Below are 57203 nucleotides of genomic sequence, written 5' to 3'. Positions count from 1 at the left end.
GGAAGTATGGGGGTACTGGTCTCGGTCTTGCGATCTCCAAGCGTTTGACCGAGATGATGGGGGGGCGAATCGGCGTAGACAGCGAATTTGGCCAAGGAAGTTCCTTCTGGATCGAAGTTCCCTTATCATTTCCCCTGGGTGGTGGGAATTTTCCGTCCAAGCGGGTCGAGGCCAGCGGCCTGCGTGCTCTTGTGGTTGATGATCTCAGTGATGCCCTAGAGGCCCATGTGGGCATGCTGGAAATGCTTGGTCTGCAGGTTTTGGCTGTTGCTGATGGCGTTTCCGCTCTCGCCGCTGTGGAAGAAGCCGACGCCTCCAAAAAACCATTCGACATTCTTCTGATCGATTGGCAGATGCCTGGGATGGATGGGCTTGAATTGGGGCGGCGATTGTTCTTGCTGCCGATCTCGCGTCAGCCAGCAAGGATGCTGGTCACAGCCTATGGCGATAGCGTCTCCGCCGATGTGCTGGCCGAGACCGGGTTTCACAATATGTTGCTCAAGCCATTGACGCCGTCCCGGCTGTTCGATGGCTTGCAGGACGCGCTTTCCGGCAAGCATACGATCATGGGCGGGCTTGCCGCGGGAGAAGCCGAGTCCGTTCTTCTGCATCGAGGCGGCGGCCGTATTCTGCTCGCCGAGGACAATCTGGTGAACCAGGAGGTCGCAGTCGAACTTCTTTGTGCCGTCGGCCTTGATGTCGATGTTGCGGAAGATGGCCAAGTCGCATTGGATAAGGCAGCCCAAGGCCAATATGACGTCATCTTGATGGATATGCAGATGCCGAACATGGATGGATTGGCCTCGACACGCGCGATTCGAAAGCTTCCGAATCACGTGAAAACCCCCATCCTGGCTATGACGGCTAATGCGTTCGATGAAGATCGCAATGCCTGTCTCGACGCGGGCATGAACGATCACATCGCCAAGCCGGTGGACCCTGAGGCGCTTTACCTGACCTTGCTGAAATGGCTTCCGGCAACCGATGGCCGTGGTGAACGATCTAACCCGCTGAGGTCCAGCCCGAAAAATGCCGACGAGGTGGATTACAGCCTTGCTCGCGACAAGCTGGGTCTAATCGACGGTCTTGACGTGGTTGCGGGCCTCAAGGCGGCCAATGGGCGCTTTGACCTTTATCTCAGGCTCTTGGCGAAGTTTATTGATAATCAGGACGGCAAGCATCTGCTACAGGCCCTCTCCTCGGGTGACATTCACGCGGCGCATAGGATTGCCCATACCCTGAAGGGAATGTCGGCAACTCTGGGAATCGAGGGCCTTCGCCAGATCGCCGCCGAGATTGAAGCTGCTCTCAAGAATTCTCCGAACGAAGTATCCGCCGACATTCCGCATAAGGCACGTCAGCTTGAAGCCGAATTCCAGGTCATGTGCGACCGGCTACGGCCTGTCGTGGCGGCTCCGAGAGAAGCTGAACATGGCGAGGGGCCTGGGGGCGAAGATTTTGATGAAGCCGCCGCCAAAACTCTTTTGAGTCGACTTGACGAACTTCTGTCCATGGACGACATGGCGGCGGGAAATCTCTATCGCGACAATGAGGCCATTTTTCGGGCGGCAATTGGCGGTCAAGCCGCCGCGATCGCTCAGAACATCGAAGACTTCGCTTTTGAGGAGGCATTGGCTCTGCTCAGAAGCGCCGTTCGGGGCGGATCCAAGCAATGAACGTTCAGCCTGGGTAGGCGTCCGATATTGGAGATGGGGACGTCGATTCCCGGCAAGGAGGGGGCATGACCTGCATTCTCGTCGTGGATGACGACCCAATCTGTCTAGAACTACTCTCCGAGACCTTGATCGGCGCCGGTTACAGCGTTGACCTTGCCGTCGACGGCGAGGACGCTTGGGACAAATTGAACTCCTACAAGCATGACCTAGTTCTGCTGGACCGGGTCATGCCGCGTCTGGATGGGCTTGGCCTGCTTCGCCGCATGAAGGGCGACGCCGCCTTATACGGAATTCCGGTGATCATCCAGACCTCCGCCTCGTCGCAGGACGAAATACGGGAAGGCTTGGAGGCCGGAGCCCACTACTATCTGTGCAAGCCCGTTTATCCGGACCTGCTTTGCCCGCTGGTGGCCGGAATTGTCGCAGACATCGCCGAACGCAAGAGCCTGAGGGACTCCAAGGCCAACGTCGCCGTGGCCTTGTCGCTTATGACAAGCGGCGATTTCATGTTTCGAACGCTGGATGATGTTCGCTCATTGGCCGCCGTTCTCGCCGAGCTCTGCGACAGGCCCGACGATGTCGGCATGGGGCTGCTGGAATTGATGATCAACGCGGTCGAGCACGGCAATCTCGGCATCAGCTATACCGAGAAATCGGAATTGCGGAAGACATGGCGTTGGGAACAAGAGATAAGCCGCCGTCTCGGCGTCGCGCCGTGGTCAAGCCGCGTGGCGCGCGTCCGCGCGTCCCACGATGGCGAGGACGTCGTTTTCGTGATTTCGGACGAGGGTGATGGGTTCGATCCCGGACGCTTCATGCAAATGGAGCCCGCGCGCGCCTTCGACCTGCATGGTCGCGGCATCGCCATGGCGAACGCCGCCAGCTTCTCCCGCTTGGAATATCAGGGACGAGGCAACGTCGTCATTGCGAGGGCTCCCGTCCGGCGCGATTGTTAAGAGCTTTCTATCGCCATTAAGAGACACGATCGGGCCAGTGGAATATTCTGCCAGGATGTTTGTGATGAGGAACCTGGCGAACGGACAACAATGGTGAAGGCAGTTACCATCCTCGTCGAGGCCGAGTGGCTTGGTCGTGGTGGTAACGGGTGCTGACTATGTCCGGTCATGGCACAACGGGGCCGCAGCAGCCGTTCTCGGCGAACGACGGGTGTCAGGGGTAGAGCGGTCTGAAACAGCGCCGGGACCAATCGGCTATCCATGACCCAATTAGGTCATTCGGCGAGACAGCACTTCACACGGGCCGCGCCGTCAACTCCGGGCAATCCGCAGTCATCTGCGAACAGATTACGGCAATTTTTAAGCAAGCAAAGCGGCTTGTGTCCTAGATCGAACGGACAAAGCTTTTAGTATGCTCGTTACATGAAGCTTCACAGTGCCCTCAGCCAGACCAAGATCTGTAGCTATTTCTCGGTTCGACTTTCCAGTCTTTAATTGGCTGAGAATCTCACGCTGCCTCGGAGTGAGGTGAGTAATATTCGGCACCTCGACTGTGGCAGTAACCAGCTGATTACCGGGATCAGCAAACTCCGCAGGAAGGTAAATGCCGCCAGCCACAACCAAGTTTAGCGCCGCCAGAAAAACTTGGCTGGATGATGCTTTAGTGATGAAACCCGACGCTCCGAGGTCGATAGCAAGATTGACGGCGGACCGGTCAGCGACGTCAGAAACGATTACGATGTGCGCTGGGGACGGAAGCAAATGACGCAATTTCCTTAGACATTCAGGCCAAGGCCCACCGGACATTGTCAGATCGAGCAGAGCCAAGTCGATGCCCGATTCACGTTCTCCCGCCTCAATGACTTCTGCGAAACTGCTCGCTTCCACAATTTGCGAAGCTTCCACGTACAGGGTGAGGATGTGACGCAGACCCTCGCGAAACAACTGGTGATCATCGGCAATAAGGATCTTCATCGGAAATGCCAAGCCCACCTTTCACGCCGTTGGCTATATGAGAGCCACGCCCAAAGTATGCTTCGATTCCGTCTGGAATGCACCCGATAATGCAGATCCACTTGAAATTCGGGCACACACTATAAACACGCAGTTCCATCATTTGGCGTGTCAACGGGTCTGGATGAGAACCTCATCGATCTTGGTGAAGCCGCTGCCGACTCCCAGTTGAGACAGATGGACGGTTACCGAGCCATAACCATCGATCTTCGCCAGCCGCACCATGGTTCCCGACTTCGGGACGTCGATGATGCTGTCCACCGACCAAACCGTCCGGCTCCGACCGTCACTCTGATAAAGATCGCCGAGGGCAACAGCTTTCATGATCCACTCCCCTTGGGAGCGTTTCATTGCACACTGACGACGGTCTGATCAAGTGACAGATTGAAACCAAGATTTTGGGATCAGCCCAACCTGGGGGCGTAGCGGTCACTTGCTGCGCGGCTGCCAACGGGCTCACCGCGCGTCTTGTCTGCCGGTATCAATTGCTTGACTGCTCTTGGAGATAGAGCACAATTCCTTCAGGGGAGCAGTTTCGCCAATTCGGCCCCCCGCGAGGCCGACCGGGCCGGCTTCGACAGCCACCCGGTCGGCCATCTGCATTTTGGAACACTCATGCGTCACTTTGGTCTATCTGCGCCGCCGCCAATTCGCCGCCGCTCCAAGCCATGGTTTGCGTGGCTGGCTGTGATGGCAGCTATTGCGGGGGTAGTAGCAGTCTGGGTCCGATAGCGGCACTGACCCGGCATAGCGGGCGTTCCTGCTGACTGGCGGTTGCCGGGGGTACTGCGGTCACCTGCCGCGCCGGGGCCAACCGGCTCTACCTGACCCAACTCGGTAGCTGATAAGATCACTGTTCCACCACTCGACGCCATGCGCCTCTCCGCCATTATCTCGGAGCTCGCGGGTTCAACTCCCACAAATCTCCCGAGCGAGGATGTTTGCCGTCGCGTATCGATATACGACCTCTGCCTCGCGCGTCGGCCGGGTGAAGATGCCGATGCTATCACCACTCGGCTGACGCGCGTACCCACATCAACAAACCGAAAAGCAGTTTGACGCCACAATAACAACACTCAACGTCTGCATTTTGGCACTCCCATTTGGGAGTATCGGCGGCAGGCCTTCTGCATAAAGGTAGAGTTGGACCTGCCGGTGTTCATTCGGCTCGGTACTTCTTGATCTTTGGTGGATGGGGGCATGGCGTTATGCGGATTTCTACATTCAAGGGGCCAGTGACCACGGCGTCCAAGGAAGCGTTTCTCCAGGCGAAGGCCATCCGGCAGAATGTGACCGGGACGGAACGGCATCTCGATTCCGGGGCAATGCTCGTCTCAAAGACGGATGTGGGCGGGTTGATCACATACGTCAATTCAGAATTCTTGAAAATCAGTGGCTATGAGGAGCACGAGGTTCTTGGCGCGCCTCACTCGATCATCCGTCATCCCGCCATGCCGAGGTCTGTCTTCAAACTGCTGTGGGAGACTATCAGCAAGGGTGAGGAGGTCTTCGCATATGTGATCAACCGGGCGAAGTGTGGTGACCATTACTGGGTTTTCGCGCACGTAACCCCGACAGTCAATCGAACCGGCAAGATCATCGGCTTTCACTCCAACCGGAGAGCTCCGTCTCGCACGGCCGTCGACGCGATCAGCCCGTTGTATGACGCGGTCAACGTAATCGAGAAATCTCATGATCGCTACGGCGTCGAGCGCGGTCTGGAATTCCTGCTGTCAAAGATCGCGAAATCCGGCCTCAGCTACTCCGAGTTCATTTTCTCGATATAGATGAGGAAATTTCAGTATGAACTTCATCGTGCGTCATCCACTGTTTACGTCCCCCCTGAACACGCTGACATTGACAATGATCCTTTGCTGCATTCTCGGGGGCGGCGCCACGATAATCGCGATTGCCACCCTGCCGGTCTATGGATTGGTTCTGGCGGCTGGCGGTGTAGTAGCCTTTGGCTGGAGCATGTACGCGCTTCGGCGCACGTATTCCACCGTCGAACTGGTAGTTCGCGTCCCGGAAGGTGGCGCCGTCGGCAATCTGGAGCAAAGGCTGGTCGATATCGGGCGGGGTCGCGATACCCTGAGTCGATTGTGCCGCGCCACCAATAACGTGCTTGATGCTGCAGATTCCTTCGCGCGTGAAAGCAATGCCTCGCTAAGGGAGGTTACGGCGGGACGGTTCCATCGACGCATACTTGTCGATGGCATGCATCGGGCCTATCGGCATTCAGCGACGACCATCAACCGTATGACCGAAAACCTGGGCATCAGGATCCGCGAAAATAGCTCTCTCGCCGGCCAATTCCGCGATGCGGTCAATGCGCGGGTCGACGAGGGCGTTAGCATCAGTAAGGGCACCTGGGTCGAAGCCGACGCCATGAAGGCCGAGGTGAACAGCGCATCGGCCCTGTCCGCCAAGGTGTGCGACGAGGCGCAGGCGACGCTGCGCGAGGCAGAATCCGTCGCGGCGTCGACCAAAGGGCTCCATGCGGCGCTGATCGATGTGCGCGGCCAGGTATCCCGGGCATCCAGCATTGCCAATGACGCCGACGCCGATGTGGATGCCGCCAATGCGGTCTTCGCCAATCTGGCCGACACCGCCCGACATATCGAGAATGTGGTAGACATTATCAGCGACATCGCTGGCCAGACGAACCTGCTGGCATTGAACGCGACAATTGAGGCGGCCCGCGCCGGGGAAGCAGGCAAGGGATTCACGGTGGTGGCCCATGAGGTAAAATCGCTGGCCATTCAGGCGGTCAAGGCGACGGACGATATCCGCGAGCGGATCGCTCTGATCCAAAGCTCGGTGGCTGGTGCCGTTGACGTCATGGCAGCGATTGGACGAACCGTTCTACAGATCAGCCAGATAACCCAGAAGGTCGACGGCGCCATCGACCAGCAGACCGCAGCTACCGACCTGATCGCCAAGGCCACGGCCCAGGTGCGACAAAGCGTAGAGCATTCCGCATCCTCCATTCAACTGGTCTCGACAACCTCGAGGCAGGCGGCAACCGTAGCCGAGCGCCTGTTCGAACGCGCGGCTGCAGGTGCCGAAAATGCCGAAAAACTGAACGGAGAGATCCGCGATTTCATGGCTAGGGTTAATCTGGTCGGTGCGTGATGACAGGAAGCTCGGGGAATGAACTTTGCCGAGCGCCGCAAGGGAATAAATAGAAATTACCATGGAATACGACAATCCAACGATATTATTCATTGATGACGAGCCGAATGTGCTTGATGCCTTGAGGCGCAAGCTCCGCGAATATGACAAACATTGGACCATGATATTCTCCCATAGCGGCGTTGAGGCGCTAGAGATCATCGGAAGACGGGCAGTTGATGTGGTGGTGACCGACCAGACCATGCCGCAAATCACCGGACTTGAGTTGCTGCACGAGCTCCAGATACGGCATCCCGATATCATTCGCATACTGTTGACTGGGAATAGCGATCAGGAGACGGCAGTGGCGGCTATCAACGAAGGCAAGGTTTTTCGCTTCTTCACTAAGCCATGCCCCATTCCCGTCCTGATCGAAGGGATCGATCTGGCAATCGGCTCACGTAAGGCGATGGAAGAGGCGGAGAAGGCCAATGCAAAAGCTCTTTCGCGTAACAATGCCATGCTGCGTCAGTTGGTGGTGGACTTGACTGAGGCCAAACAAGAACTGGAGAGATTGAGCTTTATCGCGGCCCACGACCTGCGAGAACCGCTTCGCCAAGTCATTTCCTATGCTCAGTTGCTGGATCGGCACCATGCTCCGTCCTTAAGCGGTGAGGCTGCGGAGTATGTCCAATTCATCGTTAGCGGCGTCAATCGAATGGATGCTCTAACCGGAGGCTTTTTGGCCTACACCCAGATCGCTACCGACCACACGGCATTTGCTGATGTTAACATGGGGCGGGCTTGTGCACTGGCCTTGGAGCCGCTGATGAGTGACATTTCTGATTCCTGCGCACTGGTGGAAGTGTCCGCGCTTCCTTCTGTTTTCGGCAGTGAACGGGCTATTGTTCAGTTATTACGGCACCTTATTGAAAACGCCATCAAGTTCAGCCTTCCGATGTCAATTCCTCACGTGCGCATTTTCCACACAGAAGTCGAAGGTGTTATGGTATTTAAAGTAGCCGATAATGGTATAGGTGTCGAAGAAACTGACCACAATATCTTTGACATGTTCCGGCGCCTTCATGGGCACGGCCATTATACTGGCCACGGTGTCGGGCTGGCAATTTGCAAGCGGATCGTGCACCATCACGGGGGCAGGATCTGGTATGAGGCGAATCCATCTGGCGGGACAATCTTCAACTTCACACTGCCCAAAAGTAGCCGGGGGTCTCTCGGGAGATAAGTTTTTACTTTAGTCATTGACCAGAGGAGGGGAGAGATCGGCCACAAAACGTCACCACATCAAGGTGAGTGCCTAAAATGACTGGCAAGCCATCCATTATATTTGTTGATGATGAGGGCCATGTCCTAGAGGCTCTATCAAGAAATTTAGCGACAGAATATTTTCGCTGGGATTTGACATTTTGCGACTCCCCTGAGAGGGCTCTTGAACTCTTTAGGTCCCAACCGTTCAACGTCGTTGTTGTTGACATGATGATGCCCGGCCTCAATGGGATTGAGCTTGTGGTGAAGATGAAGCAGGTTTCCCCGCGATCCACTTACATAATGCTAACCGGCGTTTCGGACATGGGGGTGGCCGTAGAGGCCATTAATCGTGCCGAGATTTTTAGGTTTTTTCCCAAGCCCTGCCCAAAGCCTTTGCTGGTGGAGGGCATTGCGGCCGCCTTAGATGACCAGAGCAAGGCGCAATCCCTTTTGGGCTCATCTCCGGAAAGAATAGCGCTAGACTCCCTTGCAGTCGGAGTTCTCGTTCTAGACAGCAAGGCCCATGTTCTGTTTATGAATAGCGTGGCGGCGCACTTATGCGCAGCTGCCGATGGTCTGTATGTCGGTGCGGACCGGATTCTTCGCCTAGCGGCCATAGAGGAGACCGCCCAATTTCATGACTTAATTCGCGGCACATCCAAAGGTGGTGGCGGTGGGACGATCCTGATCGAACGCCCTAATCTTGGTTCATCCTTATCCGCAACAGTCAGTCGCGCGCCAAACAGTCAGGCGAACGATGCCCAAGTGAGCGTTTATCTCCGCGACCCCCTCAGCAAAAACATTCCTGGGGCTGAGCAATTGTCGACACTGTTCGGCCTGACCCCCGCAGAGGCACGGATTGCCCATTCACTCGTGTTGGGTTGCTCATTGGAGGAGGCGGCAGCCGTCTCGGGCATCGCCGTTGGAACTGCCCGGAACTATCTCAAGAGGGTCTTTCTCAAGACCGGGGCAACTCGTCAATCTGATGTTGTCAGGATGATCCTCGGCTACTTTTAGAGACAGAGCATTCAGTCTGCATTTGGGGCGACGGATATCCAACTGCTGGAATAGGGGGCGTCCAAGTTCTTTGAAAGCGGATCCTGGACGCTTGGTGGTGACTGTGGGATCTCTAGAAGCATGGAGGGTGACAAGCGCGCGTCAGTGACTGCGTCTTTAAGCGCCCAGACCAGCAGGTCATGATTAATAGGCTTGCTGAGGAAACGAACATTGGGCCCAAGTTCACGCAGCGATGTGGCGATATCCCAGTGCCCGGACAAAACAATTGGAATCGTGTCGGGGAACAACTCGTGAAGCCGGTAGATTAGTTTTTTCCCATCCATTTCAGGCATGGCCATGTCAGTGACGATGACATTGACGATGTTGTTGGCCATAAAATCTAGAGCATCATCTCCGCCGCTGGCAAAATTTATATCCCATTTATCTCTGTGCGGATTGAGGATGCGATGGATGGCCGACAAAATGTTCGGCTCATCGTCAACGAATAATAAGCTTGGTTTTTGCATTATTTGCGGCCTTACGAGTTGCTTGTGTCTTTATCTAAAGAACAGTGGCCGAGGCCCATTGATCTCGCTAAAGTGCCCAAGTAAAAATTTCATAAGACGAAAAGTTGGCCTGAACTCCGCTCTAATCGAGTTTTCATCGGCAACGCGCACGATTATTTTACAATCGACAAAATCGTTCATGTTCTGAAGGCAAGCAAGCCGGAACCTGATGATATCCCCCACTTGTCGGCCATCTCCCTGAAATCGGATGCCCGAAACTGAGATGTCGAAGATTGGGAATATCCGATTATCGATAATGACAACCATTCCATCACCGATTCTGCGGCTGTGGCGCCGTCGGTCTTGCCCTAAGAACTCGACCGATGGGGATTTCATACTTCCGGGGCCCATGGAGGCAGTCGAATTAGGCTGGGACTGGGCGTTCATATGATGGGGTCCTTTAGAAGACGGGCTGCCACGCCTATCGGCGATCATGGGGCATTATGGCCATCGTCACCTGCGGCTTGATAAGTCCCATATGGGAGTAGCTGGATCATTGGAAGCGGGTCACTTTCAGACCCGACTAAGGACAGATCTAATCATTTCCGAGGACAATCCTGATGGCTCTTCTCCACTGGGCCCCCCAATACAGCGTTCAGATTCCAGAAATTGATGCCGAACACCAGGCGTTGTTTGGCGTTCTTAATGATCTCTGGGCGGCTACGGAACGGTGCAGTGACAAGCAAGCCACCGCTGATGCAATTCATCGTGTGTCCGAGACGATGCGAAATCACCTCCGCCACGAGGAATCCCTGTTGGAGGAATGGGGGTATCCGCGGTTCGGCGAGCATGTTCTCGAACATCAAAAGCTGCTTATACAATTGGACGCCCTGGTCGCCAGCGCCGACAGCAATGACAAGCATGAATTGGAGATCGGCGAGCTCAATTTCATCAGCAATTGGCTGTGCTCTCATATCGAGAACAGTGACAAAGACTACGCCCGCTTTGTCGCGAGAAAAGACGGTGGGGGCGAGATTGCGAAATCGTCTCCAAGCTGGCGACAGCGTATTGCCGCCAGTGTGACGTTGTCCCGGTCGGTAATGGCTGCTCTGATCTTGATTACGATGGCGGTCGACATCACCGTTGTTGGGCTGCTCTCCTATGGCCTGAACGCCACGAGGAATCTTCAGGAAAGAGAGATCCGCGCCACGGTGGAAAGTACGGCTCTCCTGCTCGATCACAATATTTCGGAATCAGTCAGTAAAATTGACCTGACCCTCCACGAGATTGAGGACTGGCTGGAGCACGAACTTCGAGTAAAAGGGCGCATCGAGGACCGGGAAGCCAAAATTTTTCTGGACAACCGAAAATCCTGGCTTTCGGGTTTAGCCAATTTTCGCGTAACTGATGAGCACGGCACCATCTTGTATGGTTCCGGCACCTTCCCCTCTGAATCAACATCCATTTCCGATCGTGACCACTTCATTGTGCACCGCGAGAATAGCCGTTCCGGACTTTTTGTCAGCAATCCCATATTGACGCGTATCGACCATGAATGGGGTATCTCGCTGTCACGGCGCTACAACAGCCAAGACGGTAGTTTCGCTGGCGTGATATCCGCGACAGTCAATATTGATTACTTCAATAGCCTGCTGTCAGCGGCGAGACTTGGGGTAAATGGTGTCGCTCTGTTGCGCGACGGCGATACGGGCATGATCACCCGGTATCCGGCCAGTTCGTCTCCATCCCAGCAGATCGGCACCAAGGTTTTTTCTGACGAATTGGCGCAGGCCATCGCCTCGGGCGATCAGGCCAGGTCCTTTCATACACAGCGTACCGGCGACGGGGTCGAACGGCTCAACGCCTATCGCCGCCTGTCGGCGGCACCGTTCCATCTCGTCGTTGGGATGGGAACAGAAGATTACCTTGCCCAATGGCACTCAGATGTCACTAAAGCCGTTGTTATCGTCTCGGCATTTTTGCTGTTGTCGGTCGGTTCGGTCTGGTTGTTGTGGCGGCTATTCGGTCTGACTAAGAAGGCAAACAACTCGGCCCAGCTGGTCAGGGAAATCGCTAGGTCGAAGCAGCAACTAAGCGAGGCACACCGCATCGCAAGGCTTGGGTTCATCGAGTTGAACCTGATCACTGGCGATTATTTGCTTGGCGAGGGCACCCAGGACATGCTGGGGATTGATCCCGCCCGGAAGTCTGGGTCGGAGGAGGATGTGTTTTTCAATGTCGCATCCGACGACAGGGGCAGGCTTATGGACCTGCTTTCGAGAAGGTCGGGATCCTGCTTTGAACTCGAATTGCGGATTGGGGCGCGGACACTCCACGTTCTGGGCGAGGTCAGCAGAGACTCCGCCGCCCCCGCGATGGTCGTCATGACGCTTCAGGACATCACCGACCGGATCATCGCCGAGCAAGAGCGAGCGGCCATGATCGAGCGGATTGCGGAGTCGGACAGAATGGAAGCCCTTGGCACCCTTGCCGGCGGCATTGCCCACGAGATCAATACGCCGACCCAATATGTCAGTGACAATATCGCCTTTATGAGTGACGGAATTTCAAGCCTCCTTGATCTGGCCGAGAGCGTGAAGGCTGCAAAATCAACGGAAGGCGATTTGGTCGCCGTGACAAAAAATCTAGACGGCCTTGACCTGGACTTTCTCAAGGCCGAGTTGCCCGCTGCCGCGGCACAGGCCCAGGATGGGACACTTCGCATCGCCAAGATTGTTCAGGCTATCAAGGAATTCTCATATCCCAGTTCTAAACTGCCGCATCCCATCGATCTCAATCACCTGATTGACGTGGTTGCCACAGTCACCCGGAATCAATGGAAATATGTGGCAGAGTTGGAATTTGATTTAGACCCTGACCTGCCGAAAATTTCTGCCATCGAAGGCGAGATCAACCAAGTGCTTGTTAATCTGCTGGTTAACGCCACGCATGCCATAGCGGAACTTGGCTCTTCATCTCTAGGCCGGATCAAAGTGAAGACACAGAGTTTGGGTGATGGCGTCGAATTAACCGTCAGGGATTCTGGAGTCGGGATCGAGCCGGAAAATCTCAAGCAGATCTTTGAGCTGTTTTTCACCACTAAAGCTCCTGGCCAGGGAACGGGGCAAGGACTGGCGATTACCAAAGCAATCATTCATCGCCATGGGGGCCAGATCACCGCAGAGTCCGAACCCGGGTCAGGAGCGTGCTTCCGGATCCGCCTGCCTATTGAAATACCCGCAGCCTCGTCTGAAGACGCTAGTTTATCGTAAGGATAAGGTTCATGACCACATCCCTTCCCACCGTTCTGTTTGTCGATGATGAGAAAAGCGTCTTGGACGGCTTACGCAGAAGCCTTTATGGCCAACGCAATGAATGGAATCAGGTGTTTGCCACCAGTGGCGCAGAAGCTCTCGAAATTCTTGCTCGGGAGCGAGTAGCTGTAGTGGTCAGCGATATGCGCATGCCTGGAATGGATGGGGCAACACTGTTGGACCGAGTCAGAACGATACAGCCTGAAGCAGTTCGAATAATTTTATCCGGCTTTTCTGAACGCGAAGCAATCTTTCGTACCATTGGCCCGGCACATCAGTACTTTGTCAAGCCCTGCACCCCTCATGCTCTGGCTGAGGCGATTAGGCGCTCCTTGGGCGTGCGCCAGATTATTCGATCAGCAGATTTGATGGCCCTGGTGGGAGGGGCGACCTCCATTCCGGCCCTCCCAAAAGCTTTGACGGACTTGTTCAGTGCGCTGCAGTCTCAAGACGGATCGACTGCCGAAGTCGCGCGGATTATCTCATCGGACACTGGGCTGACAGTCAATTTGCTTAAGCTGACCAATTCCGGATTTTTCTATCTGCCGTCATCCATTTCGGATGTAATGCAGGCCGTGAAGTTACTTGGTTTCGAAATGGTTCGAACCTTGACCGTCCTCGGGACCGTGTTCGAGTCGTTCAGTTGTACCGGAATTGACTGCCTTGCCGTCAAGCAATTGCAAAAAAGAAGCCTACAGATCGGGCTTTTGGCGCGCAGGGTCGCTGAAAGCGACCGCCTTGACCCGCATGAAATTGATCTCATTCAATGCGCCGGGATGCTATCCCATGTTGGATCCCTGCTTTTATTTGCTAAATGTCCAGTCCAAATAGCCGATCTACGTAATACGCTGGACCGCTCAGGCGGTGGCATCGTAGCGGCGGAACGGAACGCGCTGGGAGCATGTCATGCAGAATTGGGGGCGGCACTTCTGGGGCTGTGGGGTTTTACTGATCCGGTCGTTGAGGCGGTACTTTTTCATCACGAACCAAGTCGCTGCGAGTTTTTCTCTCCCCACACTATGGGGGCCATTACCGCCGTGCATGCGGCTCAGCATCTGGTGAAACCTCCGCCCTCAGGCAAAGCGGAAAAGGCCGAATGGATCAATGGGCTGGATATGGTGTTTTTGCAAAAAACTGGCGCTGTTTCCAGAGTTGAGGATTGGATTGCCGTCGCCGAGCGCGCACGTGAGGAGTACGAAACATGAGGCTGGCCGAAAAGATTTTGATCGTCGATGACGACGTCAACCTGCTGGCAGGCCTGCGCCGCCACCTCGGGCAAAAGTTTGATCTGATGACTGCTGAGGGCGGTATTGAGGCATTGGGCCTTGCCCAGAATTCTGGACCTTTTGCGGTCGCCGTTTGCGACATGCGCATGCCCGGTATGGACGGTGTTGAGGTCCTCCGTCGGCTTCAGGAGATATCGCCAGATACGGTTAGGATCATGCTGACCGGCAATGCGGACCAGAAGACAGCTATCAATGCCATCAATGACGGGAGGATTTTTCGTTTCTTCAACAAGCCGTGCCCTATGGCGACGCTTATCGACGGCATCGAAGCGGCTATCCGCCAGCACCAGTTAATTCAGGGGGAGCGAGCTCTTCTGGAAGGAACTTTGGCCGGTAGCATTTCCTTACTGAGTGATGTTCTGTCGCTGGTGGCCCCGGATATTTTTCACCGTTCCCGACGTATTCATGGTTGGGCCGTAGAGATTGCCCGTCATATGAAGCTTGGTGATGCGTGGGTTGTAGAAATGGCGGCGGAGTTGTCTCAACTGGGAGCCATTGCAGTTCCTCCCGAAGTGCTTGCTCGGCATCATGCAGGCCAGCATCTTTCTGCGATGGAACAAGAGATGATCCACCGCGTTCCTGCCGTCGGAGCGGCCCTTATCAAGAAGATTCCCCGCCTTGAGCCAGTCGCTCGGGCCGTACAATTCTCCGCCGGGGGAGAACGTGATTTTGATCAACGCTCCCTGGCCACTCTGCCTGGGCGGATTCTCAAAGTACTGCTCAATTTGGATCGGATAGCTGGAGCTAATCCGTCCAAGGAGGCCCTTGTCGCGCTCGAAAAGGAGGGCGGATATGATCTCGCTGTTCTTGCCGCAGTTGGGGCCTGTCTTTTAACCCCTAGCGGTCAGTCTGATGACGGGGCTGAAATCCGCATTGCCGTTCCCGCAACTGGCATTTGCGCAGGTGATGTCTTGGTAAGCGATCTGACGCTCGAGAGTGGACGGCTGGTACTTGCCGCCGGTGAAACCATCAGTGATCTGCTGTTTCTGAGACTGCAAAACATCAACGCGATGGCGCGGCTGAAGGAGCCCATCATGGTGCGCCGCTTTGCCTCGAGGCCCAGGACTAACTAAGTCAGGAGAGGGTTATGCCGGGTTATCGCAAAGCAGTTGCCATCTTGATGCTCGCCGTGACGGCCTTGTATTCGGAAGCACGGGCAGGCGATGCTCCGACATACAGTATCTCGGTCGTGCCCCAGTTCGATCATCGGCGCATCGAGGCCATTTGGCGCCCAATTATCGAGCGGCTTGAGCCCATGACGGGCTTTCGCTTTCATCTGGTGATGGAACCGACCATTCCCGCCTTTGAAAAAGCCCTCAATGCCGGGGCTTATGACTTCGCCTATATGAACCCCTATCATTACGTAGTCGCCCATCGCCGCCAGGGCTATCAGGCCATTGTCCGCGACGTGGAAAACGATCTGTATGGCGTTGTTGTTGTGGCGAAAGGCACTGGCCTGACCAATGTGGCGATGCTAGATGGACGGAAGGTTGCGTTCCCAGCGCCCAATGCCATGGGAGCTTCGTTGATCCCACGCGCAGAATTCGTCCGCAAGTTCCATATAAAAATTTCTGAGGTCTATGTGAAGTCGCATGATTCGGCCTATTTAAACGTCTTACTGGGCCAGACGGATGCTGCGGGGGGAATCCGTGCGACCTTCGATCAGCTAAAGCCTGAAATCCGAGATGGCTTAACCATCATTCACGAAACAGACCGGTTTCCGCCTCACCCGCTGGCGGCTCACCCGCGGGTTCCTGCCGCAGCCGTTCTACGTGTCCAGAAGGCATTGCTGGAACTTGGACAGGACCGTCAGGGGGTGAGGCTTCTCGCCGATGTCCCGATCAAGTTGGTCGGGCCTGCCAGCGATCAGGAGTATGAGACCTTGCGTCATCTTGGGCTGGAGGCGTTTTACGTCGACCAATGAATATTCGCGTCAAGCTTCTCGTTCCTCTTCTCCTCGTAGCGGGCTGCGTACTTGCGGTCATGCATTTCATCGCCTTTGCCTCATTGAAGCAGATGCTGGTGGTGGAACGGGTCAATGGAGAGACGCGCGCGCTGACCCTGGTCGGTCTGGCTATCGTCCCGGACCTACTGGCCAGCGATCTGGCCAAGATTTACGAGACGCTTTCCGAAGTTGGACAAGAACATCCCTGGTGGCGGTTTTTGACCCTGACCACCCCAGAGGGAAAGCAGCTCTATCCCCTGGGCAAGCCCGTGCAGGCTGAGGCGATGACCCACCTCAGTGTTCCGTTGGCTGGTGCGGGGCGGTCATTAGGTATGTTGACGGTTGATCTGGAGGAAAACAGCTTAGTGGCCCCTGCCATTGCTGTTTTACAACAGCTTGAACTTATAGTTGCGTTGATCTTGCTGTTTGGCACCTTGGCTGTGGTGTGGCAGCAAAACAACTCTGTTATCCGGCCGATAAAAAAGTTGGCCAAGGCCAGCCACCTCTTGAGCGAAGGCGACTACGACGTCACCTTACCCATGCCCTCCAGTGATGAGATAGGGAAGCTGGTTAGCGCCTTCAGGACCATGCGTGATGCTGTCGGCAGCCGTGAAGCCTCCCTTCGCCAAAGCGAGCGCTGGCTGGAGGCGGTCATCGATAATTCAGCGGAGGCTATTCTGACGTTGGACGATCAAGGCCGCATCCAATCATTCAATAGCGCCGCCGAACGCATTTTTGGAGCTCCGGCCAGCAGAGCTATTGGTTCTAATTTTGATCAACTGGCTCCGTTTGAGGCCCTGGGGGAGGTGGGAAGCGCGGAGATCGAGGTTGCACGATTTGATGCCAGTCGATTTCCGGCATTGATCACCGCCAGTCGGGTGTCGGCAGGCGGTCAAAGCATGGTGGTGGCGACTATCGGTGATCTGACACAGAGGCGCCAGTACGAGCGGATCCGCGCCGATCAGCATGCCGAGTTAGAGCGTCTCGTGACGGAACGGACTGTGGCTCTCAAGGAAGCCCAGCGTGAAGCTCTGCAGGCGTCTCGCCTAGCCAGTGTCGGACAATTGGCAGCAGGTATTGCTCACGAGATCAACACCCCGATCCAGTATATTGGCGACAATCTCAGCTTCATCCAGGACGCCACCAAAAACATTCTCCCCCTTCTAGACGAAGCGCGGAAACTAGCTTGCAATTCGGAGCATTTCTTCAACGGCGATCCGCTTATCCGGGAGTATTTTGACCGCGTCGATCAGGCCAATCTAGACTTTTTGATGAATGAGCTGCCTCCTGCTATTTCCCAGTCCCTGGAGGGAGTGACGCAGGTTGCGAGAATCGTGTTGTCCATGAAGGAGTTTTCCCACCCAGGAACGACCCAGAAATCAACGGTCGACATCAATCGAGCCTTAGAAAACACTGTGACGGTTTCACGGAATACGTGGAAACATATCGCAAAACTTGAGGTTAAACTTGATCCAAAACTGCCAAAAGTTAATTGTCATCCAGGGGAAATGAATCAAGTATTTTTGAACCTTATCATCAATGCAGCCCACGCCATCGATGAATCAGGAAAGCCTAAACCAGGAAAAATAACCGTCGAAACTTTAAATCTCGGGGATTTTGTCGAAGTCTGTTTTTCCGACAATGGGACCGGTGTGCCTGACGCCATCAAGGACCGAATTTTCGACCCTTTCTTTACCACCAAGGACGTCGGAAAGGGTACCGGTCAGGGGCTGGCCATTTGCTATGACGTAGTCGTCGTTAAGCACGGTGGCCAAATTATCGTCGGCGGTTTGAACGGAGAAGGAGCCGTATTCACGATTCGGCTTCCGGTGGCATAGGTCTCCACCTTGGGAAAATCAAAGCGATCTCGAGGACTGGGGGGGGGGCTTGAGCTCATTCTTCCTCGGCTTTCTCGTTGGCTTGGTAGGGAGACCACGCCAAAACGTTCGCGTTCGTGGAGTCGCACTGTTTTGATATGGAGGTGCCTGTAACTCGCTGGGCAACCAGCCCGTTAATGCTAAGCATTCCGGTCTTAATTAGTTTCCAACTGACCTGAATACAGGCTGATCGCGGAATGCCATCTACTTGGACATTTCCGTCCTTGACCAACAACTTTCCACCGTAAACATTGCTCGCAGCAGCAACATCACCTTTCGCAGCCATTTGCATTTGCAAAATTAATTCGGACGCACTGACCTCGTTGAGCGGCGGTGATGATCTCTTGTCGTACAAGATTGCTATGCTTCCTGTGGCGGCAAGAAAAATAGAAGCCATAATGACGGCGATTATGCGGTGGCGCCGACGCTTTCTGGATAATGTGGCTTTGCGGGCGGTCTCTGTCGTGGGAAAAGAGCTAATTCCGGATATATTGCGGGCAGCTTTATTTTTGATTGGTAAGGAAGATTCGGAGTTTTCATCTACCGGTCTGTCTATGCGATCGTCATCGGAAGAGTTTTGCCCTTCCGCCAGAGGCACTTCAAGGCATTTGCGGATTTTATCAAAGATATCGGGGTCGTATTGCGCCTTCTTGCCCTCAAGAATGGCAAAAGATTTTTCGTTGGGCGCGCCAATCTCTTCGACGGCCTCGCTGAGGTCTTTAAGCACCTTGAGGATCCGTGCATCCCGAGGAATGTCCGCTCCAACAGGGCCGCCGTCAGGGAAGCCGCTACCGTCAAATCCACGATCCTGGAGGTAAATGGATTCGGCAACCTTCCCCAAGCGCGGAATATTGGTGATGAGGTTGCGGGCTATTTCCGGGGCACTGGCCAACGTTGATTGTTCATCAACGCTCATGGATTGGCCAGCGTGCCGCTTTTGAACCAATTCTACTGGGAGCGATAGCTGGCCGATCAATGCAAGGGACGATGCAATTTCCAACTGCCAGTGACGGGGGAACTGGCCATCAGAGGTCAGCTTCCTGGCATAGTCACGTATCCGTCTTGCATGACTTGATATGACTGGATTAGTAGAAGATACGAGATCGATGAGAACCTTGATGCTACCTGCCAGGGTCTTTTCCAGAATCTCGTGTTCGGCTTGAAGCATTTTGAATTTTGTGATGGCCTCGCTTATTCCGCTTTCGAGAATCGGAATTGGACATGGCTTGTTATAGAACCTGAAAATATGGCCACTGTTGATGGCATTGATCGTTGTCTGCTGGTCTGAATTTCCCGTCAACATCAACAAGATGGTTTGGGGCGAAATTTCGTGAATATGGGCTAGTGTCTGAAGCCCATCCATTTCAGGCATCCGCATGTCGCAGACGACGACGGCAAAAGACGCGTTTCGATCTTGAGCTGTTCGCACCAACTCAATTGCTTCCGGCCCGCCTTGAGCCGTTGCTAGGTTAAATTTACCGACAAATTGGCGACGCAGCGACAGCAGCAAATTGGCATCGTCGTCGACTATGAGAACTGGCCCTTCCATTGGCAGAATTCCCTTTTTCAAAATGCACTATCCCTCGCAGATCGCTTTCGATTTTAGCATTAGGCCATGTTTAATCTACAAAACTGCATAACATTATTTGTTAATATAAGTAAAATTGCTGCGCATATTGTTATGGCCAGTGCAAATTAATTGATATTGCAATTTTTAAGAATATATTTTAACGAATATTCTTTTCGCCATGCGCTCCCGGCAGCTAACTCAATCATCGCCGACTTGCAGGATTCTGGCACCATATAAATGGCCCCAGATGGCACATGCGATGCTTGTGTTTTTAGTCGAATGATTGACGCGGCTGCGGAATCTGTGACTATAGTCGAATATACGCCGCCGCACACCTTCATGTATAAAATGAGGCCGATATCAATTTTTTTATGTGTGATTTCCATTGGTGGCGACCAAACAAGGGAGCTGCTATCCATAACAACTTTATTGAAATATTTTTCTCACACTAGTCCCGTTTGACACTGCCTCTTCGACATTTTGTAAAGTTGAAATTTTGAATTAGGCACGGGAAATGTGGTGGTTGCTCATTGGAGTCCCAGACACAACTCGCAGCAGTAACTCATTGCCACCAAGGAGGCTGCTAAGTTGGCAGACAGAACCAAGGGGGGCTTGTTCATAGGGATCGTGGATGACCGCAAATGGCAGATTCTGTTGAAAAACTCCCGGTTGCTGAGGTGCCGATGCTCTGATTCAATCGATCTGAGCAGCGGGAGATCAGCCAATGATGGGGGAGCGCCACATCGACCAGCCGGCGTTGTTCTACGAGTTCAGCCTCGAGCGACACGTGCCTGCGGATCACCTGCTGCGCTCCATCGACCGGTTCGTCGATCTCTGCGACATCCGCGAGCAGCTACGTCCCTATTACAGCGAGACCGGTCGGCCATCGATTGATCCCGAGTTGATGATCCGGATGCTGATCATCGGCTACTGCATGGGCATCCGCTCGGAGCGGCGGCTCTGTGAGGAAGTGCATCTCAATCTGGCTTATCGCTGGTTCTGCCGGCTTGGACTCGAGGGCACGGTTCCCGACCACTCGACCTTTTCGAAGAACCGACACGGCCGTTTCCGTGACAGCGACCTGCTGCGGCGGCTGTTCGAAGCGACGGTGGAACGCTGCATGGCGGAAGGGCTGGTCGGCGGCGAGGGCTTCGCGGTCGATGCCAGCATGATCAAGGCTGATGCCAACCGGCAGCGCTCGGTGCCGGGCGACGAAGGACTGCCTGACGAGGCTACCGGTCAAGCGGTGCGCGAATAGCCGAACCGTCGAGTCACTCGAGCGCACTCTTGTCGCCGCCGGGATCGTGTTCATTCCCGAGGGGCGATATGAGGGGGCGGGAGGGCCTGGGGTTCGCTTTGCGATAGGTGCGGATCAGGCTGTGCCGAATCCAGAGGATGGCGGGAAGCAGTGACAAGGGGCAGAGCGGGAGTTTGTCTTTAAGCATGAGTTCATACGATCGGCCATTTTAGCCGACAAAAATTCCTGGCTACGTTCTCGATAAGTCAAAAGCCGCTGGGAGGCCTCAGCGGTATAGTTTTATTGGAGCAACAGTCAAAGAAAGTTAGCTCCAACCCGATCAACGGCGAATTGGGCTGAAGGAATAGGCATTTCCGGACAACTTTTGTCCTGAAACGCACTTTTTCGCAGGCGGAATTATCTTTGAATTCAAGGGGTAGATGGTGGGCGATGCAAGGATTGAACTTGCGACCCCTCGCGTGTGAAGCGAGTGCTCTCCCGCTGAGCTAATCGCCCATCTACATCTTCAACCGTTGGAAGCCCAACGGCGCTGCTGGGGCAAATCCGGCACTTGTCCGGAAATCTGTCCCGATTGGCTCCCCGCAAACTGGCGGATTGCCTTAATGTATCACTCCCGTGTGAAGGGAGTGCTCTCCCGCTGAGCTAATCGCCCATTTCCATTGCGGCGGAAGCATGTTTGCCGCTTCCGAGGAGGGCCGCTTTATATGGCGCGCCGCCGGGCCTGTCAAGCGGCCATTCACGCCGTCTCGCGGTTGATGACGCGGATGGTCTCCGGCGGGTGGTAGCTTTCCAGCAAGCCCAGCAGGGCGGCGGGATCATCGTGCACCGCCACCATCTCGCGATGGCGGGGCTTGACGAAGCCTTCGCCCGTCATGTGGTCGAGGAAGGCGAGCAGACGCTCGTAATAGCCCGCCACATCCAGAAAGCCCAGCGGCTTGGCGTGCAGGCCCAACTGGCCCCAGGTCCAGATCTCGAACAATTCCTCCAGCGTGCCGATCCCGCCGGGCAGGGCGATGAAGCCATCGGCCAGATCGGCCATGGCGGCCTTGCGCTCGTGCATGCTGGCCACCACGCGCAATTCGGTCAGCTCGGGATGTCCCACCTCCCATTTCAGCATGGATTCGGGGATCACGCCGATCACCTGGCCGCCCGCCGCCAGGGCGGCATCGGCCACAATGCCCATCAGGCCAACATTGCCGCCGCCATAGACCAGGGTCAGGCCGCGTTCGGCCAAAAGGCGTCCGAGTTGGGCCGCGGCTTCGGCATAGGCCGGATTGGCGCCGGAATTGGAGCCGCAGAAGACGCAGACCCGCTTCACCGCTTGGCGCCTTCGGCCATGATCTTTGAGAAGGCGCGCACCGCCGCTTCGGGGCCTTCGGGGTGGTTCCACACGCCGCCCGACACCGCCAGGAAATCGGCGCCCGCCGCCACCAGGGGGCGGCAGTTCTCCACCGTGATGCCGCCGATGGCGACGCAGGGAACGGTGAACAGGCCGTGCCACCATTCGAGAACCTCGATGTCGGCGCGGGTGGGGGCTTCCTTGGTTTCGGTGGGGAAGAAGGCGCCGAAGGCCACGTAATCGGCCCCGGCCTCACCGGCTTCCATGGCCAGATGGCGGGAATCGTGGCAGGTCACGCCGACGATGCCCTGAGGCCCCACCGCCTGGCGGGCCGCCTTGTAGGAGGCATCGGTCTGGCCCACATGCACGCCGTCGCAGCCCGTCTCGAAGGCCAGATCGGGGCGGTCGTTCAGCAGCACCGCCACGCCGCGCCGCTGGGCGGGCGGGCGCAGCACATCGACGATTCGGGCGATGGCATCGTCGTCCAGGCCCTTCAGGCGAATCTGCAGGCAGGCGACGTCACCGGCATCCAGGGCGGCTTCCAGGGTCGAAACCCATTCGAAGGGCTTTTCGATGACCGGCGGGGTGATCAGGTAGAGACGGCAGGAATCGGCGGAAATGGCAGGCCTCGCGGGATCAGGGTTGAACACGCACCATGGCACCGAGCCGATTGTGGCGCAACTGCCGTGATCTGCCCTGAAAGAATCACAATTCGTCCCTTATTTCGCCACGCGACAGGGCCACATTATACCTACCGAACGCGCCGTGATGGCCTTCGGAAAGAATTTTAGAAAAGGAAATCCGTCATGCGTGCCACCCGCTTTATTGCCGCCACTCTCTTTGCCGCTTCGCTGATCCCCATGGCGGCCCTGGCTCAGGGGACGGCGGCCTCGTCCGCGGGCACTGTCGCCGCCCCCGCCGCGGCCGGAGCCACCAGCCAGGCAACGAGTGACGCCGCCGCCAATGTGCAAAAGGGCAAGAGCGACACCGCTCATGCCAAGAAGGAGGCCAAGAAGGAGGCCAAGAAGGACGCCAAGGAGCATGGCAAGAAGGCCGAGAAGGCCGTTGCCCCGGCGACCCCGGCCACTCCGGCGACCCCTGCCACTCCGGCAGCCCCCGCCGCCAAGTAACGCGCCTCTCATGACGACGGCCCCCTCCCTCGCTCGAGGAAGGGGGCCGTTGGCGTTGTGGGATCAGGACAGGGCGGAGAGCAGGCTGGTAGCGCCGCCCGCCAGGCCACTGGACGAACTGGCGCCACCGCCGAGGTAATCGAGCAGGCTGGCGCCCCGGCCCATCAGCGAGCCGAGCACCGAGACCTGGGAGGACAGAGCGCCCTTGTTGCCCAGATAGGGGCGGATGGAATCGTCCATGCCCTTGGCCGCCTGGGCGACGAGGGATTGGACCGAGGACGGGTCCTTGGACAAAGCCTGGGCCAGGACGGACTGATCGACGGAGAGAGTCCCGTCCTTTTCCACCTGAATGCCGATATCCGACAGCGTGGAGACGTCGCCGCCGGTCTGATACTCGGCCATGGCGGCATCGCCCAAGCGCTTGAACATGCCCGCGGCGAGATTGGCGTTGGCGGCCAAGGACCCCTTGTCGCCGGTCATTTCGACGATGGCCTGCTGCAATCCGTTAAAGGATTTCATCATCTTCTGGACGGTGTCGGTGGTCGTCGAGCGGTCGACGCTCAGCGATCCCGTCTGGGTGAAACTGGCCGTGGTGCCGAAGGCCACCGGCACGCCTGTGTTGGAGGGCCAGGTGTAGTCGGTGCCGTCCGCGCTGTAATGGGCATCGCCGGCCTCGGAGGTCTGGGTGAGGGGCGATGCCACGGGGTGCGACGGATCGAAGTCCAGTTCCGACAGTCCCGACAGGGCGAAAGCCTTGCCCGAGCCGGTGTCCTTGCCGCTGATCTCCAACTCGAATCCGCCGCCCGATTCCACCACCTTGGCCGTAAGCCCGGCACCGGAATCATTGATGGACTTGGCGATGTCGTTGAGCGAACCACCGGCAATGGAGATCTCGGTCGGGTTTCCCTGGGGCGTGAAGGCGCCGGTTTCCGTATCCACCGCGCCCATCTGGACGCTGAGGCTGCCGGTGCCCAGCGAGACCGAATCCGGATCGCCGAACAGCGAGGTGACCAGGGTCTGGGGCGTGGCCAGTTGGCTCACCTCCACCTGAACGGAGCCAGCCGACCCTGAATCCGCGCTTTGCGATGCGATGGCCGACAGGTCGGCATCGGCCTGGCCGCCCAAGGTGGCCAGCCGGGTATAGCCCACCATGGCCTGACCGCTTTGGGCCGAACCCAGGGACAGGGAAAAGGCCTCGTCGCGTCCCAGGCTGAGGGGGCTGGCCGCCGCGCTGGCAGTGGTCGCGGCCGTGGTGCCGTCGCTCTTCTGAGCGGGGCTGGTATATTGCTTCAGCAAGCCCGCCAGGGCGGTCGGGAGGGCGGAAACGGCGTTGGTGCTCATGGCCTGATGCTCCGGGGCGCTTTGGGCGCCCACTGAAGTGTGAATCCTTGTCAAGCACCCAAGCAATGGGCGTGCCACTTCATAGAGCATTGATTTATAAGAATTTAGTTGATGCGGTCAGGCCCATTACCCGGCAAAGTCTGCCGGTCAGGCCGCCGATGTCAGGTGCTGCCAGTGGCGCAGCAGCATGTCGAGCTTGGCCAGGACCAGCTTGGCTTCGGCGATTTCCATGTCCAGGAAGGCTTCCACCGACCGGCCTCGGGCCATGGCCTGACGGGCGCCCGAGACCAGTCGGGCGCCGGCCGCCAGCCGCAGGCCGGACAGGGTTTCGCCCGCCATGACCGGTTGGCCGATATGGCAGGCCAGGGCGGCGAGTCGGCGGTCCTTCTCCCGCGCCGTGGACGGCAGAAGCGGGGAGATGTCGCGGTTCAGCCAGACATGGAGACGCCGCAGCTCCTCCATGCCCAGCGGGGCCTTGGCCTTGGGCGGCGTGGCGGTGAAGGTCAGAATGGTGGCCAGCCCGTCCCAGGAGCCCGCCGCGCCGCGCTCGGGCGCTGGACAAGGCAATAGGCCAAGACGGGGCTTTGCCGTCACTTCGGCACGGATGGCGGTGAGAAACCGGTCGAGGATGCGCCTTGCCTCGGCCGGAGGCACGGCGTGGAAGGCGGCCATTTCCCACAGCGCCGCCCACCAGCGCATCAGGAGTCCCATATTGGCCTCGCCGCCCATGGGGCGGCACCAGTTCTCCCAGGCATCGGGCCAGCAATGGCGTTCGGTATAGGCGTTGTAGCCCTGGGGCAGGGCGGCCAGGCCCAGTTGCACCCGGCCTCCGATGGCGGGCGGCACCAGCAGCGCACCGGCGAAAGGCGGCCCGGTAAAGAATTTGGACCCAGTGATGATGACCATGAAGCCGTGGCCGAGATAGCGGGCGACGCTGTTCTTGGACAGGCGCAATTGCGAGGCGTCCACCACCACGTCCAGATCCCCGGCGAAACGTCTGGCCAGGGCGAAGGTGAAATCCACCCCCGGCGCCACCAGTCCAGTCTTGGAGGTGTCGAGAAGGTGCAGCAGGACGCGGCGCCCCCTGGCCAGTTCACGCTCGATAAGCTCTTCGGCGGCCCGGTTGATCTCTTCCATGGGCAACGGGTCGCCCGCGCCGTCGCGCACCTGCAGAATGGCCAGTTCGACCCGTGCGGCGGTGGCGGCGTCCACGGGCTGGTCCACGCCCACATGATGGCCCATGGCGGTGGTGGCGTTGTAATGGCGTCCCGAGGCCGCCTGGAGCACATTGCTGGCGGTTTCGCCCGGCGCGATAACGATATTGGTCAGCGGCCGGCGGTCGGCGGCCAGGGCCAGATGCAGGGCATAGAACTCGGCATCGGTGCCCGAGGGGGTGAGAATGGCCTCGGTCCCCGGCACCGTTCCGCACTGGCGTGGGACTTCGCCGCGCACCTCTTCCATGGCGAGGGCATATTCCTCGTCCAGCCTTCCGGCCTTGGCGGCGTCATTCAGACGGCGGCGCAAGCCTTCCACATGGGCGAAGGCGCCTTCCGACACAGAGGTGGCGGTGGTCGAGGCGAAGGTGATGGCCCAGGGGCGCGGGCGGGGCGAACAGCCATAGCGGTTCAGCCCGGTCTCAGGATCGACCCGCAGGCGCTCGTCGCCGCCGGTGGTCAGCAGAAGTTCGGAGGGCTGGGCCGGGTCCCAGGCCATGACGATTAGTCCTGCTTGTCTTGCTTGATCCGCCGCAGCATGTCCTGGAAGGCCTTGAAGATGCGGCGCATCTGCGGGGCCTTGTAGGGGAAGATGTCGGGCGGGTCCATGGCATGGACGATCATGGCGGTATCGGCCTCGAAGACCAGGAGGTCTCCGTCGGGCGTCTCGGCACAGTCCATGGCGAAGTAATCGAGCCCGATGCGTTCGGCCATGGTGGCGAAGGCGTCCTTGTGGCGGGCGGCGAAGTCCTCGTCGAACGTGGCGAAGGCCTGGGCCTCCTCGGCGCGCTTCTCGGCGCTTTCGCGCATATCGGCGTTGAGGTAGTGGATCATCCAGTGGGCTGATACCGCCATGTGACAGACGAAGGGCTTTCCGTCGATCAGGGCGATACGGTATTTGCGGAACATGCCGCCCGCGCCGCGATAATCGACGAAGCTGGACAGGTAATAGCCCTCGGCCGGTTGGGCGGCCAGATACAGCGCGATGGTCGAAGGATCGTCCAGTTTGGCCAATCCCTTGCCCGCATGGGAATCCAGCGGCCGCGCGATGACGGGGAACGAGCCGTCGGGCAACAGATCGGTCAGCGCAATCTCGCCCCGGCCCAGACGGGCCAGACTTTCCGGGTCGACGCGGGTGGTGGCGGGAATGCGGATGCCCGGAACCCCGGACAGCAGGGAACTGACCCCGTCGCGGGACAATTGCAGCACCTTGCGCGGATCGTTGAGCACCGGCGGGCAGGGCCACAGATCGGCGAAGGCGGCGATGCGTTCGAGAACCTCGCGGTTGGGCTCGGATTCTCCGGCGATGACCATGGCCATGTCATGGGCGGGGACCCGTTCCGGCAGATCCAGGCCCGGCACCACGTAAAGCACGTCCAGGCGGATATCCGAATTCTCGATCAGGAACTGAATGGGCACGTTGGACATCAGATTGCCCGGCGCGGCGAAGGCCAGCAGCCGGACACCATCCTCACTTGCCGTCTCGGAATGGTCGCGGTAGACCTGATTCTGGGCCAGGGCGCGTTCCTGATAAGCCAGCCCGGCCTCTTCATGTCCCAGCAGGAAGTGGATGGCGGACAGGTCGAGAAGCGCCGCCGAATCCGTGGGATCAGCTTCGCTGCGCTTCAAAAGTTCGATGGCAGGCGGAACCATGTTTTCGCCATGGAAGGCCATGGTGGTCAGCCGGGCCATTCCCATGGAGACGGGGGGCCAAGGCTTGTCCTGTCCTGATGTCACGGCATTTCCTTAGGCTATGGGACGAAACAGACTATCCCGAAAAGGTTAAGTATTACTTCGCTGGAACGGCCAGGACGGCGTCAACCATGCGGTCGACGTCATGTTCGCGGGTTCGGTGGTTGACGATGGCGGCGCGGATCGCCAGCGTTTCGCCGATGGTTGTGGTTGACGGCGCCGCCAGTCCCGCTTCATGCAGGTCGGCGACGATGCGGGCGGAATCGGTCCCCCGGCGATGAAAGCAGACGATGTTCAGCGCCACCGGGGCCAGCAGTTCCAAATCCGGCTCGGCCTCGATCCGGGCGGCGAGGTGGCGGGCCACCCGGCAGCAGCGCGCCATGGCGGCGCCCAGCGCATCCATGCCGTGGGCCTTGAGCGTGACCCAGGTCTTCAGCGCCCTGAACCCGCGCGACAGATCGGGACCGTAATCGCAAGGCCAGTAAGAGCCCGCGGCCAATCCCCTGGTCTCGCGCCGCAGATAGGCGGCGGGCGAGGCGAAGGCGGCCCGGTGCGCCTCGCCGTCACGGACCAGGAGATAGCCCGCGTCATAGGGCACCTGCCCCCATTTGTGAAAGTCGAAGGCGATGGAATCCGAGCGCTCGATTCCCCTCAGCAGGGGCGTCAACTCAGGTGACATCACTCCAAGCGCGCCCAGGGCGCCATCCACATGCAGCCACAGACCCTCGGCCTCGGCGAAATCGGCCAGGGCGGCCAGGTCGTCTATGGCGCCCACATCCACGGTTCCGGCGCTTCCCACCACCATGAAGGGACGCAGACCCGCCGCGCGGTCTGCGGCGACGCTCTGGCGCAAGGCGTCCAGGTCCAATTGATGCCGGGAATCGGTGGGAGCCAGGCGCAGCGCCCTGGCGCCCAGGCCGCTCATCTCGAAGGCCTGGCCGATACAGCCATGGGCGGTGACGGCGGCATAGGCGGTCAGTCCCTCTGTTCCGGTGAGGCCCTGGCGGCTTTCGACCCCAAGAACCTTGGTGCGCGCCACCAGCACCGCCAGGAAATTGGCCATGGAGGCCCCGGTCAGGAACAATCCGCTGGCGGTTTCGGGATAGGAGAACAGGTCGCGCATCCAGCGCAGGATCTGGCGTTCCACCTCGATGGGGGCGTGATCGCGGCCACCCAGATTGGCGTTAAGCCCGGCGGCCATCATCTCGGCCAGCATGCCCTCCACCGTTCCGGCGCCCTGCACCCAGCCCATGAAGCCGGGATGAATATTGCCCGAGCCGAAAGGCTCGACCAAAGCGCGGAACTCGGCATCGATGGCGGCCAGTTCCTGACCGGCGCGAGGCGGCGCGGCATCGAATGCGGCCCTGACCTCGCCCGGCATGGGCCGCCAGACCGGGCGGCGGCGGATATCCCGGATGAAGTCCAGGCTTTGGTCCAGCATGCGGTGGGCCTGGGCGCGAAGGGCTTCCCAATCGCCGGGGTCCAGGCCGGGATCAAGGGCGTCAACCATGGCTGTCAGGGTGGCGTCGGGCTGATCGGCCATCATCATGTGACCGGCCGGGTCCAAGACGATGGCGCGCCCCTGGCCCAGGCGCTCGGACAGAGCGCGGCAGGCATCGGGGGGCGACATGCGGTCCTGCCCGCCGATAATGACCGTTGCCCGACAGGCGACGCGGGCGGCCATGGCCTCGCCCTCTTGATACCGGTCGCAGGCGACCAGATCGGCATGCAGCACGCCGGGGGCGCAATCCGATAGCCCGACGGTGATTTCGGCCAGCAGGGCGGGGGCGGGCGGAGGCTCCTTGGGCAGGCTCCACTTGGCGATGAGAGCGCTAGCGGCGGGCGTGTCGGCCAGGGCCATGTCCAACAGCGCCTGATTGACCGGCATGGAGCCAGCGGCGCCAAGCAGGACCAGGGAACTGACCAGGGCGGGATGACGGGCGGCGCAGTCCAGCACGGCCAGCCCCCCCATGGAATGTCCGGCCAGGGCGGCGCGGCCAAGTCCGGCCGCGGCCATGAACTGGGCCAGCCAATGGGCGATGTCGCCGATGGAGGTCAGGGCGGGGCCCTGGGTTGCGCCGTGGCCGGGCAGATCGGGGATCAGAACCCGCAAGCCCTGGGCGGCAAGGCCTTTTCCCAGATTTCCCCAACTGCGATGGCTGCCGCCCGCGCCATGCACCAGAATCACCGCAGGCGTGCCATCCGCGCCATGGGATGCGGCGAAGACCGATCGGCCCTGTACGATGATGTCCATGCGGCCCCCAATGTTTCCCGCTCACTTTAGGAAGGCCAGCGAAAGGCGGCAAGGCCGCTATGTCCGAAGCCGCTTATACGACGGCCAGCGATCAGATATCCGCCCCGGAGCCGCTTTGATCGATGATGCGCGAGGGGGGGAAGGTCACGGTCACGACGGTGCCCCGGCCCGGCTGGCTGTCCAGGTTGAGCGTACCGCCATGGGCGATCACCAGGGCCTTGGCCAGCGGTAGGCCGAGGCCGCTTCCCTCATATTTGCGTGACAGCCTGGTATCGGCCTGGACGAAAGGCTCCATCACCCGCTGCACGTCCTCGGGCGTCATGCCGATGCCGGTATCGGCGACACGGATGACGAATCCCGCCTCGGTGACCTTGGCGCCGATGGTGACGGCGCCGCCGTCATCGGTGAACTTCACCGCGTTGGAACCCAGATTGAGGATGATCTGCCGCAGCCGTCTTTCGTCGGCCAGCAGCGTCGGAAGGTTGGGCGGCAGATCCTCGGTCAGGCTGATGGCGGCATTTTCGGCCCGGCGATTCAACAACCGGATCGCGGCCCGGATCAGGTCGGGGACATGCACCGCCGTTTCCATGAGGTCGGTCATGCCCGCCTCGGCCTTTGACATGTCCAGGATGTCGTTGATCAGTTCCAGCAGATGCATCCCGCTTTCATGGATGTCATCCACATAGGCGCGGTAGCTGGCCGGTTCCAAGGGGCCGAAGATCTCGTGCTTCATCATTTCGGAAAAACCGATGATGGCGTTCAAGGGGGTGCGCAGTTCGTGGCTGATATTGGCCAGGAAGGTGTTCTTGGTCCGATTGCCTCGCTCGGCCTCGTCCTTGGCCTCGCGCAGGGTCTGCTCGATATGCTTGCGGTCGGTGATGTCGGTGAAGGACAAGATCAGTCCGCCGCCCGGCATGGACGAGGACCGGACCTCCATGATCAGGCCGCTGGGGGTGAAATGTTCGAAGACCATTTCCGGCCGTTCCCGGATGCTTTCGGAAAGGTCGGCGGTCAGCTGGGCCGAGTGGTGGCCCGGAGGTGTGTCATTGGCGGCCAGCAGCGCCATGAACAGCGAAATATCGATGGTGCCCGGCGTGATCTCGGCCTTGGGCAGGCCCAGCATGCGGATGGCGGATTCATTCAGCGCGATCAAGGCGTCATCCGAGGCGAACACCGCCACGCCCTGGGGCATATTGTCGATGATGGCCTGCAGCCGGTTGGCCTGGTGGCTCAGCCTCGTGGTGCTGTCGCGCAGGGCCTTTTCGCTTCTCTTGCGCTCGCTGATGTCGCGGATGACGCCGATGAAGGTGAGCATGTCGCCCTGGTGCATATGGGCGATGGCCAGTTCCATGGGGAAATGGGTGCCGTCGCGGCGCAATCCTTCCACTTCGCGGCCATTGGCGCCGACTTTGCCGGACTTCGAGGAAAAATAGGCGCGGATATAGCCGTCATGGGCACCTTGATGCGGATCAGGCATCAACATGGAGACATTGCGCCCCACCACCTGCTCGGCAGCCCAGCCGAACAGATGCTCGGCAGCGGGGTTGAAGCTCAGCACCGTTCCGGTCTCGTCGATGGTGACGATGCCGTCCACCACCGTGTCCATGACCCCCCTCAGCCACGAAACCGTGTCTTCCAGGGCGATTTCCGCCTGTTTGCGCTGGGTGATGTCGCGCAGGATACGCAACTGGCCACCGTCGCTAGTGGCATAGGCGTTGACGGTGATCCATTGTCCGTCGCGGAACTTGTCGTCGCCAGCGGTGGCGTCGGTGAGGCCGCCCCCCGACAGCTTGCGCGCCAGCCAGCCGTCCTCCATCTTCTCGGCCTCGGCCAATTCGGCCATCAGGTCCTCGAAACGGGCGCCGGGCCGGATGGAGTCCTTGATCGGCGAAAGCATCTGGAGATAGCGGTCGTTGCAGGTGATCAGCCGGTTGGCCGAATCATATAGCGCCACGCCGTCGCGGCTGTTGCCCAGCGCCTCGAGCAATTGGCGCTGGGCATCCAGCGTCTGGGCCGTGCCCTTCGGTGGCCCGCGCCTCAGCCAGCCCGTGGCGAGCAGCGTCGCCGCCGCTCCCACGGCCATTCCGGCCAAGGCAGACTCGAGCCCTCCGAACGGCATCCCCCGCTCCTAATCGTCGTAGGATGCGAGGCAGGTAAAGGGGACGTCCAGTTCCTTGAGGCGCTGTTTGCCGGGCAGGAAGGCCAGGTCGATGATGGTGCCTGCGCCCGTCACATGGGCGCCGATCTTGCGCAGTAGTTGGACGCCCGCCGCCATGGTGCCGCCGGTGGCCAGCAGATCGTCCAGAATCACCACGCGGCTTCCCTCGGCGATGGCGTTCTTCTGGATCTCGATGGTGTCGGTGCCGTATTCCAGTTCGTAATCGTGACGGATGGTCTCGCCCGGCAGCTTGCCCTTCTTGCGCAGCATGACGAAGCCGCAGCCCAGTTTCAGCGCCAGCGGCGCCGTCACCAGGAAGCCGCGCGATTCGATGCCAGCCAGCACGTCGGGCTGGAACTTGATGATCTCGCGGGCCATGCGGCCCATGGCCACCTGCCAGGCATCGGGATGGGCCAGCAGGGTGGAGATGTCGTAGAACAGGATGCCCGGCTTGGGGAAATCCGGAACGCCGCGGATGTGGTCCTTGATATTCATGACTTAAGCTCGATGTTGGGATTGCGAAGGTATGGTAGACCGAGCATCAGGCCCGGTCAAAGCAACAACAGGGCCAGGGCCTTTTCCACGGCGTCTTGCGGAATGGCCTCCATGTCCTCGCCCCCGAAATCCTGGGCCCGCAGGACCGCCGCGCGGCGGGTGTGAGGCGCGAATTTGTCGGCGGCCGTCGGCCCGAATAGCGAAACAAGCGGAATGTCGGCGGCGCCCAGCATATGTCCGGTGCCGCTGTCATTGGCCACCGCCGCCGCCAGACGGCGCCCCAGGGCGATGGTCAGCATGGGGGTGAGCCTCGCCGTATCCTGCAATGGCAGCAGGGCCTGGGGCAGGGCTTCGCGGATGGTCGCGGCCCAGTCCTCAGCCTCGGCGGGACCCAGCAGGAAGACCGGCACCGCGTCCTTCTGTGCGGCGGCCAGGGCGATGTAGCGGTCCAGGGGCCAGCACTTCCATCGTCCGCCCGCTCCGGGCGCGAAACCCAGATAGCGCGGGCCGGGGGGCAGCAGGCGGTCGGCCTCGGCCTCGATGGCCGGGTCGCGGGGCAGGGGGAAGTCGGCGTCCACCGGCTGGCCCGCCGCCGCCTCGACCAACTGCATCAACTGCCGGATCATGGAGGCGGGCCGGGTGGTGTCGGCGGGCTTGCCGTCGGAGAACAGATAGCCCGCCGTGGCCGAGATAAAGCGCCGGTGGCGGATGCGCTTGAGAATCAGGGTGGTCAATCCCCGCCGCTGGGTATCGATGATCAGGTCGAAAGAGCGGTCGGGCAGCGGGCGGCGGCCCACCAGTTCCAAAGGCCGCTCGCCGATGCGGGTGAAAGCCAGAATCTCGTCGATCAGGCCGGTGACCAGGGGCGCCAGGATGTCTTGGAACACCGTCGGCCCCTTGCCCGACATCCAGGTGATGCGGGCGGTGGGAAAGGCGGCGCGCAGGGCGCGCAGGAAGGGCAGCTTGATCAGCCCGTCGCCCACCGCGTCCAGGCCCACATAGACCAGGATGGTCTCCGGCTTGGGGAGGTCAGGCATCGCGGATGAGGGCGCGGTTGCCGTCGACCACTACCCGGCCCTCGGCCAACAGGCGCAGCGCCTCCGGATAGGCCTTGTGCTCCTGCTCCAGCACTCGGGCGGCCAGGGAGTCCTCGTCATCGGAGGCCAACACAGGAACCGCCTTCTGCACCAGAATGGGCCCGTCGTCCAGTTCCGGCGTCACCAGATGGACGGTGCAGCCGTGCAGCTTGACGCCCGCCTCGATGGCCCTGGCATGGGTGTGCAGGCCCTTGAACGAAGGCAGCAGGGCGGGATGGATATTGATCATGCGGCCCCGCCATCCTTCGGCGAAGGGCGTGGACAGCAGGCGCATGAACCCGGCCAGACAGACGATCTCGATTCCGGCGGCGCGCAGGGCCTTGTCCATTTCGGCATCAAAGGCTTCGCGCGAGGGGAACCCTTTGTGGGGAATGGTCAGCGTCGGCACCCCGGCCTTGGCGGCGCGCTCCAGGGCATAGACCCCGGGCACGTTGGAGATCACCAGGGCGATCTCGGCCGGAAAGGCGGGATCGGCGCAGGCGTCGAGCAGGGCTTGGAGATTGCTGCCCCGGCCCGAGACCAGAACGCCGACCTTCTTCTTCATGCTCAGACCCACTCGCCCTGGTTCAGCACCTGGGACTGGGCCTCGTCATCCTTGCGGGCGCGGATGCGGCCGATGCGCACCACGGTCTCGCCGTGCTGCCCTAAGATGCGGGCGGCCTCGTCGGCCTTGGAGGCGGCGACCACCACCACCATGCCGATGCCGCAATTGAAGGTGCGGGCCATTTCGTGGGCGGCGACGCCGCCGCCCGCAGCCAGCCACTTGAACACGGGCGGCAGGGCCCAGGCGGAACCGTCGATCTCGGCCACAACGGTTTCAGGCAGGACGCGCGGAACGTTCTCGATCAGGCCGCCGCCGGTGATATGGGCCAGGGCCTTGACTGTTCCGGCCTTGATGGCGGCAAGACAGCTCTTCACATAGATGCGGGTGGGCTCCAGCAGGGCCACGCCCAGCTTGACGCCCGGCGCGAAGGGGGCGTCGCCGTCATAGGACAGGCCGCCCTTTTCCACGATGCGGCGCACCAGGGAGTAGCCGTTGGAATGCACGCCCGAGGAGGCGAGGCCCAGCAGCACGTCGCCCTCGGCCACGTCTTCCTTGGGCAACAGGGCATCGCGTTCGGCGGCGCCCACCGAGAATCCGGCCAGATCGTAATCGCCGTCGGAATACATGCCGGGCATTTCGGCGGTTTCGCCGCCCACCAGGGCGCAACCGGCCTGGCGGCAACCCTCGGCGATGCCAGAGACGATGGCGGTGCCCGCCTTCACATCCAGCTTGCCGGTGGCGAAATAATCCAGGAAGAACAGCGGCTCGGCGCCCTGGACCACCAGATCGTTGACGCACATGGCCACCAGATCGATGCCCACCGTGTCATGCTTGCCCGCCTCGATGGCGACGCGCAGCTTGGTGCCGACGCCGTCGGTGGACGAGACCAGGATCGGGTCCTTGAACCCGGCGGCCTTGAGGTCGAAAAGCGCGCCGAAACCGCCCAGACCGGCGGCTCCGCCCGAACGGGCGGTGGACTTGGCGAGCGGCTTGATGGCCTCGACCAGGGCTTCGCCAGCGTCGATATCGACGCCCGCATCACGGTAGGTCAGACCTTGGGCTTTATCTTGCGCGGGAATGGGCTTCCTCGTTGGCATGGGTGTGGTATGGTCTCGGCGAAAATTGAGTGCGCCAAAATACTTCATCCCGGACGGTTTGCAATGTCTTCTCGCGGTCTCCGGCTCGCCTGGCTGGTCCTCGGTCTCTTCCTGACGATTCCCGGTGCCGCCTGGGCCGCCGATGCCTTCGCCGTGCACGGCCTTGAGGTGGACGTTACCGCCCAAGGCGTGGCCGCCGCCAAGGAGCAGGCCATGAACGAAGCCCAGCGGACGGGCTTTCGGCGTCTGCTCGAACGGCTCACCATGCCCGCCGACCACGCCCGCCTGCCCAGCGCCGATGCCATTCAATATGTGCGCGACGTGGCCATCGAGTACGAGCGCTCCTCGGCGGTGCGCTACATCGCCTCGCTGACCGTGCGCTACAATCCGGTGGCGGTGAAGAAGCTGCTGCGCGACGCCAATATCAAATATGCCGAGCCCCGGCCCCGTCCGGTGGTCATCGTGCCGGTCTTCCGGCCCATTGGCGCCGGGCGCGCTCTGCTGTGGGAGGAGGGCAATCCCTGGCGGGCGGCCTGGGCGGGCCAGGGTAGCGGCGCGCTGGTGCCCCTGGTGATTCCCGCCAGCGACATGGCCGACGTTCCGCTGGTTCCGGTGGAAAAGGCCCTGGCTGGCGATGTGGAATCGCTCTCGGCGCTGGGCGCGCGGTTCCGCACTCCCGACGTGCTGGTGATGACCGCCATGGTCAACGGCGCCGCCAATACGGTGGAGGTTACCGCCACCGGCATGCCCGGCGTGATGAAGCCTTTCGATACCCGCTCTTACCCAATAGGCGAGGCCGGGACCGATGCCGCCTTGCGCCGCGCGGTCGCCGAAGCCGCCCAGACCCTGGATTCGGCTTATAAGCAATCCAACCTGCTGTCCTTCGACCGGGCGGCTTCCATGGCGGCCATGGTGCCGCTCAAGGGGCTCGACGATTGGGTGGCTGTGCGCGAACGCCTGGGCCGGGTCACCCTGGTGCGCCGCTGGGAGATCGTCTCCCTGTCGCGCGAAGAGGCGGCGATCATGCTCTATACGGTGGGCGAGCCCGAACAGGTCAAGACCACCCTGGCGGCGGCGGGGCTCCAGATGGATTGGAACGACGGATACTGGGTGATGCGGCTGAAGGTGACGCCATGAGCATGAGTTCGGGTCAAAGGCTGCGGTTCTGGCTGATCGGCGGAACGGTCTTCCTGGTGCTGCTCTACTTGTTGCGCAGTGTGATGCTGCCCTTCGTGGCCGGTATGGCTGTGGCCTATTTCCTCGATCCCCTGGCCGACCGCATGGAGCGGGCCGGGCTGTCGCGCACCCTGGCCACCGGCATCATCTGCCTGGTGTTCTTCGGCATCATGGGGCTGGGCCTCACCTTGCTGGCTCCCATCATCCAACAGCAGGTCGTGACCTTCGTCCACAAGGTGCCCGCCTATGCCGAAGCCTTGCAGACCCGCGCCATGCCACTGTTGGAAGAGGTTTACCGTCATCTGTCGGCCGATGACCTGGAAAAGCTGCGGTCCTCGGTCGGCTCTTATGCCGGGACGGCGGTGGGCTGGGGCATGGGCGTGCTGAAAGGCGTTCTGTCGGGCGGCATCGCGGTGATGAGCATCCTGTCCCTGCTGTTCATCACTCCGGTGGTGACCTTCTACATGCTGCGCGACTGGGACCATATGATCGCCAAGGTGGATACCTGGCTGCCCCGTCACCATGCCGAAGTCATCCGCTTCGAGTTGCGCGAAATCGACCGCACCATAGCCGGTTTCGTGCGCGGCCAGGCCACGGTGTGCATGGTGCTGGCGGTGTTCTACGGCGTGGGCCTGACCCTCACCGGCCTCGATCTTGGTCTGATGATCGGATTGGGGACGGGATTGGGGGCCTTCGTTCCCTATGTGGGCATGCTGATCGGCCTGATCGCCAGTGTCGGTCTGGCCCTGGCCCAGGGTGGCGAGTGGCATCTGCTGGGCGGCGTCGGCATCGTCTTTCTGGTCGGCAATGTTCTGGAAGGCAATTTCCTGACGCCCAAGCTGGTGGGGGATCGGGTCGGACTGCATCCGGTGTGGATCATCTTCTCGCTGCTGGCGGGCGGCGCGCTGTTCGGCTTTGTCGGGATTCTGCTGGCGGTGCCCGCCGCCTCGGTGATCGGCGTGCTGACCCGCTTCGCCCTGGAAAACTATATGAAAAGCTCGCTCTACGACGGAATCGAGGACGATTACAGCAAGTCATGAGCGAGGCCCAGCTTCCCCTGGCCTTCGGGCATGTTCCCTCTCTGGCCGCCGAGGACTTTCTGGTGGCGCCCTGCAATGCCGAGGCCCATGCCTGGGTGGGCGCGCCCCAGCGCTGGCCCGGCCCAGCCAGCATCCTGTGCGGCCCGGCGGGCAGCGGCAAGACCCATCTGGCCCATCTCTTCGCCCGTGACGGCGGTGGCATTCTGGTTCCGGCCGCCCAGGTGACCGAGGACTCGTCGCGGCCTTTGCTGGAATCGGTGCCGGTCCTGGTGGTCGAGGATTGCGACCGGGCGTCTCTCGACGAAGTGGCGCTGTTCCACCTGATCAACCAAAGCCGCGAACTGGGCCGGTTCCTGCTTTTGACCGCCCGTTCGGCTCCCGCCCACTGGGCGGTGAGGCTGCCTGATCTGCGGTCGCGGCTGCTGGCCATGCCGGTGGCCTCCATCCTGGCTCCCGACGATGCCCTGCTGGCCGCTCTTCTGGTCAAGCTGTTCGATGATCGCCAGTTACGGATCGGCGAGGATGTGGTTCACTTCCTGGTGGGCCGCATGGAGCGCAGCTTTGCCGCGGCCGCCAGTCTGGTGGACCGCCTGGACCGCGCCGCTTGGGCTGGGCGCCGCGCCGTCACCGTGCCCCTGGCCCGGCGCATTCTGGAGGGAGAAGATCATGGATCTGGGACTGAAGGGCCGTAGCGCCATCGTCTGCGGCGCCTCCCGGGGCTTGGGCCGCGCCTGTGCCGAGTCTCTGGCCCGCGAGGGTGTCAACGTGGTCATGGCGGCGCGCCGTCCGGATGTGCTGGAACTGGCCGCCAAGGAGATCAGGGCCGCCACCGGTGCCGCCATCAAGACCGTTCCGGTGGATGTGACCACGCCGGAGGGGCGGAGCGTTCTGCTCACCATCCTGCCCGACCCCGATATCTTAGTGACCAATGCGGGAGGCCCGCCGCCCGGCGACTTCCGCGACTGGGACCGCGCCGCCTGGATCAAGGCGCTGGACGCCAACATGCTGAGCCCCATCGAACTGATCAAGGCCACGGTGGATGCCATGATCGCCCGGAAATTCGGGCGTATCGTCAACATCACCTCGGCGGCGGTCAAGGCGCCCATCGACGTACTCGGCCTGTCCAACGGGGCGCGGGCCGGACTGACCGGATTCGTGGCCGGATTGGCGCGCCAGATCGCACGCCATAACGTCACCATCAACAACCTGCTGCCCGGTCCCTTCGACACGGACCGGCTGCGCACCACCATGACGGGCCAGGCCAAGGCCCAGGGCGTGACCCTGGACGAAGCCATGGAGCGGCGCCGCGCCGCCAATCCCGCCGGACGCTTTGGCGATCCGGCCGAATTCGGCGATGCCTGCGTCTATCTCTGCGCCGCCCAGGCAGGCTATATCACCGGCCAGAATCTGGTGATCGATGGGGGTGCCTTTCCGGGGACGCTTTAGGCGCGCCCGGTCACGGATTTCAAGAAGTCGGCCAGGCCCTGGACGGGGCCGGGATCGTTGAAGACTCGGCTCCGATTCTCAGCCATCTTTTTCGAGATGATCTCCCGGTAATCGGCATCCGTCGCAAGCCGCGCCGCCAGATCCACATAGGCGTCCTCGTCCTTGGCGACCAGTTCACCAAGGCCGGCGCATCGCAGGATGCCAGCGGAGAAATTGCCGCGCAGGAATTGTCCGTTTCCGGCAACGACCGGCGTACCGCAGGCCAGGGCCTCCATGGTGGTATAGCCCCCCGACCAGTCCAACGTATCCAAAGACACATCGGCAGCCTTCACGAGGCCAAGGAATTCCGCCGATGTGACGCCAGGGAGAACGCGGATATGCTGGTCCGCATTCAAGCCATGCTCGGCGAAGGCCCGTTCCATCCGTTTGCGAAAGATATCCGTATAGGTCCCGAAACGGTCGATGAAGTCGATGGTGCAGGGACCGACCGCTTTGACGATTCGGGGAAAAATATGGTCCCTCCGGGGCAGCATTTTGTAAATGCTCTGTGCGCAGAACAGGCGTGGTCCCTGGCGTTCTGGCTCCGGCGCGGGAGGGCTGGCCTCGTCCACCTTGGGGCTGTCCAGGGTAAATCCGGTTCGGGGCAGGAAAACCAGCTTTTCGGTATAGTGCCCTTCCGAGTTTTCCGGCTCCATCAGCTCGCCGCTCAGGAAATAGTCCATGGTCGGCATGCCGGTCGGGACCGGATGGGCATGGGTTGCACATTGAACCGGTGCCAGCCGCAGCAAAGCTAACCGGTCGACGAGTGGGTGCAATCCGATATCCGGATAGATCACAACGTCAAGCTCCGCCTCTGAGATCATGCGGATGATTTCGGAGACGGGGGCGTGGGCGTCCACGAAATGCTCAACCCCGGCGGCAAGCGCCTCGGTGGCTTGGTCCCATTTCGCACCGGTATGGAAGACGAAGACCTCGAACTGGTCTCGATCCAGGCCGAGAATCCAACCGGCCGACAGGCGGCACACCACATGGAAGGAGAAGCTTTGCGAAACGAAACCCACACTTATCCGCGGCCGAGCGGGGCGGGGGGGGACGGGGGTGCCAAAGCCGTGGCAGGCCTGGGCCACCTTGGCCTGGGCGCCGCGCAGCACCGTCATTGGAACGCGGTCGTCTTTCGCCTGATAGGCCAGGAAGAAGACGTCCAACTCCAAGATACCGGCCTGAGCGGGTAATTGGAGGGGCGGCAAGGCATGGATTTCCGCGGCCACGGCGTCCAGCTTCTCGGTAAAGCGCTGGCGCCAGCTGGTCACCTGCTCCTCAGTCTCGTACTGGTTGGGAAGCACCAGGGCATCCCACCAGCGGGCCTCGATGCAGTCGCCCTTTGCGAGGAAGGGAGCCGCATCCTGGGCGCGGCCCGTGCGGGCAATCAATTTGCCGAGATTGAGATTGACCTCGGGCGCGTCGGGATGGCGCTTCAGGATGGCGCGGTATTGCTCCTCGGCCTCTTCGGGCCGGTTGAGGACCCGAAGCGTCAGGGCGCGGTTGTTGGCCGCCACATGATCATCCGGGTTGAGCTTCAACAGCCGCTCGAAGCATTCCAGGGCCTCGGCCCCCTTACCGCAAGCGTAGTGAAGCAGGCCGAGATCGTTGATGGCCGCCGTGAAATTGGGCTGCGCGTCCAGCACGGCCTTGAAGGCCGCAAGGGCGCCCTCCATGTCGCCGCTGTCGCGGAGCGCGCGGCCCAGAAGGTGGCGGCTGATGAAGCGTCCGGGTTCGCGCGCCAGGACGGCGTGGAGCGGTGCCAGGGCTTCTCCGGCCCTCCGGGTTTCAATCAGCACGCGGGCGAGATTTTCCGCCGCGTCACTGAGATCGGGGGCGAGGGCGAGGGCCCGCTTGAAGCTCTTTTCAGCCGGACCGGATCTGCCGCTGGCCGCCTGGGCCGAACCCAGCGCGTTAAGCGCCATGGGATTGTCCCCATGCTTGCGGATCAGGCGGGTCAGCGCCTCGGCCGCCTCGTCCGGCTTGCCCCCCGACAACAGGGCGACGCCCAGGTAATAAAGGGGCTCCGGGGCATTGGGCGTTCTGGTGGTCAGAGTGCGGAATTGCCGCGCCGCCTCGTCCCATTGACCTTGCTGCAGGGCGCCGACGCCTTGGCGAAAAATGAACTGAAGGTCTGCGGACATGGGGCGGTGGTCCTGCTCTGTCTGGAAAGCGCGCGGTGTTTATAAAGCCGATTCCCCGGCGGGTGAAGGCGTCTCGAGGTCCTTGGGCCTGATGAAGGTTGCAAGTGATCCGCGTCCGGCCTCCAACTCACCCCAATGTGAGATGTCGAGTTCGAGGACCGCCAGGGCGCCGGTGGGGAATTTCTCAGCCAATCTGGCCAGCAGGGCGGGGGCGCCGTGGTGGTCTGCCAGCACCTCGGCCAGACGGCCGATGCCGGGATTGTGGCCGATCAGCAGGACGGATTCCATGTGATCGTCCATCTGGCGCAGCCTATCGAGCAATCGCGCCTTGGTCGCCTCGTATAATTCGCCCTCGATGGCCACGGGGACGCCTTCCAGATGGGGCTCGATCAGTTCCCAGGTGGCCCGCGTGCGCGCCGCGCCCGAAACCAGCGCAATTCCAGGCCGGAAGCCCTGCCGGGCCATGTATTGTCCCATGCGTCTGGCGTCCTTGCGCCCACGCCCGTTCAGCGGCCGATCGAAATCATCCATGCCCGGATCATCCCAACTGGACTTGGCGTGGCGCAGCAGGAACAGTTTTCTCATATCGGTAACCGCCTCGGTCATGACAGGGCTGCGAACAGGATATATAAATGAACGGGGGCGTACCACGCCTCGTCTACTGGAGATTAGCCGTGACCCATGCGCAGGCCGTCGACCTTCCCGTTATCGATATCGAGTCCAAGGATCGCTTCATCAATCGGGAGTTGTCGTGGCTGGCCTTCAACGGCCGGGTGATCGAGGAGGCGTTCAACCCCCATCACCCGTTGCTGGAGCGGTTGCGCTTCCTGTCCATCTCGGCGGCCAATCTGGACGAGTTCTATATGGTGCGCGTCGCCGGCCTGAAGGGCCAAGTGGAAGCGGGCGTCATGACCACCAGCCAGGACGGCCTGACCCCCGCCCAGCAATTGGCGGCCATCAATTCCGAGGCGGCCCGGCTGCTGGACGCCCAGAAGAAGTGCTGGCGCGAATTGAAGGTGGATCTGCGCGGGGCGGGAATCGCCGTCATCGACCGTTCGGAATTGTCCAAGGCCGATATGAAGTGGCTGGAAGGCCGCTTCATGGAGCATGTCTTCCCCGTTCTGACGCCCCTGGCCATCGATCCGGCCCATCCCTTCCCCTTCCTGCCCAACGGGTCTTCGGCCCTGGTGCTTCATCTCAACAAGCTGGACGACGGCGAGGTGTTGCGCGCGCTGCTGCCGCTTCCCAGCCAGATCGAGCGTTTCACCCGCTTGCCGGGCGACGGCATCCGTTTCCTGCCGTTGGAGGAATTCGTCCTGCTGTTCCTCGATCACCTTTTCCCGGGCTTCCGCATGGAATCCTTCGGGCATTTCCGGGTGATCCGCGACACCGAAATGGATATCGACGAAGAGGCCGAAGATCTGGTCCGCGTATTCGAGTCCGCCCTGAAACGGCGGCGGCGCGGCCATGTCATCCGGCTGTCCTTCGGAGCTGGCATCCCCAAGGATCTCCGGGATTTGGCCACCGCCGAGATGCATGCGGACGAGGAAGACGTGTTCGAGATCGACGGTCTGTTGGGCCTGGTCGATACCAAGCGTCTGATCGTCGATGAGCGCCCGGACCTTTTGTTCCCGCCCTACCACGCCCGCTTCCCCGAGCGCATCCGCGATTTCGGGGGCGATTGCTTTGCCGCCATCCGCAAGAAGGACATCGTGGTCCATCACCCGTTCGAAAGCTTCGACGTGGTGGTGCAGTTCATCCGTCAGGCGGCGGCCGATCCGGCGGTGGTGGCCATCAAGCAGACCCTTTATCGCACCAGCGCCGATTCCCCCATCGTCAAGGCCCTGGTCGAAGCCGCCGAGGCGGGCAAGTCGGTGACCGCCATGGTGGAACTCAAGGCCCGCTTCGACGAAGAAGCCAATATCCGCTGGGCCCGCGATCTGGAACGCGCCGGGGCCCAGGTGGTGTTCGGCTTTCTGGAACTGAAGACCCACGCCAAGATTTCCCTGGTGGTGCGCCGCGAGGGCGGCACCCTGGTGTCCTATGTCCATTTTGGCACCGGCAACTATCACCCCATCACCGCCAAGATCTATACCGACCTGTCGTTCTTCACCTGTGATCCGGCGCTGTGCCGCGACGCGGCCAAGACCTTCAACTACATGACCGGCTACGCCAAGCCCGACGGCATGGAAAGTCTGGCCATCGCGCCGATCTTCCTGCGCAAGAAGGTTCTGTCCCTGATCGAGGACGAAATCGCCAATGTGAGGGACGGCAAGCCGGGCGCCATCTGGGCCAAGATGAATTCGCTGGTCTGCCCGCAATTGATCGATGCGCTGTACCGTGCCTCCCAGGCTGGCGTGAAGGTGGATCTGGTAATCCGCGGCATCTGCTGCCTGCGGCCCGGTGTGCCCGGTCTGTCCGATAATATCCGGGTCAAAAGCATCGTCGGGCGTTTCCTCGAACATTCCCGCGTGATCTGCTTCGGCAACGGTCACCGCATGCCGTCGCGCCATGCCAAGATCTTCATCTCGTCCGCCGACTGGATGCCGCGCAACATGGATTGGCGGGTGGAATCCTTCGTACCCATCGAGAATTCCACGGTGCACCGCCAGATTCTCGATCAGATCATGGTGGCCAATCTCAAGGATCAGGCCCAGACCTGGATTTTGCGCCCTGATGGGGTCTACGAGCGTTTCCAGGCCGAGGAGGGGGCGTTCAACGCCCACACCTACTTCATGACCAATCCCTCGCTGTCGGGTCGCGGCAGCGCGGGCGAGCGCGGGCGCAAGTCCAAGAATCTGCAACTTGCCTAGACCATGAAGATCAAGCTGCGCCAGGAGCCCATCGGCATCGTCGATATCGGCTCCAATTCCATTCGTCTGTGCGTCTACGACCTGGCGCAGCGGGTCCCTGTTCCGCTGTTCAATGAGAAGGCGGTGTGCGGCCTGGGCCAGGGGGTGGGCAGTTCCGGCCGCCTCAGTCCCGAAGGCGTCGAGGCCGCCCTGGTGGCGGTGGGCCGCTTCGTGACGTTGTGCCGCGCCATGGAGGTGGAGCGTCTTGACGTGCTGGCCACCGCTGCGGTGCGCGATGCCGCCGACGGCGCGGATTTCGTGCGCGAGGTGGAGCGGCGCTTCAATGTACAGGTCAAGGTTCTGTCCGGAGGCCAAGAGGCCAAGATGGCCGCCATGGGCGTGCTGTGCGGTACGCCCGACGCCAACGGCATCGTCGCCGATTTGGGCGGCGGCTCGTTGGAGCTGGTGACGGTTCAGGATCAGAATTTCGGCCTGCATGTGACCATGCCTCTCGGGCTGCTGCGGTTGACCGAGGCTTCGGGCGACGACAAGGCGCGGGCCGCCGAGATGGTCGACAGCCATCTGAAGGGCATTGCCTGGCTGGGGGAGGGCAAGGGGCGCAACCTCTATGCGGTCGGCGGGGCCTGGCGGTCCATCGCGCGCATCTGCATCGCCCAGACCCAGCACCCGCTGACCGTGCTGGACAATTTCTCCCTGGATGCCAGGGAGGCGCTGGCCATTCTGGAACTGGTGGCGACCCAAAGCCGCAAATCCCTGGAGAAAATTCCCGGCATCTCCAAGAAGCGTACCGGCGGTCTGCCCATGGCGGCGTTGATCCTGGCCCGCGTGATCCGGGCCATCGGTCCGACCCGTCTGGTGTTTTCCATCTATGGCATGCGCGAAGGCCAGTTCCTCAAGCGTCTGCCGGAGAAGCTGAAGCAAGAGGACCCGCTGCTGTCGGTCTGCCGCCACATGGCGATCCTCAATTCGCGCTTTCCCGAGCACGGCGACGAGTTGCTGACCTGGATGGCGCCGCTGTTCCCCCACGAGACCACGCGGGAAACCCAACTTCGCCATGCCGCCTGTCTGGTGTCGGACATCTTCTGGAACGAGCATCCCGATTACCGGGCCGAGCAGGCCTTTTTACGCATCCTGCGCCTGCCCTTCATGGGCGTCGGCCATCGTCACCGCGCCGCCATCGCCTTCGCGGTGTTCTGCCGCTATCAGGGCAACGAGGATTCGCCCGAGGTGGCCCGCTTCATCCAATTGCTGGACGAGGGCGCCTTTCGCCGCGCCCGGCTGGTGGGGCTGGCGCTCCGCCTCGCCCATACCCTGTCGGGCGGTGCGCCCAATCTGCTGCGCCAGACCAGCCTGTTCGTCGAGGACAGGTATCTGATCCTGGAAGTGCCCGCCGACAATCCCGCCTTCACCCTGGACGGCGACCGCTCCTTCGACCGCCTCGCCAAGGCCTTGGAATGCGAGGCTCTGATCTTCCGGCGGGTGCAGTGACTCCGACGAAGGGCTGGCCAAAGGCCTGCACGAGGAGGCAAGGCCAAAGGCCGCCGCGGCTTATGCCGCGAAAGCCAAGGGCTACGGAAGTGGCCCGCCCGGCGCCTGAGGGGCAAGAATGACATGACTAAAATCTACATCGACGGTGACGCCTGTCCGGTGAAGGACGAGGTGTTCAAGGTGGCGGGGCGTTATAATCTGGCCGTCACCGTGGTGGGCAATGCCTGGCTGCGTCTGCCCCAGGACCCCATGATCACCATGATCGTGGTGCCCGAAGGCCCCGATGCCGCCGATGACCGCATCGCCGAACTAATCGCGGCGGGCGATATCTGCGTCACCAACGATATTCCGCTGGGCTCGCGCTGTCTTCTCAAACGGGCTTTGGTGCTGCGTCCCAACGGCAAGCCCATGACCGAGAATTCCATCGGCGATGCCCTTGCCACCCGTGACCTGATGAATACGCTGCGGGAAATCGGCACCATGACCGGCGGCCCGGCTCCCTTCGCCAAGGCCGACCGCTCACGCTTTCTGTCGGCCCTGGACACCATGGTCCATCAGGCCAAGCGGGTCATCCCTTAAGCAGTTCGTCCACCGCCAAAGCCAGGTTCAACCCCATGGCGGATTGTCCCGCCTGGGCCAGGGCTTCGGCCAGCCCGGTTTGGGCATGGGCCCAGACGCCCTGCTGGGCGGCCAGAACCGGCGTGCGCACCGCTTCGCCTTCGAAGGAACGGCGACACGCCCCCGCATCGGCGGAATTATGGGCGCGGCAGGGCAGGGGGCGGGACTCATGGATGCCGCACAACCCGTCGTCTTCCAGCAGGGGACAGCGGATGCGGGCCGCCCACCATTGCCGCTGGTCCAGACCGGCCCCTTTGGCCGCCGCCTCGCGGGCGCGGGCGGCGATGGCGGCGCGGGCCTTGGGCGGCTTGGCGGCGATGGCCTCGGCCACCAGATCAAGCTCGGCCGCGGTGATGGCGACGATCTGGTGGCAGCACCAGGAACAGCCCGCGGCGCAGGCCTGATTCGCCAGTTGCTCATCCAGCTTCAAGGCGACGCGGACGCGATCGAAGAAGGAATCGGTGGCGGTAATGGCGGCGCGGGCGGCCTTGGCCGGACCTTGTCCCTGGGCCAGCGCCTCCCCGGCTGCGGCTGCGGTTTGCCGCCTTGCGTCGGAATAGCCGAGCCCGGCCAAGTCAGTCTGCCGCCACCGGCTCGGCGGAACAGGCCTCGACCGGCTCGATGGCCACGGTGCGCAGACGGCGGCCATCGGTGCAAAAGCCCAGGCCCAGACGGCCATGCTTCAGCTTCAGGGCATCCTCGCCGAACAATTCCCGGCGCCAGCCATGCAGAGCCGGAACATCGGCATCATCATCGGCGGCAATGGCGTCGATATCGGCGGAATTGGCGATCAGCTTGCCCGCCACGCCGTGCTCGTCGCACTTCATCTTGAGCAGGACCTTGAGAAGCTCGACCACCGGCCCAAAGCCCTTGGGTACATCGACCCGGTCGCTGGGCTTGGGGCAGTCGGCTTCGGGAATGGCCATGGCGCGCTTGACCGCTTCCAAAATGGCCTGACCCATCTTGCCTTCCACCAGCCCCTTGCCGATGCCGCGCGTGCGGCCCAGTTCGTGGGTGTCGGTGGGGTGATGGGCGGCGATCTCGGTCAGGGTCTCGTCCCTGAGGATGCGCTGGCGCGGCAAGTCGCGCTCCTGGGCCTCGCGCTCGCGCCAGGCGGCCAGTTCCTTGAGAACGGCCAGGAAGCGGCCCGAGGTGGAGCGGGGCTTCAACCGGCGCCAGGCATTCTCGGGATCGACCCGGTAGGTGCCGGGCTCGGTCAGCAGCGCCATTTCCTCGGACAGCCACTCGATGCGGCCATTCCGCTCCAGCTTGCGTACCAGCTTCTCGTAGGCGACGCGCAGATGGGTGACGTCGGCCAGGGCGTATTGGATCTGCTTTTCCGACAGCGGCCGGATGGACCAGTCGGTAAAGCGCATGGATTTGTCGATGCGGGCCTTGGCCAATTGCGAGGCCAAAGTTTCGTAACCCACGGAATCGCCAAAGCCGCAGACCATGGCGGCGATCTGGGTGTCGAAAATGGGGGTTGGAATGGCGTCGGCCAGATGCAGGAAGATTTCCACGTCCTGGCGGGCGGCATGGAACACCTTCAGCACATTGGTGTCGGCCATCAGCTCGAACAGCGGCGTAAGATCCATGCCCGGCGCAAGCGGGTCGATGGCGCGCGCCTCGTCCGGTCCGGCCACCTGGACCAGGCAGAGCTGCGGCCAATACGTCTTCTCCCGCATGAACTCGGTGTCGACGGTGACGAACGGGGCGGATTTCAGTCGGCGGCAAAAAGCCGCAAGCGACTCGGTATCGGAGATCATCGGCATGGCTGCCACAGATACACCCTGGCGGGCTTTGGGGCAAGCGGGCGCCTCGATCAGGCCGCCCGATGATCGACCCAGCACTCGTCCAGGGCCACCCAGCTCACCCGGATGCGTTCGCGCAGCTCGTCTCTGCTCATGGAGGAGATGGACATTTCGCGCAACGGATTGGGAACCGGAATTCTCGGCACCGAGGGCTCGGCCGGGCGCCGGCCCCTGGTCCGGCGGTCGGGGCCCAGATAATCGCCCGCCACCACGAAGCTGCGGCGCTGGCGGATCAGGGCGGTGATGCGGCCCGCCACCATGACCGGGTCGACCGGCTTGGCCAGAACCACGTCGGCGCCGCTATTGAGAAGGTAGGTGCTCAGTTCCGGCTGCGTGGCCGAGGTGAGCAGGACAGTCACCGCAAAGGCGTTGTCGGCGCAAAGTCTTCGGCGCATGCGCCGCACCAGATCGCAGGCCTCGTCCATGCCCAGATCGGTATCGACCACCAGAAGATCGACCATTTCGGTCCTGAGATGATGCTCGGCATCCTGGCTCTGATCCAGGCACAGCAGATTCCGGCATCCCAGCACTCCAAGGGTGCGGGCGATGACATCGTGGCTGCGAAAGTCGAGATTGCGCAGTAGGGTGCGCACACCTGGGGCGTCGTCGGTCATGGCTTACCATCCTGGCAAGAGCGGACGACCTTCTGGTCGCCGGGCCCCCCGATCGTCGCTGGCTCGGGATGCCTGGGAGAAGTTTGCCCCCAACTGGTAAATATCGGGTTATCCCGCCTTGACAAAATATGGCTCGGGATGCCTTCTTCCCGCTTTGGATTCAAGCGCGCCTACGAGGGTTTCATGCACGTCTATCGCTCACATACCTGCGGTCAGTTGAAGGCCTCTGACGCTGGCATCCAGGCTCGGCTGTCGGGTTGGGTTCACCGCAAGCGCGACCACGGCAATCTGCTGTTCGTGGATCTGCGCGACCATTACGGCCTGACCCAGTGCGTGATCGATATCAGCAGCCCGGTTTTCGCCACCTTGGAAAAGGCGCGGCCCGAAAGCGTCATCACCGTGACGGGCAAGGTGGTCAAGCGCTCGGCCGAGACCGTCAATCCCCGGCTTGCCACCGGCGAGATCGAGCTTCAGGTGGCCGAGATCGAGATTCAGTCCATCGCCGATGTTCTGCCCATCCAGGTGGCCGGTGATCAGGAATATCCCGAGGATATGCGCCTGCGTTACCGCTTCCTCGATCTGCGCCGCGAAGAGGTGCATGCCAATATGATGCTGCGCTCGCGCGTCATCGCCTATCTGCGTCAGGCCATGATCGGCCAGGGCTTCACCGAGTTCCAGACCCCCATCCTGACCGCCAGCAGCCCCGAGGGTGCCCGCGACTATCTGGTGCCGAGCCGCATCCATCCCGGCAAGTTCTATGCCCTGCCCCAGGCGCCGCAGCAGTTCAAGCAGCTGTTGATGGTGGCGGGCTTCGACAAGTATTTCCAGATCGCGCCCTGCTTCCGCGACGAGGCGGGCCGCGCCGACCGCTCTCCGGGTGAGTTCTACCAGCTCGACTTCGAGATGAGCTATGTCACCCAAGACGACGTCTTCGCCGCCATCGAGCCGGTGCTGGAAGGCGTGTTCAAGGAATTCGGCAAGGGCCGCGCCGTGACGCCCGCGCCCTTCCCCCGCATCACCTATGCCGATGCCATGCTGAAATACGGCTCGGACAAGCCCGATCTGCGCAACCCCATCATCATCGCCGATGTGACCGAGCCCTTCCGGGGTTCCGGCTTCGGCCTGTTCGCCAAGCTGGTGGACAAGGGGTCCGTGGTGCGCGCCATCCCCGCGCCGGGCGCCGCCGGTCAGCCGCGATCTTGGTTCGACAAGCTCAACGAATGGGCGCGCGAGAACGGCGCCGGTGGCCTGGGCTATATCCAGTTCGCCGCCGATGGTCCCAAGGGACCCATCGCCAAGAACCTGGAACCCGCCCGTGTCGAGGCCATCAAGGCCGCCGCCAATCTCAAGGATGGCGACGCGGTGTTCTTCGCCTGCGACAAGGAACTGCCCGCCGCCAAATTCGCCGGTCTGGTCCGCACCAAGATCGGCAACGAACTGGACCTGTTGGAAAAGGACGTCTTCAAGTTCTGCTGGACCGTCGATTTCCCCATGTACGAAATCAACGAGGAGACGGGCCTGGTGGAATTCTCCCACAATCCCTTCTCCATGCCCCAGGGCGGCATGGACGCGCTCCTCAATCAGGACCCGCTGACCATCAACGCCTATCAGTACGACATCGTCTGTAACGGCGTCGAACTGTCCTCGGGCGCCATCCGGAACCACCGCCCCGACATCATGTACAAGGCCTTCGAGATCGCTGGCTACTCCGCCGCCCATGTGGAAGAGCATTTCGGCGGCATGCTCAACGCCTTCAAGTTCGGCGCACCGCCCCACGGCGGCTCCGCCCCCGGCGTCGATCGCATCGTCATGCTGCTGGCCGATCAGCCCAATATCCGGGAAATCATCCTGTTCCCCATGAACCAGCAGGCCCAGGACCTCCTCATGCAGGCGCCCGCCGAAATCACCATGGAACGCCTGCGCGAACTCCACATCAAGGTGGACCTGCCCAAGCCGAAGAAAGAGGTCAAGGAGGGCTGAGGCCCGTTCTGTTCCGTGAAAGAGTGAGAAGGGGGCTTCGGCCCCCTTTTTTCATGGGCGAACGAGATCGGCTGTCGCCGAGTTCATGGGCTCCGCCCATACCCGCCAAAGGGCGGGGCCCTTTGGGAACCGGGTCGTGGAGTTGATTCTGGGGATACGCTCTCGATTTTCTTGCCTTGCTGCGACCCGTTACGTATTCTCAATCAGGCGCTAAATATCACCGGGTCTCGCCGAACCGTGTGCGGACGCTAAAATCCACAGGACTCGTCCAACTGTGCATCGGGCGCTAAACGTCAGCAGACCTCGCCCATCTGTGCGATTTCTCAAATGACACTCAGTCAGTGGAGACGCATATGGTGGATATCGCCATAACGTTCCGATGCAAAGTGGATGTGGGTGCGCTGATCCGCGCTGCTCGCATCTTCATGTCCTTTCTTGGATAATCACGCGTGAGGGGGCGGTGGGTCCCCTCACTATTCCCCAGGGTAAATCGACGGGGTTCCCAAAGGGCCTTGCCCTTTGGCGGGTTTGGGCGGAGCCCAAGGCTCTTCCGAAGGATAACCTACGCCAAACCGGCCAGCGGCACGATGTCTACCCCCGCAGCGGTGAGCGTCTCGCGTAGGTGGCGGGCCAGGGTGACGGCGTTCGTATCGTCGCCATGGACGCAGACCGACTGGGCGCGGCAGGGTATGTCCTTGCCGTTGACCGAGCGCAAGAGTCCTTGGGTCACCATGCGCAGCACATTGGCGGCGGCTTGGTTCGGGTCGTGGACCATGGCCTGGGGGTGGGAGCGGGGCACCAGATTGCCGTGATCGTCGTAATTGCGGTCGGCGAAGACTTCTTCGGCCACGAATAGTCCGAGCTTATGCCCGGCGGTGACCATGGCTGAACCGGCAGGGGCCAGGAAGATCAGGCCGGGATCACTGGCGTGGATGGCGCGTGCCACCGACAGGGCGACCTCAAGGTCGATGGCGGCAAGGTTGCTCAGCGCTCCGTGGGGTTTGACGTGGCGGACCATGGCATTGTGGGCCTTGGCGATGCCTTGGAGGGCGCCGATCTGATAGGCCATGATGGCCTCGATCTCGGCCGATGACAGGGCCATGGGGCGCCGCCCGAAGCCTTCGAGGTCGGCATAGCCGGGGTGGGCGCCGATGCCCACGCCCTTGGCCAGGGCTGCCTGCACGGTATGGGTCATGACCATGGCATTTCCGGCATGGAAGCCACAGGCGATATTGGCGGACGACACGATGCCCAGCATGGCCTCGTCATCGCCCATGGCCTCGCCAAGATCGGAATTCAAATCCACGCGCAGCATGATGGCCGCTACCTTCCCTGTCCGCTGACCGCGTCCACCATGCCCGAGATCAGGTCGGCGCCATAGAGGGCGTCGAGATCGACGCCTGTGGACGGGACGGGAATGATCCCACGGATCAGCCGTTCGATCTCACGCTCCTGGGCGCGGCGGATGGCTTCGGCCTCGGCCACGCTTTGGGCGGCGAAGGTGAGAGAGGTTCCCGGCACGACGCGCCCCAGCCGGGGCAGATCGGCCGAGATCACCGTGGCGATCTTGGCATAGCCGCCCACCGTCTGATGATCGGCCAGCACGATGATGGGCGCGCCGCTGCCCGGCACCTGGATACAGCCGCTGACCAGCCCGTCTGAGGCAATATCCGCCGAGGCGCGATGAGCCAGTTTGGAGCCTTCCAGGCGCAGGCCCATGCGGTCGGCCTCCTGGGTGACGCGGTAGATTGATGCCAGCAAGGTGGCGACGGCGTCTTGGGTGAAGGCGTCGGCCTGGGGGCCAAGCACCACCCGGATGGGGCCCTGGCCGTAATCCATGGGCTTGGCGAAGGTGACGTCCTCGGCGTCGCGGCATTGGGCGAGGCGGAGCGGGAGGATGGTTCCCGCCGCCGGGGGCCGCCCGCCCAGCGGCCCCAGCCCGGCGCGGCCATAGCTTGACAGGCTGCCCATCACGGGAGCGAGGGCGAAACCGCCCTCGATGGCAAGATAGGCGGTGGATGCCCCGTCCACCGCGCCGACGGTAAGGGTGTCGCCGCGCTTGAGCCGGTGCGAACGGTTGGAGTCTACCGGCCGGGGCGTTCCGCCATCGGCGATGGCCAGCCGGACCTTACCCGATACGGCGATGCGCACCGAGTCCACGGCGACGCGGATCACCGGCCCCATATAGCTGATTTCCAGGCAGGCCTCGCCCGCCGCATTTCCCACCAGGGCATTGGCCAGGCGCAAGCCGATAGTGTCCAGGGCGCCGGACGGGGGCACTCCCAGATCCTGGAAGCCGAAACGGCCCAGGTCCTGGATGGTGGTGAAAAGGCCGGGATGGATGATTTCGAGACCATTGGGCATGGTCAGCTTCCCTCCGGCATCAGCGGGCTGGGATCTTTGCGGGCGGCCTCGAACTCGGCCCGGTCCATGGCGCGAAAGCGCACCCGGTCGCCCGCGGCCAGCAGGGCGGGCGGACTGCGGGTATTGTCGAAGAATCTCACCGGAGTTTGGCCGATCAGATGCCAGCCGCCAGGGCTTTCCCAAGGGTAGACGGCGCATAAGGACTCGGCCACCGCCACCGAGCCCGGCGGCACTTTGAGGCGGGGCGAGGCGCGTCGCGGCTGGCGCAGGGCTTCGGGCAGGCCGCCCATATAGGCGAAGCCGGGCATGAAGCCCAGCATATGAACCGTGAACTCGGTCCCCGTATGCAGGCCGATCATCTGGTCTCGCGACAGACCCGCCCGCTGGCCCAGTTGGTCCAGATCCTCGCCCAGATCCGCGTCATAGCAGGCGGGAATGACCCAGCTTCGGCCCTTGGCCGTGGGTGCCTCGGCGTTTGCGCGGGCCAGGGCAAGGATTTCGGCTTCCAGCCCGGCCCGGTCGGCGGCCAGCGGATCGTATTGGATCATCAGCGAACGGAAGGTGGGAATGGTTTCCACCAGACCGGCAAGGCCGCCGCCTTGGCGGGCAAGGCGCACGGCACCGGCCAGCGCCGTCACCTTTGCATTGGTGACGGGATCGATGGCGTCGCCGAACTCGACATTAAAGGCGGTGTCGCCCAGATCGGTGATGCGAATGGCGTCCTTGGTCATGGCCATAGTGAACCAGGGTTGAAAGCGTCTGACCAGGGGAGATGGATATGACGCAGTTTCGCTTCGGCGCTATGGCGAAACGGAGGTGAAGCATGTAGGCTCGGAGTCAGGTCGTTCCGGTCGCTCCAACGCGCTTCGTGCGCAACCCTTCCAGAATTAAGAGAAGGGGGATAACGCGACCATGGGCCTGGGAGGGTTTAATGCTTGCCTTGATTGCCAATGCCCGGATTCTCATTAAAGTTTTCGTCGCACCCGCCATCTTGATCACCTCGATGCTGGTGCTGGGGGTGGTCTTTCACTTCGCCATGGCGCGGCAGAATCTGGCCATGGACTCCATGGTCAACACCTCCTTCGCCAATAGCCGTGCGGCGGCTGAACTTGATGGAATGGCGGCGACCATCGAGTCGAATCTGTATCGCATTCTGGGCTGGAAGGCGGCCAAGGAGGACAAGGACAAGATCGCCCAGCTGGACAAACAGCTGAACGCCGATGTGAAAGCCTTCAGCGACAAGGCCAACCAATTGCTCAAGGCCATGGCCGCCGAGCCCGCCATGGCCAAGCACGTCAAGGATTACGTCCTGGCCGCCGGTGACGTTCTTGGCATGTATGACAGCGACCATATCACCGCTCTGTCCATGATGGGCGCCACCGAGATCGAATATGACGGGTTGCGCGCCGATCTGAGGGGATTGGCGTCCCAGGCCGCGTCCCGCGCCGCCGAAGATTATCGCGATACCGCTTCCCTGGCCGCGTCCACGGAAGTGAATTATGCCCTGGTCCTCGGAATCTTCCTGCTGATCGGGGCGCTGGCCACTCTGGCCATGGGCCGCATGATCGCCGGGCCGGTGAGCGAGATCACCCGTGTGATGGGCCGCCTGGCTGGCGATGATCTGGACGTGAACGTGCCCTTCCTCGACCGCGGCGACGAAATCGCTGAAATGGCGGCGGCGGTGGAGGTGTTCAAGGCCAACAAGCGCCGCGCCCACGAACTCGAACGGGCCCAGCAGGCCGATCAGGAGGCCAAGGAACAGCGGCGCATCGCCATGGAACAACACGCCGCCCGGTTCGAAGCCAGCGTTACCGGAACCCTGGAGGCGGTGGTCGATGCCTCCGGCCATATGCAAAAGACGGCGGGCGAGATGGCTTCCATCTCCGAGACGGTGAAACTGCAATCCGAGGCCGTGTCCAACGCCGCCGCCCAGGCCTCCGACAATGTCAATTCAGTGGCGGCGGGTGCCGAGGAACTGTCGGCCTCCATCAAGGAAATCGGCCGCCGGGTCAGCCATTCCAGTTCCATGGCCCGTACCGCGGCCCGCGAATCCGAGGAAGCCACCGATATCGTGCGCGGCCTGGCCGAGGCCACTCAGCGCATTGGCGAAGTGGTGGATCTGATCAATTCCATCGCCGCCCAGACCAATCTTCTGGCGCTCAACGCCACCATCGAGGCGGCCAGGGCCGGCGAGGCGGGCAAGGGATTCGCCGTGGTGGCGGGCGAGGTCAAGACCCTGGCCACCCAGACCGCCAGGGCCACCGAGGAGATCGCCAGCCAGATCAGCGTTGTCCAAAGCCGCACCAATGCGGCGGTGGGCGCCATCGCCCATATCAACGGCACCATCACCGAGATCGACGCCATCTCCGCCGAGATCGCCCAGGCGGTGGATCAGCAGGATTCCGCCACCCAGGAAATCGCCCGTAACGTTCAGCAGGCGGCAGTGGGGGCCTTGACGGTGACCGACAGCATCCAGTCGGTGAGTGCGGCGACCTCGTCCAGCGGTCAGATTGCCGCCGACGTCCTGGACTCCGCCCGGCAATTGTCGGCCAAGGCCGATTCGTTGCATGCCGAGGTGGATTCCTTCCTGGCCGCCATCAAGGACGAAGAGCAGATGACCCATAACGACGATTTGGCCTTCGCCGAATTCGTCAAGACCGGGGCCGCCGATCTTTCCCGCCGGTTGGAGAGTGCCGTGGAGCGGGGCGAGATCAGTTTGGAAAAGCTGTTCGACGAAACCTATCAGCCCATCCCAGGCACGTCACCGCAGCAGGTCTCGGCGCCCTTCGCCGATCTCACCGACCGGCTGTTTCCCGAGGTTCAGGAAAAGGCCCTGGTCCAATTCCCCAAGGCGGTGTTCTGCGTCGGCGTCGACCGCAACGGCTATCTGCCCACCCACAACACCAAATTCTCCCAGCCCCAGGGCAGCGATCCGGTGTGGAACGACGCCAATTGCCGCAACCGGCGCATGTTCACCGATCCCACCGGGCTGGCCGCCGCGCGCAATACGTCCAAGCCGTCGCTGGTCCAGACCTATCGGCGGCAGATGGGTGACAAGAGCGTGCTGATGATCGACGTTTCCTCGCCCATCATGGTGAAGGGGCGCCACTGGGGCGCCTTGCGCCTGGGCTATGCCGTGTGAGCAGCATGCGTCAAATGTGATGCATGCCGCGACCTGCGGCCCTTGAGGCCGCGGCCAAGCGCGCACAGGCGCGCGCCCGGTGAGGGGCAAACATAAAGTCTCAGTGCTGTTCCAGCCTGACGACGACGCGCCGGTTGGCGGCTCGGGCCGCCTTGGTGCCGCTGGTGTCGCGCGGCTGTTCCTTGCCGTAGGAAATGGCCGCCATGCGCTCGACCGGCGCGCCATGGACGGCCAGATAGGTCTTCACCGCCTCGGCGCGGCGCTCGCCCAGGGCCAGGTTGTATTCGCGGCTTCCCCGGTCATCGGCATGGCCCGCAAGGATGGCGGTCAGGGTGCTGTTGCGCTTCAACTCCTCGGCCACCCCGTCCAGGATCGCCTTGGCCTTTGCATTCAGATCCAGTCTGTCGCTGTCGAAGGGCAGTTCGATTTCGCGCGCTTCGGCCACTGAGCGGAAATTGGGCGGTGGGCCGGACGGGATTGCGTCCTCCGCCGCGCATGCTGGCGAGGCAAGGGGAGGGGCCGCAACGGCCAAGACGGCGGCGAAACGCAGCAGGACGTTACGGCGGCGCTCGGACATGGCTTTCTCCCGGAATCATTTGGTCTGGGAACTTCATACCCCGAAAATGGCCGAATTATGGGGCCGCATTGCGTGGGCCTGACAAAAAAAGGGACCCGAGGCGCAAGGCCTACGGGTCCCAGGGTTCATCCGGGAGGATGATCTATTTGCGGTTGGACGCATCCCATTGGGCGAAGGTGGAGCCGGACTTGGCCAGCTTCTCCAGCAGAGGGGCGGGGGTCCAGTACTGCGGGTCCAGGGTCTTTTGGAATTCCACGATCTTGTCGTAGATCACCTTCAGGCCGATTGTGTCGGCATAGAACATCGGGCCGCCGCGATAACGGGGATAGCCGTAGCCCGCGGTATAGACCACGTCGATGTCGGAGGCGCGCAAAGCGATGCCTTCTTCCAGCAGCTTGGCGCCTTCGTTGATCATGGAAAAGAGGCAGCGGTCCAGGATCTCCTGCTTGCCCGGCTTGCGGCTCGGCACGTTCAGGCGCTTGCCCTCGGCATGCATCATCTCGATGACCTCGGGGCAGGAGGCGCGCTTGCCGCCCTCATAGCGGTAATAGCCGCGCCCCACCTTCTGGCCCAGCCATTTGTTGGCCACCAGAAGGGTGGAGCAGCGGTAGAAGCTGGGGTCCTTGGGGACCATGTGCGGATTGGCGATGCGGGTGTTCTCGCCCACTTCCACACCGGCCATGTCGTAGACGGCCAGGATGCCCATGGCCATGCCCCATTCCTCCAGCGCGCCGTCCACTTCGGCCGGCGTGGCGCCTTCTTGCACCATGCGCTCGGCCTCGCGGCCATAGGGGTCCATCATGCGGTTG

46 protein-coding genes, 1 tRNA gene and 1 pseudogene (1 of these 48 only partly in view) are annotated in these 57203 nt (G+C 61.3%); 22 read left to right on the top strand and 26 right to left on the bottom strand.

Annotated features, from left to right (window positions below; genetic code table 11):
* Positions 1-1676: response regulator (locus tag CCC_RS21755; RefSeq protein WP_041041676.1), on the top strand; the 1676-nt coding region annotated here is incomplete at its 5' end.
* Positions 1677-1741: 65 nt separating this feature from the next.
* On the top strand, positions 1742-2632 hold the full coding sequence (locus CCC_RS12620; protein WP_009866918.1) for a response regulator: 891 nt from the start codon (positions 1742-1744) through the stop codon (positions 2630-2632).
* 360 nt (positions 2633-2992) lie between these two features.
* Here the strand turns inward: CCC_RS12620 and CCC_RS12615 are convergent, their stop codons facing one another.
* Positions 2993-3607 carry a LuxR C-terminal-related transcriptional regulator gene (locus tag CCC_RS12615; protein ID WP_041041674.1) on the bottom strand — a complete coding sequence of 205 codons (615 nt, stop codon included), beginning with the start codon at positions 3605-3607 and terminating at the stop codon, positions 2993-2995.
* 150 nt (positions 3608-3757) lie between these two features.
* A complete protein-coding gene (locus CCC_RS12610; RefSeq protein WP_231920480.1) occupies positions 3758-3970 on the bottom strand; it encodes a hypothetical protein in 213 nt (70 codons plus the stop codon).
* Positions 3971-4881: 911 nt separating this feature from the next.
* Here CCC_RS12610 and CCC_RS12605 point away from each other — a divergent pair.
* The 4 genes from CCC_RS12605 (at position 4882) to CCC_RS21235 (ending at position 9046) form a co-directional block, all read left to right on the top strand.
* Entirely contained in the window at positions 4882-5433 is a 552-nt protein-coding gene (locus CCC_RS12605) for a PAS domain-containing protein (RefSeq protein ID WP_009865677.1), read from the top strand.
* Between the two features lie 16 nt (positions 5434-5449).
* Entirely contained in the window at positions 5450-6781 is a 1332-nt protein-coding gene (locus tag CCC_RS12600) for a methyl-accepting chemotaxis protein (protein ID WP_041041671.1), read from the top strand.
* A 61-nt stretch (positions 6782-6842) separates the two neighbouring features.
* Positions 6843-8006: an ATP-binding protein gene (locus tag CCC_RS21240; protein WP_052473190.1), complete on the top strand. Its 1164-nt coding sequence runs from the start codon at positions 6843-6845 to the stop codon at positions 8004-8006.
* 77 nt (positions 8007-8083) lie between these two features.
* Complete coding sequence (locus tag CCC_RS21235; RefSeq protein ID WP_052473188.1) at positions 8084-9046, top strand: DNA-binding response regulator; 963 nt, start codon at positions 8084-8086, stop codon at positions 9044-9046.
* Between the two features lie 11 nt (positions 9047-9057).
* Here CCC_RS21235 and CCC_RS12585 read toward each other — a convergent pair whose 3' ends face one another.
* Complete coding sequence (locus CCC_RS12585) at positions 9058-9552, bottom strand: response regulator (protein ID WP_041041669.1); 495 nt, start codon at positions 9550-9552, stop codon at positions 9058-9060.
* Between the two features lie 599 nt (positions 9553-10151).
* Between CCC_RS12585 and CCC_RS21230 the strand changes: the two genes are divergently transcribed.
* The 5 genes from CCC_RS21230 to CCC_RS21225 are packed head-to-tail and all read left to right on the top strand — an operon-like array spanning position 10152 to position 17914.
* A complete protein-coding gene (locus tag CCC_RS21230; protein WP_052473184.1) occupies positions 10152-12803 on the top strand; it encodes a bacteriohemerythrin in 2652 nt (883 codons plus the stop codon).
* A gap of 11 nt (positions 12804-12814) precedes the next feature.
* Positions 12815-14050 (top strand): HDOD domain-containing protein, encoded by a 1236-nt coding sequence (locus tag CCC_RS12565; protein WP_041041667.1) that lies wholly within the window; start codon positions 12815-12817, stop codon positions 14048-14050.
* Entirely contained in the window at positions 14047-15204 is a 1158-nt protein-coding gene (locus CCC_RS12560; RefSeq protein ID WP_052473182.1) for an HD domain-containing phosphohydrolase, read from the top strand. The genes CCC_RS12565 and CCC_RS12560 overlap by 4 nt, the downstream gene beginning before the upstream one ends.
* Positions 15205-15218: 14 nt before the next feature.
* Entirely contained in the window at positions 15219-16055 is an 837-nt protein-coding gene (locus CCC_RS12555) for a phosphate/phosphite/phosphonate ABC transporter substrate-binding protein (protein ID WP_041041665.1), read from the top strand.
* Positions 16052-17914, top strand: a complete 1863-nt coding sequence (locus tag CCC_RS21225; RefSeq protein WP_052473181.1) for a sensor histidine kinase — start codon at positions 16052-16054, stop codon at positions 17912-17914. The genes CCC_RS12555 and CCC_RS21225 overlap by 4 nt, the downstream gene beginning before the upstream one ends.
* A 55-nt stretch (positions 17915-17969) precedes the next feature.
* Here the strand turns inward: CCC_RS21225 and CCC_RS21220 are convergent, their stop codons facing one another.
* Positions 17970-19523, bottom strand: coding sequence for an HD domain-containing phosphohydrolase (locus tag CCC_RS21220; protein ID WP_152619769.1), 1554 nt, complete (start codon positions 19521-19523; stop codon positions 17970-17972).
* A 724-nt stretch (positions 19524-20247) separates the two neighbouring features.
* Here CCC_RS21220 and CCC_RS12540 point away from each other — a divergent pair.
* Positions 20248-20745, top strand: a pseudogene (locus tag CCC_RS12540) (transposase); the annotation flags it as partial.
* Positions 20746-21201: 456 nt separating this feature from the next.
* Here the strand turns inward: CCC_RS12540 and CCC_RS12535 are convergent.
* The 3 genes from CCC_RS12535 to thiE form a co-directional block, all read right to left on the bottom strand.
* Positions 21202-21276, bottom strand: a tRNA-Val gene (locus CCC_RS12535).
* Positions 21277-21517: 241 nt separating this feature from the next.
* Positions 21518-22099: an LOG family protein gene (locus CCC_RS12530; protein ID WP_009865313.1), complete on the bottom strand. Its 582-nt coding sequence runs from the start codon at positions 22097-22099 to the stop codon at positions 21518-21520.
* Positions 22096-22770: a thiamine phosphate synthase gene (gene thiE / locus CCC_RS12525; RefSeq protein ID WP_236686373.1), complete on the bottom strand. Its 675-nt coding sequence runs from the start codon at positions 22768-22770 to the stop codon at positions 22096-22098. Before thiE ends, CCC_RS12530 begins: the two co-directional genes overlap by 4 nt.
* 156 nt (positions 22771-22926) lie before the next feature.
* Here thiE and CCC_RS22440 point away from each other — a divergent pair, with 156 nt between their 5' ends.
* Positions 22927-23250: a hypothetical protein gene (locus CCC_RS22440; RefSeq protein WP_041041662.1), complete on the top strand. Its 324-nt coding sequence runs from the start codon at positions 22927-22929 to the stop codon at positions 23248-23250.
* A gap of 63 nt (positions 23251-23313) precedes the next feature.
* Here the strand turns inward: CCC_RS22440 and fliD are convergent, their stop codons facing one another.
* The 9 genes from fliD to purM all read right to left on the bottom strand — a co-directional run bounded on the left by fliD (position 23314) and on the right by purM (position 35142).
* Positions 23314-24591 (bottom strand): flagellar filament capping protein FliD, encoded by a 1278-nt coding sequence (fliD, locus tag CCC_RS12515; RefSeq protein WP_236686372.1) that lies wholly within the window; start codon positions 24589-24591, stop codon positions 23314-23316.
* Positions 24592-24738: 147 nt separating this feature from the next.
* Positions 24739-26304: a hypothetical protein gene (locus tag CCC_RS12510; protein ID WP_041041660.1), complete on the bottom strand. Its 1566-nt coding sequence runs from the start codon at positions 26302-26304 to the stop codon at positions 24739-24741.
* A 5-nt stretch (positions 26305-26309) separates the two neighbouring features.
* The gene (locus CCC_RS12505; RefSeq protein ID WP_236686371.1) at positions 26310-27542 is read right to left on the bottom strand and encodes an ATP-grasp domain-containing protein; all 1233 of its coding nucleotides are present in this window, start codon (positions 27540-27542) and stop codon (positions 26310-26312) included.
* A gap of 52 nt (positions 27543-27594) precedes the next feature.
* Positions 27595-29751, bottom strand: coding sequence for an alpha/beta fold hydrolase (locus tag CCC_RS12500; protein ID WP_082036604.1), 2157 nt, complete (start codon positions 29749-29751; stop codon positions 27595-27597).
* A 91-nt stretch (positions 29752-29842) separates the two neighbouring features.
* Positions 29843-31870, bottom strand: a complete 2028-nt coding sequence (locus tag CCC_RS12495; RefSeq protein WP_041041656.1) for a sensor histidine kinase — start codon at positions 31868-31870, stop codon at positions 29843-29845.
* Between the two features lie 9 nt (positions 31871-31879).
* Complete coding sequence (locus CCC_RS12490) at positions 31880-32404, bottom strand: adenine phosphoribosyltransferase (protein WP_041041655.1); 525 nt, start codon at positions 32402-32404, stop codon at positions 31880-31882.
* Between the two features lie 56 nt (positions 32405-32460).
* A complete protein-coding gene (locus CCC_RS12485) occupies positions 32461-33441 on the bottom strand; it encodes a glycosyltransferase family 9 protein (protein ID WP_009868347.1) in 981 nt (326 codons plus the stop codon).
* Positions 33434-34045: a phosphoribosylglycinamide formyltransferase gene (gene purN / locus CCC_RS12480; RefSeq protein ID WP_041041653.1), complete on the bottom strand. Its 612-nt coding sequence runs from the start codon at positions 34043-34045 to the stop codon at positions 33434-33436. The genes CCC_RS12485 and purN overlap by 8 nt, the downstream gene beginning before the upstream one ends.
* A gap of 2 nt (positions 34046-34047) precedes the next feature.
* On the bottom strand, positions 34048-35142 hold the full coding sequence (gene purM, locus CCC_RS12475; protein WP_009868345.1) for a phosphoribosylformylglycinamidine cyclo-ligase: 1095 nt from the start codon (positions 35140-35142) through the stop codon (positions 34048-34050).
* 63 nt (positions 35143-35205) lie between these two features.
* On the opposite strand from purM, the gene CCC_RS12470 reads away from it, so the two are divergent.
* The 4 genes from CCC_RS12470 to CCC_RS12455 are packed head-to-tail and all read left to right on the top strand — an operon-like array spanning position 35206 to position 38804.
* Positions 35206-36279: a DUF2066 domain-containing protein gene (locus tag CCC_RS12470; RefSeq protein WP_009868344.1), complete on the top strand. Its 1074-nt coding sequence runs from the start codon at positions 35206-35208 to the stop codon at positions 36277-36279.
* Positions 36280-36281: 2 nt separating this feature from the next.
* Positions 36282-37358 (top strand): AI-2E family transporter, encoded by a 1077-nt coding sequence (locus CCC_RS12465; RefSeq protein WP_041041651.1) that lies wholly within the window; start codon positions 36282-36284, stop codon positions 37356-37358.
* The gene (locus tag CCC_RS12460) at positions 37355-38050 is read left to right on the top strand and encodes an HdaA/DnaA family protein (protein WP_009868342.1); all 696 of its coding nucleotides are present in this window, start codon (positions 37355-37357) and stop codon (positions 38048-38050) included. The genes CCC_RS12465 and CCC_RS12460 overlap by 4 nt, the downstream gene beginning before the upstream one ends.
* On the top strand, positions 38025-38804 hold the full coding sequence (locus CCC_RS12455; protein ID WP_009868341.1) for an SDR family oxidoreductase: 780 nt from the start codon (positions 38025-38027) through the stop codon (positions 38802-38804). The genes CCC_RS12460 and CCC_RS12455 overlap by 26 nt, the downstream gene beginning before the upstream one ends.
* Here CCC_RS12455 and CCC_RS12450 read toward each other — a convergent pair.
* Together CCC_RS12450 and CCC_RS12445 are read right to left on the bottom strand one after the other, a co-directional pair.
* Positions 38801-40987: a tetratricopeptide repeat protein gene (locus CCC_RS12450; RefSeq protein ID WP_041041649.1), complete on the bottom strand. Its 2187-nt coding sequence runs from the start codon at positions 40985-40987 to the stop codon at positions 38801-38803. The genes CCC_RS12455 and CCC_RS12450 overlap by 4 nt on opposite strands.
* A gap of 39 nt (positions 40988-41026) precedes the next feature.
* On the bottom strand, positions 41027-41593 hold the full coding sequence (locus CCC_RS12445; RefSeq protein ID WP_009867115.1) for a SixA phosphatase family protein: 567 nt from the start codon (positions 41591-41593) through the stop codon (positions 41027-41029).
* A 68-nt stretch (positions 41594-41661) separates the two neighbouring features.
* Here CCC_RS12445 and CCC_RS12440 point away from each other — a divergent pair, with 68 nt between their 5' ends.
* From CCC_RS12440 to CCC_RS12430, 3 genes are all read left to right on the top strand, one after another.
* Entirely contained in the window at positions 41662-43800 is a 2139-nt protein-coding gene (locus CCC_RS12440) for an RNA degradosome polyphosphate kinase (protein WP_041041645.1), read from the top strand.
* Between the two features lie 3 nt (positions 43801-43803).
* Positions 43804-45288 carry a Ppx/GppA family phosphatase gene (locus CCC_RS12435; RefSeq protein ID WP_009867333.1) on the top strand — a complete coding sequence of 495 codons (1485 nt, stop codon included), beginning with the start codon at positions 43804-43806 and terminating at the stop codon, positions 45286-45288.
* Between the two features lie 123 nt (positions 45289-45411).
* The gene (locus tag CCC_RS12430) at positions 45412-45867 is read left to right on the top strand and encodes a YaiI/YqxD family protein (RefSeq protein ID WP_009867334.1); all 456 of its coding nucleotides are present in this window, start codon (positions 45412-45414) and stop codon (positions 45865-45867) included.
* Here CCC_RS12430 and CCC_RS21215 read toward each other — a convergent pair.
* The 3 genes from CCC_RS21215 to CCC_RS21210 are packed head-to-tail and all read right to left on the bottom strand — an operon-like array spanning position 45857 to position 48331.
* A complete protein-coding gene (locus CCC_RS21215) occupies positions 45857-46480 on the bottom strand; it encodes a YkgJ family cysteine cluster protein (RefSeq protein WP_009867335.1) in 624 nt (207 codons plus the stop codon). The two genes, CCC_RS12430 and CCC_RS21215, sit on opposite strands and share 11 nt — an antisense overlap.
* A 1-nt stretch (position 46481) precedes the next feature.
* Positions 46482-47678, bottom strand: coding sequence for a ribonuclease D (gene rnd, locus CCC_RS12420; protein WP_009867336.1), 1197 nt, complete (start codon positions 47676-47678; stop codon positions 46482-46484).
* A gap of 50 nt (positions 47679-47728) precedes the next feature.
* On the bottom strand, positions 47729-48331 hold the full coding sequence (locus CCC_RS21210; RefSeq protein WP_009867337.1) for a response regulator transcription factor: 603 nt from the start codon (positions 48329-48331) through the stop codon (positions 47729-47731).
* Positions 48332-48514: 183 nt separating this feature from the next.
* On the opposite strand from CCC_RS21210, the gene aspS reads away from it, so the two are divergent.
* On the top strand, positions 48515-50311 hold the full coding sequence (aspS, locus tag CCC_RS12410; RefSeq protein ID WP_041041717.1) for an aspartate--tRNA ligase: 1797 nt from the start codon (positions 48515-48517) through the stop codon (positions 50309-50311).
* A 562-nt stretch (positions 50312-50873) separates the two neighbouring features.
* Here the strand turns inward: aspS and CCC_RS12405 are convergent.
* Genes CCC_RS12405 through pxpB form a run of 3 tightly spaced genes read right to left on the bottom strand, consistent with a single transcriptional unit; the run spans position 50874 to position 53406 of the window.
* Positions 50874-51626, bottom strand: coding sequence for a LamB/YcsF family protein (locus CCC_RS12405; RefSeq protein ID WP_009867467.1), 753 nt, complete (start codon positions 51624-51626; stop codon positions 50874-50876).
* 8 nt (positions 51627-51634) lie between these two features.
* On the bottom strand, positions 51635-52675 hold the full coding sequence (locus CCC_RS12400) for a 5-oxoprolinase subunit C family protein (protein WP_009867466.1): 1041 nt from the start codon (positions 52673-52675) through the stop codon (positions 51635-51637).
* Positions 52676-52677: 2 nt separating this feature from the next.
* The gene (gene pxpB, locus CCC_RS12395; protein WP_041041715.1) at positions 52678-53406 is read right to left on the bottom strand and encodes a 5-oxoprolinase subunit PxpB; all 729 of its coding nucleotides are present in this window, start codon (positions 53404-53406) and stop codon (positions 52678-52680) included.
* 200 nt (positions 53407-53606) lie between these two features.
* Here pxpB and CCC_RS12390 point away from each other — a divergent pair, with 200 nt between their 5' ends.
* Positions 53607-55817 carry a methyl-accepting chemotaxis protein gene (locus CCC_RS12390; RefSeq protein WP_009869489.1) on the top strand — a complete coding sequence of 737 codons (2211 nt, stop codon included), beginning with the start codon at positions 53607-53609 and terminating at the stop codon, positions 55815-55817.
* A gap of 100 nt (positions 55818-55917) precedes the next feature.
* Here CCC_RS12390 and CCC_RS12385 read toward each other — a convergent pair whose 3' ends face one another.
* Together CCC_RS12385 and CCC_RS12380 are read right to left on the bottom strand one after the other, a co-directional pair.
* Entirely contained in the window at positions 55918-56394 is a 477-nt protein-coding gene (locus tag CCC_RS12385; protein WP_052473177.1) for an OmpA family protein, read from the bottom strand.
* A gap of 142 nt (positions 56395-56536) precedes the next feature.
* Positions 56537-57203, bottom strand: the final stretch of a protein-coding gene (locus CCC_RS12380; protein WP_041041643.1) for a 3-hydroxyacyl-CoA dehydrogenase NAD-binding domain-containing protein. The gene runs 1439 nt beyond the window's last position; 667 of the gene's 2106 nt are visible here — the last part of the coding sequence; its start codon lies off the right edge, out of view; its stop codon occupies positions 56537-56539.

This window comes from Paramagnetospirillum magnetotacticum MS-1 (assembly GCF_000829825.1).
GTDB lineage: Bacteria > Pseudomonadota > Alphaproteobacteria > Rhodospirillales > Magnetospirillaceae > Phaeospirillum > Phaeospirillum magnetotacticum.
The sequence above is the reverse complement of the archived record's forward strand: the minus strand, read 5'-3'. Positions and strand labels throughout refer to the sequence as shown.

Bases quoted from the DNA above. Each gene is read 5' to 3' on its own strand.
- CCC_RS12490 (WP_041041655.1), bottom strand. From the start codon at position 32,404: ATGAATATCAAGGACCACATCCGCGGCGTTCCGGATTTCCCCAAGCCG.
- CCC_RS21210 (WP_009867337.1), bottom strand. From the start codon at position 48,331: ATGACCGACGACGCCCCAGGTGTGCGCACCCTACTGCGCAATCTCGAC.
- aspS (WP_041041717.1), top strand. From the start codon at position 48,515: ATGCACGTCTATCGCTCACATACCTGCGGTCAGTTGAAGGCCTCTGAC.
- CCC_RS12565 (WP_041041667.1), top strand. From the start codon at position 12,815: ATGACCACATCCCTTCCCACCGTTCTGTTTGTCGATGATGAGAAAAGC.
- CCC_RS12430 (WP_009867334.1), top strand. From the start codon at position 45,412: ATGACTAAAATCTACATCGACGGTGACGCCTGTCCGGTGAAGGACGAG.
- CCC_RS12495 (WP_041041656.1), bottom strand. From the start codon at position 31,870: ATGCCGTTCGGAGGGCTCGAGTCTGCCTTGGCCGGAATGGCCGTGGGA.
- CCC_RS12585 (WP_041041669.1), bottom strand. From the start codon at position 9,552: ATGCAAAAACCAAGCTTATTATTCGTTGACGATGAGCCGAACATTTTG.
- CCC_RS12445 (WP_009867115.1), bottom strand. From the start codon at position 41,593: ATGACCGAGGCGGTTACCGATATGAGAAAACTGTTCCTGCTGCGCCAC.
- CCC_RS12385 (WP_052473177.1), bottom strand. From the start codon at position 56,394: ATGTCCGAGCGCCGCCGTAACGTCCTGCTGCGTTTCGCCGCCGTCTTG.
- fliD (WP_236686372.1), bottom strand. From the start codon at position 24,591: ATGAGCACCAACGCCGTTTCCGCCCTCCCGACCGCCCTGGCGGGCTTG.
- CCC_RS12405 (WP_009867467.1), bottom strand. From the start codon at position 51,626: ATGCTGCGCGTGGATTTGAATTCCGATCTTGGCGAGGCCATGGGCGAT.
- rnd (WP_009867336.1), bottom strand. From the start codon at position 47,678: ATGCCGATGATCTCCGATACCGAGTCGCTTGCGGCTTTTTGCCGCCGA.
- CCC_RS12510 (WP_041041660.1), bottom strand. From the start codon at position 26,304: ATGGCCTGGGACCCGGCCCAGCCCTCCGAACTTCTGCTGACCACCGGC.
- CCC_RS12555 (WP_041041665.1), top strand. From the start codon at position 15,219: ATGCCGGGTTATCGCAAAGCAGTTGCCATCTTGATGCTCGCCGTGACG.
- CCC_RS12450 (WP_041041649.1), bottom strand. From the start codon at position 40,987: ATGTCCGCAGACCTTCAGTTCATTTTTCGCCAAGGCGTCGGCGCCCTG.
- CCC_RS21225 (WP_052473181.1), top strand. From the start codon at position 16,052: ATGAATATTCGCGTCAAGCTTCTCGTTCCTCTTCTCCTCGTAGCGGGC.
- CCC_RS21240 (WP_052473190.1), top strand. From the start codon at position 6,843: ATGGAATACGACAATCCAACGATATTATTCATTGATGACGAGCCGAAT.
- pxpB (WP_041041715.1), bottom strand. From the start codon at position 53,406: ATGACCAAGGACGCCATTCGCATCACCGATCTGGGCGACACCGCCTTT.
- CCC_RS12615 (WP_041041674.1), bottom strand. From the start codon at position 3,607: ATGAAGATCCTTATTGCCGATGATCACCAGTTGTTTCGCGAGGGTCTG.
- CCC_RS21235 (WP_052473188.1), top strand. From the start codon at position 8,084: ATGACTGGCAAGCCATCCATTATATTTGTTGATGATGAGGGCCATGTC.
- CCC_RS12400 (WP_009867466.1), bottom strand. From the start codon at position 52,675: ATGCCCAATGGTCTCGAAATCATCCATCCCGGCCTTTTCACCACCATC.
- purN (WP_041041653.1), bottom strand. From the start codon at position 34,045: ATGAAGAAGAAGGTCGGCGTTCTGGTCTCGGGCCGGGGCAGCAATCTC.
- purM (WP_009868345.1), bottom strand. From the start codon at position 35,142: ATGCCAACGAGGAAGCCCATTCCCGCGCAAGATAAAGCCCAAGGTCTG.
- CCC_RS21230 (WP_052473184.1), top strand. From the start codon at position 10,152: ATGGCTCTTCTCCACTGGGCCCCCCAATACAGCGTTCAGATTCCAGAA.
- CCC_RS12560 (WP_052473182.1), top strand. From the start codon at position 14,047: ATGAGGCTGGCCGAAAAGATTTTGATCGTCGATGACGACGTCAACCTG.
- CCC_RS12485 (WP_009868347.1), bottom strand. From the start codon at position 33,441: ATGCCTGACCTCCCCAAGCCGGAGACCATCCTGGTCTATGTGGGCCTG.
- CCC_RS12465 (WP_041041651.1), top strand. From the start codon at position 36,282: ATGAGTTCGGGTCAAAGGCTGCGGTTCTGGCTGATCGGCGGAACGGTC.
- CCC_RS22440 (WP_041041662.1), top strand. From the start codon at position 22,927: ATGCGTGCCACCCGCTTTATTGCCGCCACTCTCTTTGCCGCTTCGCTG.
- CCC_RS12470 (WP_009868344.1), top strand. From the start codon at position 35,206: ATGTCTTCTCGCGGTCTCCGGCTCGCCTGGCTGGTCCTCGGTCTCTTC.
- CCC_RS12500 (WP_082036604.1), bottom strand. From the start codon at position 29,751: ATGGACATCATCGTACAGGGCCGATCGGTCTTCGCCGCATCCCATGGC.
- CCC_RS12600 (WP_041041671.1), top strand. From the start codon at position 5,450: ATGAACTTCATCGTGCGTCATCCACTGTTTACGTCCCCCCTGAACACG.
- CCC_RS12620 (WP_009866918.1), top strand. From the start codon at position 1,742: ATGACCTGCATTCTCGTCGTGGATGACGACCCAATCTGTCTAGAACTA.
- CCC_RS12460 (WP_009868342.1), top strand. From the start codon at position 37,355: ATGAGCGAGGCCCAGCTTCCCCTGGCCTTCGGGCATGTTCCCTCTCTG.
- CCC_RS12455 (WP_009868341.1), top strand. From the start codon at position 38,025: ATGGATCTGGGACTGAAGGGCCGTAGCGCCATCGTCTGCGGCGCCTCC.
- CCC_RS12610 (WP_231920480.1), bottom strand. From the start codon at position 3,970: ATGAAAGCTGTTGCCCTCGGCGATCTTTATCAGAGTGACGGTCGGAGC.
- CCC_RS12390 (WP_009869489.1), top strand. From the start codon at position 53,607: ATGCTTGCCTTGATTGCCAATGCCCGGATTCTCATTAAAGTTTTCGTC.
- CCC_RS12435 (WP_009867333.1), top strand. From the start codon at position 43,804: ATGAAGATCAAGCTGCGCCAGGAGCCCATCGGCATCGTCGATATCGGC.